Origin of the sequence: Hylemonella gracilis str. Niagara R (assembly GCF_000600295.1) — a bacterium.
Classification (GTDB): domain Bacteria; phylum Pseudomonadota; class Gammaproteobacteria; order Burkholderiales; family Burkholderiaceae_C; genus Hylemonella; species Hylemonella gracilis_A.
Genome location: NZ_JEMG01000001.1, coordinates 363223 through 420893, shown reverse-complemented (window position 1 = coordinate 420893; position 57671 = coordinate 363223). Strand labels below are relative to the sequence as shown.

Below are 57671 nucleotides of genomic sequence, written 5' to 3'. Positions count from 1 at the left end.
CAGCCTGGGCACCCAGCAGGGCCACCATCAAGGGCACGCCCATGAACCCCGTGTTCGGAAAGGCCGCCACCAGGGCGCCGAAGGACGCATCGTTCCAGCGGATGCGGCGGTTGAGCGTCACGGTGACCGTGAAGCCGACCATGAGCAAGGCGCACAGCAGCCAGATCAGGAAGACCGAATAGTCCAGCAACTGCGCGATGGGCGTGCTGGCGCCAAAGCGGTAGAGCATGCAGGGCAGGGCGAAGAACAGCACGAAGCCATTGAGCCCGGGGATGGCCTCCAGCGGCAGCAGGCGGCGGCGAGCGGCGAGGTAGCCGCAGAGCACGAGGGCGAAAAAGGGGAAGGTGACCGAGAAAATCTGAAGCAGGTTCTGCATGGCCGTCATTGTGCAAGGTCGCATGCAACAGAATGTGCACGGGTATCATCACTCGCCCTGCCACTTCGTGTCCCGTTCGCCATCCGCATGTCCGCCGGTCTCAACCTCGCCCAACAAGACGCCGTCAACCACCTGCATGGGCCCTGCCTGGTGCTCGCGGGCGCGGGGTCGGGCAAGACCCGGGTCATCACGCACAAGATCGCGCGGCTGATTCAAGCAGGGCTGGAGCCGCAACGCATCACCGCCATCACCTTCACCAACAAGGCTGCGGCCGAAATGCGCGAACGGGCCAAGGGGCTGATCGGACGCGACGCAAAGAAGGTGCGCATCTGTACCTTCCACGCCCTGGGTGTGCACCTGCTGCGCGGGGACGGCGAGGCGCTGGGCCTGAAGGCCAACTTCTCCATCATGGACAGCGACGATGTGACCAGCATCCTCAAGGACGCGGGTGGCAGCACGGACGCGGCCACCGCCCGGCAATGGCAGTGGACCATCAGCAAGTGGAAGAACGCCGGCCTGACGGCCGTGCAGGCCGAAGCCCAGGCGGCGGACGACAACGAGCGCATCACCGCCAAGATCATGGCGCGCTACGAGGAACGCCTGACGGCCTACCAGAGCGTGGACTTCGACGACCTGATCGGCCTGCCGCTCAAGCTGCTGCGCGAACACCCCGAGGTGCGCGCCAAGTGGCAGCAGATGATGGGCCACATTCTCGTCGATGAATACCAGGACACCAACGCCACGCAGTACGAGCTGCTCAAGCTGCTCACCTCCGACGACCCGCAGCGCGCGCACTTCACGGCCGTGGGCGACGATGACCAGTCCATCTACGGCTGGCGCGGCGCGACACTGGACAACCTGAAGAAGCTGCCCATCGATTTCCCCAACCTGCGCATCATCAAACTGGAGCAGAACTACCGCTCCACCAGCGCCATCCTGCAGGCGGCGAACAATGTGATCGGCCCCAACCCCAAGCTCTTTCCCAAGACCTTGTGGAGCGAGCTGGGCGAAGGCGAGCCAGTGCGCGTGGTGGACGCGGACAACGAGGAGCACGAGGCCGAGCGCATGGTGGCGCGCATCCAGAGCCTGCGCGAGAACTCGCCGCACAAGGAGTTCAAGGACTTCGCCGTGCTCTACCGCGCCAACCACCAGTCGCGCATCCTGGAGCAGGCGCTGCGCAAGGCCAACATCCCCTACAAGGTCTCGGGCGGCATCAGCTTCTTCGACCGCGCCGAGATCCGCGACCTCTGCGCCTGGCTGCGCCTGTGGGTCAACAACGACGACGATCCAGCTTTCTTGCGCGCCATCACCACGCCCAAGCGCGGCATCGGCCACCAGACCCTGCAGGCCCTGGGCACCTTCTCGGGCAAGTACAAGGTCAGCCTGTTCGAGGCGCTGTTCTCCAGCTCGCTGCCCTCGGTGTTGAACAGCCGCGCGGTCGACAGCCTGCACGAGTTCGGGCGTTACGTGAACGACCTCGAGTACCGAGCGCGCCACACCGAAGGCAAGGAAGCCGCGCTGGCCTTCCTGCTGGAATGGCTCAAGGACATCGGCTACGAGAAATACCTCTACGACAGCGAGGAACACGAGAAAGCCGCGCAGTCGCGCTGGACCAATGTGCTCGATTTCTGCGACTGGATGGCGGGACGCTGCGGCGGCGAAATCGAGGACGAGAACGGCGCCAGCTTTGGCAGCAACTTCGCCAGCGAGAAGAAGAACCTGCTGGACGTGGCGCAGACCGTGTCGCTGATCTCCACCCTGTCCGAACGCCAGCAGGACCAGAACCTGGTGACCCTGTCCACCCTGCACGCCGCCAAGGGTCTGGAGTGGCCGCATGTCATGCTGATTGGCGTGTGCGAAGGGCTGCTGCCCTTCAAACTGGACGATGGCGCGGACTCGGCGGGCGGCTCGCAGCGCGAGCATGAGGCAGCCAATGACAGCATCGCCGAACGCCTGCAGGAAGAACGCCGCCTGATGTACGTGGGCATCACGCGCGCGCAGCGCACCCTGGCCGTGAGCTGGCCCAAGCGCCGCAAGAAGGGCCGCGAGATGATCGCCGCGCAACCAAGCCGTTTCATCGCCGAGATGGCCCTGAGCCAAGCCACGGTCAAGGAAGACCCGCGCGAGAAACTCCGTGCCCTGCGCGCCGAATTCGCCAAGAAAGCCGAGGCGACGGCCACCGCGGCCGCTGTGGCGGCCCAACAGCAGGCCAGCGGGAGCCCGGTGTGACACACCCGCTCGCGCGGACGGGCGCGGCGCTGCTGCTGGGCGCGGTCGGATTCCTGGTTGACGCGAGGGCACAGACCACGACGCCCGCGCCGGTAGGTGACGTGGGACCCCTACAGCAGGAAACACAAGGCGACGACGCGGCCACGGCGGCCACCACCGAGCCCCCCGCGCCGCCGCCCAGCGCGACGCGGAACTGCCGGGGCAACTGGTCCTCGTACGCGCGCTACTGGGAGCTGGACGCCGACACGGACTGTGGCAACTTCAACATCCGCGGATACAAACCCATCAGCCTGTCCTGGGTCCACGGCAATCGCGTGAACACAGCCCCGCAGTCGGACAACGATACGCGGGATGTGGCGGCGGCCGACGCCCAAGCCTATGAGCGCAACGAGATGCGCATCCAACTCTCGGTGCGCAGCAAGCTCGCCACGGGTCTGCTCTTCTGGGAACCCGGCGGTCCGCGCGATTCACTTTGGTTCGGCTACACCCAGCAGAGCTACTGGCAACTCTTCAACGCGGAGCTGTCCCGTCCCTTCCGCGCCACCGACCACGAGCCCGAGCTGATCTACATCGCGCCCACGCCGATGCACCTGTTCTGGGGTTGGCACTGGAGCTACACCGGCCTGGCGATCAACCACCAGTCCAATGGCCAGACCCTGCCCCAGTCGCGCAGCTGGAACCGCGCCATCCTGATGACCGGCGTGGAAAAGGACAATCGCTATTCACTGGGCCTGCGCCTGTGGCAACGCCTCGGCGACGGGGATAGCGACAGCAGCAGCGACATCAACGCGCAGGACGACAACCCCGGTATCGAAGACAGCTACGGACGCGCTGAACTCATGACCGCCTGGCATCCCAACCCGGGCCACAATCTCGTCCTGACCCTGCGCCACAACCTGCGCCCGGACACGGAGCGCAATGGCCTGACCTCCTGGCGCATGGAATGGCTGCGCTCCCTGGACCGCCAGGCCCCGGGGCTGCGCCTGCATGTGCAAATTTTCAGCGGTTACGGCGACTCGCTGATCGATTACAACTACCGCCGCACCACGTTCAGCATCGGCCTGAGCCTGGTGGACTTCTGAGCCGACGCCATTGCGAGCACCCCTTTCATCATGACCGACCTCATCGGCTACCTTGCCGCGGGCCTGACCACCCTGAGCTTCCTGCCCCAAGCCCTGCACACCTTCCGCACCCGCGACGTCAGCGGCATCTCGCTGGGCATGTACACCCTGTTCACCACAGGCGTCGCGCTTTGGGTGGCCTACGGCGCCCTCATGGCCTCCGGCCCGCTGCTGGCCGCCAACGTCGTCACCCTGTCGCTGGCGGTGGCGATTTTGGTGATGAAGCTGCGCTACAGCCGCACGTCCCGCCCGCGCTGACTGCGGTCCGCCCTTGCCGCCAGATCAGGCGGCGGCGCGACGCAGGCGATCGGACACGCCTTCCCAATCGGCTGTGTCCGGTGGCGTCTCGACCCAGATTTCCCGCACACCGGCCTCGTCCAGTGCGCGCAGGGCGGCGAACAGCTCGTGCGCGACGGCGCTGGCCTGCGGGGGCATGGGTCGGTGCACGACCCCGGCGGGCAGGCGCAACGGTGTGCGCGCATAGACGGCCATCCGGGCCGTTGCGGCATCGCCCGTGCTCGTGGCCGAGTTCGTGTTGATCAACGCAGCCGCGAGCGCGGATTCCAAGGCGACCGCGTCCATGAGCCGGACCTTGGCGCGGGGCGCGTAATGCGATTCCAGCATGCCCGAGGCCCGTGGCGCGGCCTGGGCCGTACGGGCTTGGATCTCGTCGGTGTCACGCAAGCGCGCGTCCGTTCCCGCTGCCTGCAGCACCTCGTCGATCCGCAGGCGCGTGATCTGCCCGGGCCGCAGCAGCACGGGTGCGCCGCGCGTGCAATCGACGATGGTGGATTCGATGCCCACCTCGCAGGGACCGCCGTCGAGGATGAGCAGACCCTCGCCAAACTCGGCCTGCACATGCGCGGCGGTCGTGGGGCTGACTCGACCGAACAGGTTGGCGCTGGGTGCGGCCAGCCCCGCCACGCCCAGAGCCTTTGCCGCTTGCAGCACGGCCTGGGCCACCGGATGCGCGGGACAGCGCAGTCCGATCGAGTCCTGCCCGCCGGCCGCAGCGGCGGCCACGCCGGCACGGCGCGGCAGGATGAGGGTGAGCGGGCCGGGCCAGAAGGCGTCCACCAGCAACCGCGCGTAGGCCGGGACCTCGGCGGCAAAGTGCGCGAGGCCGGGGCGCATGCCGGATTCGTCAGCCAGATGCACGATCAGCGGATGGCCTGGAGGCCGACCCTTGGCCGCGTAGATCTTCGCGACGGCGGCATCGCTGCCTGCGTCAGCCGCCAGGCCATAGACGGTTTCGGTTGGCAGGCCCAGCAGTTCACCCGCGCTCAGAGCCCGGGCCGCGCGCTGGACGGCAGACGGGTCGCGTCCGTCAAGAATCATGCTCAGAAAGGGGCGATGCCCAGGAGGGCGGCGGCGGCCAGAGCGGTCTGGCGCACCTCGGCCGCGTTGGGGCCAGTCAGCGTAAGGTGGCCCATCTTGCGGCCCGACTTGGCCTCGTGCTTGCCATACAGGTGCAGGTGCGCACCCGGCAGGGCCAGCACCCGATCCCAGGCGGGCGATGCACCGCGCTCGCCCCACAAATCACCCAGCAGGTTGAGCATGATGCTGGGGCTGTGCAGGCGCGGCTGCGTGAGCGGCAAGCCCGCGAGGGTGCGCACCTGGAGGTCGAACTGGGACTGGTCACAGGCGTCGATGCTGTAATGGCCACTGTTGTGTGGACGGGGCGCCATTTCATTCACCACCAGCGCGCCATCGGCCAGCACGAAGAACTCGACGCAAAGCACGCCCACAAAGGCCAGCCCTTCGGCGATGGACTGGGCCGCAGCCACCGCCTGCCGCGCCAGCTTCGGATCGACATTGCCTTCGTGCACCTCGGTCACGGCCAGGATGCCTGCGCGGTGCAGGTTGCGCTGGACGGGGAAGTGGACCATCTGCCCATCGGCGCCCCGCGCCACGATGACGGAGACCTCGGCTGCCAGCGGCAGCATCTTTTCCAGCACGCAAGGCACACGCTTCAGATCGTCCCAGGCAACCGCAAGTTCGGCCTTCGTGGTCACACGCACCTGGCCCTTGCCGTCGTAGCCCAGGCGCGCGGTTTTGAGAATGCCAGGCAACAGATCATCCGTGACCGCCGCGAGCTGCCCCGGGGTTTCAATCACGGCATTGGGTGCCACCGGCACACCACAGCGCGTGAAATGCGCTTTTTCCTGCGCGCGGTCTTGCGCGATGGCGACCGCGCTCGCGGCGGGCGCCACCGGGCGCGTGGCAGCCAGCGTACGCAGCGCACCCGCAGGCACGTTCTCGAACTCGGTGGTGATGGCCGCGCTCAGTTGCGCCAATTCGGCCAGGCCCTGCGGGTCCTCGTAGCCGGTCTGGATGTGATGGTGGCTCACGCGCCCAGCGGGGCTGGTCGGGTCCGCGTCCAGCACGGCGGTGAAATAGCCCATGCTTTGCGCGGCATGGACGAACATGCGGCCGAGCTGGCCGCCGCCCATGACCCCGAGGGTTGCGCCAGGAAGAATTGTTTTCATCACGCCGCGACCATCCATCAAAGCGCTGGCGGCAACGTCATTGCCCGCGCCTGCGCGGTCTGCTCGGCGCGGTAGGCGCTCAGCTTCTCGCGCAGGATGGCATCTTCGTTGGCCAGCATGGCGACGGCGAACAGCGCCGCATTGGCCGCGCCGGCCGCACCGATGGCGAAGGTGGCGACGGGAATGCCCTTGGGCATCTGCACGATGCTGTGCAGGGAATCCACGCCGGACAGGGCCTTGCTCTGCACCGGCACGCCCAGCACGGGCACCACGGTCTTGGCGGCCAGCATGCCGGGCAGGTGCGCCGCGCCACCCGCGCCCGCGATGATGGCCTTCAGGCCGCGCCCGGCGGCGGCTTCGGCGTAGGCGAACATGTCGTCCGGCATGCGGTGCGCGGAGACGACCTTGGCTTCGTGCGGGATGCCAAAGTGGTGGAGAATCTGGACCGCCTGCTGCATGGTGTCCCAGTCGGAACTGGAGCCCATGACCACGCCGATGAGTGTTTTCATAAGCCCCGATTATCCCCTGCCGTCCTCCCATGCTCGACATCACCGCCGACAACTTCGAGACCGAGGTCATCCTCGCTTCCCAGACCACGCCCGTGCTGCTGGACTTCTGGGCGCCCTGGTGCGGCCCCTGCAAGTCGCTCAGCCCCATCCTGGAGAAACTGGAAGTCGCCTATGGCGGGCGCTTCACCCTGGCCAAGGTCAATTCCGACGAACAGCAGGAACTGGCCGGAGCCTTCGGCATCCGCAGCATCCCGACCTGCATCTTGATGATCGGTGGCCGTCCCGTCGATGGGTTCATGGGCGCGCTGCCCGAGGGCAAGCTGCGCGAGTTCCTGGACAAGCACCTGCCCGGCGAGAATGAGCTGGCCGCCCAGGCCGAGGCCGAGGAAGCCCAGGAGGCGCTGGAAGCCGGTGACATCGACGGCGCCCTGGCCCGCTTGAGTGAGGCCTTCCAGGCCGACCCTGGCAACGACACCCTGCGTTACGACTACGCCAAGCTGTTGATCAGCGCGGGTGAGCTGGAGCAGGCCTCCACCGTGCTGGCTCCCACGCTGACGCGCATTCCCGTGCCACTGCAATTCGAGGCCCTGCGTCAATGGTTGAACGCACTGGAATTCGTGACCCGCGACCCGCAGGCCCAGCAGCCCTTGGAGAGCTTCGACGCGCGCATCGCGGCCAACAAGCGCGACTTTGACGCCCGCTTCGCCAAGGCCAGGGTGCTGATCGCCATGCAGGAATGGGCCGCCGCGCTGGACGAGCTGCTCGAAATCATCATGCGCGACAAGAAATGGGCGGACGAGGCGCCGCGCAAGACTTACATCGCCATCCTTGAATTGCTCACACCGCCCGCACCGAAAGACAAAGGCGCTGAGGCAGCCAGCGGCAAGAGCGCAGGCGGCATCGAACTAGCAGGCCACGCCACAGTGCAACAGGACGAACAAGCGGCCATGGTGTCCAGCTACCGGCGCAAGCTCAGCATGGCGCTGAACTGAGCCCGGCAAGTCAGTCTCAGGCCTCGCGCAAGGGCGTCCTTGGACGCCCTTGTCAATGCAGCGTCAGCACGATGGGCTCGCCGCGCGTGACGACCAGGGTGTGCTCGAACTGAGCCGACAGATTGCCCGGCACGCCCACCAGGGTCCAGCCATCCTCCGCCTCCGTCACCATGCGGCTCTTGGTCGACAGGAAAGGCTCGATGGCGATCACCATGCCCTCCTGGAACAGCCGCGTGTCCGTGCGGTCGAAGTAACCCGGGATGTACTCCGGTTCCTCGTGCAGGGAGCGGCCGACGCCGTGGCCGCAGAGGTTTTCGATCACGCGAAATCCATATCGCCGGGCCGTCTGCTCGATGGCCGCGCCCACGTCGCGGATCGGACGCCCGGCCCTCACGACGCGCAAGGCGTTCGACAGCGCCTCGCGCGTGGCGTGGCACAGGCGGGTCTTCTGCGCGGAAGCGGTCGGGATCACGGTGGTACCACCGGTGTCGGCGAAATAACCGCCCAACTCGGCCGACACGTCCACGTTCAACACATCACCGGCCTGGAGCACCCGGTCCCCGGGCACGCCATGCGCCGCTTCTTCGTTGACGCTGATGCAGGTGGCGCCCGGAAAGTCGTACACCAGGCGCGGAGCGGAACGCACGCCTTGGCGCGCCAGCACCTGCTCGCCGATCGCGTCCAGCTCACGCGTGGTCATGCCGGGTTGGGCACGGGTCAGCATTTCGTCGCGCACAATGGCCACCGCGCGGCCCACGCGGCGCAGCCCTTCCAGGTCTTCCTGCGTTTCAATGGTCATGTGTGCTCCTGCGGATGTATCGATGGCGTCAATGGTCGGTGTTCAGGCACCCGTGAGGCGGGTCAGCGCCTCCTGGTATTTGGCAGCGGTCTGCGCGATCACCTCGGCGGGCAAGGTCGGCGCGGGGGGCGTCTTGCCCCAGGGCTGGCCATCCACCTGGGCCTGCTCCAGCCAATCGCGCAGGAACTGCTTGTCGTAGCTGGGCGGGTTGGCGCCTTGCTTGAACGCCTGTTCATACCCTTCGACCGGCCAGTAGCGCGAGGAGTCGGGTGTCAGCACCTCGTCCATCAGCACCAGCCGACCTTGCGGGTCGAGACCGAATTCGAACTTGGTGTCGGCAATGATGATGCCCTTCTTCAAGGCGATCTCGCTCGCAGTCTTGTAGAGGGCGATGGAAACGTCACGGATCTTGGCCGCGAGTTCGGCGCCGATGAGTTCCACGGTTTTCTCGAAGCTGATGTTCTCGTCGTGCTCGCCCATCTCGGCCTTGTGCGCGGGCGTGTAGATGGGCTCGGGCAGCTTGCTGGCGTTCTTCAACCCGGTCGGCAGCTTCACGCCACAGACGGCCTGCGATTCCTGGTATTCCTTCCAGCCGCTGCCCGCGAGGTAACCGCGTACCACGGCCTCGACCGGAATCGGCTTGAGGCGCTGGACCAGCATGGCGCGGCCCTGGACTTGCGCCACTTCGTCGGGCTGAACCACGCTTTCGGGTGCCTCGCCCGTGAGGTGGTTGGGCACGATGTGGCCGAGCTTGCCGAACCAGAACAGCGCCATCTTCGTCAGCAGTTCGCCCTTGCCCGGGATGGGCTCGCCCATGATCACGTCGAAGGCGCTGATGCGGTCGGACGCGACCATGAGGATGCGGTCTTCGCCCACGGCGTAGTTGTCACGCACCTTGCCGCGCGCAAGTAGAGGCAGGGATCGGAGGCTGGAAGTGTGCAGGGCGCTGGTCATGAACAGGTTCCCGGAAAAGAAAAAGCCCGGCGCGCTGCCGGGCTGTGGATTATCGCAAGCGGCGCGGGCTGGGGCCTGTGCTCAATGCACGACCTGTGCCAACTGGCCCTTGGCGTACTTCTGTGCCATGACGGCCAGGCCCTGGCTCTTGACCTTGGCGCCCTGACCTTCGCAGCCGAATTCCAGGTAACGCGCCTTGCAGACCAGCTTGGCGGCTTCGCGCGCGGGCTTGAGCCATTCGCGGGCGTCGAACTTGTCGGGGTTCTCGGCCAGGAACTTGCGCACCGCGCCGGTCATGGCCAGGCGGATGTCGGTGTCGATGTTGATCTTGCGCACGCCGTGCTTGATGGCTTCCTGGATCTCGGCCACCGGCACGCCGTAGGTTTCCTTCATCTTGCCGCCGTACTGGTTGATGATGGCCAGCAGTTCCTGCGGCACGGAGGACGAGCCGTGCATCACCAGATGGGTGTTGGGAATGCGGGCGTGGATCTCCTTCACGCGGCTGATGGCCAAAATGTCACCGGTGGGCGGGCGGCTGAATTTGTAAGCGCCGTGGCTGGTGCCGATGGCGATGGCCAGGGCGTCGAGCTGGGTCGCTTTCACGAACTGGGCGGCTTCCTCGGGGTCGGTCAGCAACTGGCTGTGGTCCAGCTTGCCTTCGGCACCGATGCCGTCTTCTTCGCCGGCTTCGCCGGTTTCCAGATTGCCCAGGCAGCCAAGTTCACCTTCGACGGTAACGCCCACCTTGTGCGCCATGTCCACGACCTTGCGCGTCACGTCCACGTTGTAGGCAAAGTCGGCCGGGGTCTTGCCGTCTTCCTTGAGCGAGCCGTCCATCATCACCGAGCCGAAGCCCAGGGCGATCGCGCCTTCGCAGACCTTGGGCGTGGTGCCATGGTCCTGGTGCATGACCAGGGGGATGTGCGGGTAGGCTTCCACCGCCGCCTGGATCAGGTGCTTGATGAAAGGTTCGCCCGCATACTTGCGCGCGCCAGCGCTGGCCTGCAGGATGACGGGAGCGCTCACTTCATCCGCGGCAGCCATCACGGCTTGCACCTGCTCCAGGTTGTTGACGTTGAAGGCCGGAATGCCATAGCCGTTTTCGGCGGCATGGTCCAGCAGTTCGCGCATGGAAACGAGCGGCATGGGGTTCCCCTGGGGAAATTGGTTGACAGTTCGGACAGCCTTCGATTTTATCCGCCCTGCCACCGCCCACTGGCCGGCAAGCCCCCATGGGATTCAGCCCTCTTCGCGCCGGGTACTGCAGGCAGGGGCCCGGCAGGCTCGGCGCCTGGGTGCCGCCTCAGTGCAGCACGCGCAGCACGCCGTCGTCGGACAGTTCGTTGAGCACCAGATGCTCCTGCGGCTCGGTACCGAAGCTCCAGTAAGCCATGCGCAGGATCAGGCGCAGCATCTCGCGCGACAGGTACTCGGAGGGCAGCACCATGGCGCGGTCCACCACCACTTCACGCATGAACGGGGGCAGCAGGCCAGAAGCCTCGAGAAAGCCTAGGTAACCCAGGCATTCCTCGCCCAGGTGCTCCTGCTCGCGCGGCAGATAGACACGCATGCTGGCCGGGTGCTGGAGCTCAGGGTGCTCCAGTTGGCCCTGCACCGCGTCGTACAGGCCATCAAGCCAGTACAGGGCTCCCTCGATCTCCTCGGGCTCGAAGCCCAGAGTGCTCAGCGTGCGTTCGAGCTGAGACCACTCCGGGCAGGCATCGCCCTGCCAGTAGTTTTCGTAGACGTAGACAAGCACATCGAACATGTGAGGGACTGTATTCAAGAACCCCGAAGTGTGACAACGGGTAATGAACCCCTTTTCCCGTTCTTTTTCCCCATCCTTTTTCGGATTTCTTTACAGAGTTTCGGAGACAGCGGCTTGCAAGGTTTTGAGAGACAGGCTTGTCAGGTTTTTTCCTACATGCGCGCAACCGCCATCTTTTGCGCCTCGATGGCAACCGAGCCACGGCTCAGCCCCGCACCAGGCGCTGCAGCAGACCACCCGGCAGGCGCGCCACCTCGCCCTCCAGCTCCAGGGCCATCAGCCGCGCCTGCAACTGCGCGGTGGGCCAGCCCGTGCGGGCCTGCAGCGCGTCCAGACTCACGGGGTCCGTGCCCAGCGCTGCGCGCAAGGCATCTTCCGGCTCTGACGGATGGGATTCGGCATCGACCGCATGGATTGCCTCGGTATCTGCGACCGCCTCCCCAGGCCGGGCTGCCACGCCCGCCCAGGCAGGCAGTTCTTCCAGCACGTCCTGCGCGGACTCCACCAACTTGGCGCCTTGCCGGATCAGGGCATGGCAGCCCCGGGACTGCGGGTTGTGGATGGAGCCGGGAATCGCCAGCACCTCCTTGCCCAGCTCGACGGCCAGCCGTGCCGTGATCAGCGAACCGGACTGCGGTGCCGCCTCCACCACCAGGGTGGCACAGGACAGGCCGGCGATCAGCCGGTTGCGCCGTGGGAAGTTCTCCGCCAGAGGCGGCGTGCCCAGCGGGTATTCGCTGACGATGACCCCTTGCGCGACAATGCGCCGCGCCAATGCCGCGTGGCGCTTGGGGTAGACCTGGTCCAGCCCGGTGCCCACCACAGCCACGGTCGCGAGACGCGCCCGGCCTCCGCCCACGGGTCCGGGTCCGGGTCGACTGTCAGGCGATGAAGGGGGCAGCGGTCCTGGGTCTGCCTGCGCGCTGAGCGCACCTTCGTGCGCCGCACCGTCCACGCCCAGAGCCAGGCCGGAGACGATGGTGAGGCCGGCCTCGGCCAGGCTGCGCGCGAACTGCCGTGCATTGAGCCCGCCCTGCGGCGTGGGGTTGCGGCTACCCACCACGGCCAGGCAGCGGCGCTCGGTCAGGTGATGGGTCCAGAGGCTGCCATCGTGCAAGCCGTCCAGGCACCCCATCAGATGCAGCAGAAAAGGCGGGTCTTCCATCTGCAGCAGTGCGGCGGGGTAGCCCGGTTCCCCCAAGGCCACGATGGCACGCTGTTCCAGCGCGTCGGCCGCGTGCAACCAGGCCCAGCTGCGCGTGAGCAACTCGGCCCAGCCTTGGGGCGCAAGGTCCGCGTCGGCGAGCAGCGCCTCGGCCTGCCGGGCGCTGACGACGGTGCGCAAGGCCGCCGGGCTTTGCGCCAGCACGGTCTCGGGTGAACCAAAGGCCACCAGCAGGCGGCGGATGCTGACGGGTCCAAGGCCGGGGGCCAGCAACAGGCGCAGCCAGGCACCCAGTTCCTCGCGCTCCATGCTCAGGCGCCCTTCGGCTGACAACCGCCCGCGCCGGGCAGACCGGGGCCGGGCGCACCGCCGCGCGAGACCCGGCCACCCATCAACAAGTGCATGTTCATGCGCCCCAGTGTGCGTGCAAGCCCCCATGCCGGCAATGCCGTGCAAAAAGCGCGGAAAATACGGCCCCCGGAGGAAACACACCATGGCCTTGCTGCCCATCCTGACTTACCCAGACCCCCGACTGCACACCGTGGCCCGGCCCGTGCAGACCGTGGATGCGCGCATCAAGCAGCTCATCGCCGACATGTTTGAAACCATGTACGACATGAACGGCATCGGCCTGGCCGCCACCCAGATCAATGTGCACGAGCGGCTGGTCGTCATCGACGTGTCCGAGGGACGCGACCAGCCCCTGGTCTTCATCAACCCGGAAATCGTCTGGGCCAGCCCCGAAACCAAGATCAACGAAGAAGGCTGCCTGTCCGTGCCCGGCATCTACGACGGCGTGGAGCGGCACGAGCGCGTGCATGTGCGGGCGCTGGACGGCGAGGGCCAGTCCCGCGTGGTCGAGTGCGAAGGTTTGCTGGCCATCTGCATCCAGCATGAGATGGACCACCTGATGGGCAAGGTCTTCGTCGAATACCTCTCGCCGCTCAAGCGCAACCGCATCAAGACCAAGATGCAGAAGCTGCAACGTGAGAACGAGCGTGAAGGCGCCCGGGCTTGAATGGGAATTCGATGAGAGTGGTTTACGCGGGGACGCCCGAGTTCGCCCGGGTGGCCCTGCAGGCCCTGCACACGGCAGGGCATGAAATCGTCCTGGTGCTGACCCAACCCGACCGGCCCGCCGGTCGCGGCCTGAAGCTGCAGGCTTCACCGGTCAAGCAGTTCGCCCTGGAACACGGCATACCGGTCGCCCAGCCGCGCAGCCTGCGCCTGGACGGCAAATACCCCGAAGACGCGGCGGCCGCCAGGGCCGCGCTGGAAGCCGCGCAGGCCGACGTGATGGTGGTCGCGGCCTATGGTCTCATCTTGCCACAGTGGGTGCTCGATTGCATGAGCGCCGCCGGGGCGCCCCAAGGCGCGAATGCGCAAAGCGCCCCCTCGGGGGGCAGCGAACCACGCACAGCCGGAAGCGTGGCGGCCCACAAATTCGGTTGCCTCAACATCCACGCGTCGCTCTTGCCGCGCTGGCGCGGCGCGGCGCCCATCCACCGCGCCATCGAGGCCGGTGACAGCGAAACCGGCGTCACCATCATGCAGATGGACGCCGGCCTGGACACCGGCGACATGCTGCTGATGGAGAGTCTGCCCATCGCCCCGGACGACAGCACCGGCAGCCTGCACGACAAGCTGGCCGTCTTGGGTGGCGCACTGATCGTGCGTACCCTGGCTCTGGCGGCGCGCGGGGAACTGCGCGCCACGCCGCAGCCCGAACCAGGCGTTTGCTACGCGCACAAAATCGACAAGGCCGAGGCCCAGATCGACTGGTCCCTCCCGGCCGAGCTGATCGCGCGGCGCATCCGCGCCTTCAACCCCGCGCCCGGTGCGCAGACCGTGCTGGACGTCAGCCAGAGCGCGGAGGTGCTCAAGCTCTGGCAAGCCCATACCACGACCGCAGTGCCGGGTACGGGTGACACCTCCAGCGCGCAAACCCCTCCGATTCCCGGCCAGGTCATCGCGCTCGGCGCCGAAGGCATCACCGTGCACTGCGGGCAAGGCCGGCTGCAGATCACCGAGCTGCAACGCGCCGGGGGCAAACGGCTGGCCGCGGCCGATTTCCTGCGCGGCACGCCCTTGCGCATCGGCGCCCTGCTGGGCGCCACATTGCCATGAGTTACCACGCCGCATCCCCTTCCGCCCTCCGGCGTTGGCGCCACACTCTGGCGACCACCACGCGCCACCCCGCCTTCCGCGATGGCATCCGCGAAATGTTCGGCACCGCCTTGGGCGTGGGCGCCTGGGGTCTGGTCACGGGCGTGGCCATGGTCAAGAGCGGCATGGGCGTTGGGATGGCGATCTTCATGTCCCTGCTCGTGTACGCGGGCAGCGCCCAACTCGCCACGCTGCCCCTCATCATGGCGGGCGCGCCGCTGTGGGTGGTTTGGCTCACGGCCAGCTGCGTGAACCTGCGCTTCGTGATCTTCAGCAGCCTCTGGCGCACTTATTTTGGTTGGCTACCGCGACGCCAGCGCCTGTGGCTGGCTTACTTCAGCGGCGACGTGATCTTCGCCGCCTTCATGAAACGCTACCCGGACCAGCGCCGTGCCCCCGATCAACTGCCCTTCTTTTGCGGCGCGGCCTCCACGAACTGGTTGGCCTGGCAGGTCTTCTCCATCGCCGGCATCCTGTTGGCGAACGAGGTACCGCTGTCCTGGGGCCTGGGTTTCGCGGGCACGCTGGCCTTGCTGGGCGTACTGCTGTCCATGCTGTTCGATCGCGCGAGCTGGATATCGGCGGGCGTGGCTGCCACCGCTGCGGTGGCAGCCTTCGCGCTGCCGCTCAAGCTCAACATTCTGGTGGCCATCGCCGCCGCCGTGGCCGTGGGCCTCTTGATCGAGGCACTGGAGAAGCACCGCCAGGTGCCCGAGGTCGTGCTCGTGCCCGCCGACAGCCGCCTGCCGCCCGAGGAGCGCGAGCGCGTCAGGTCCGGTGACGAAGTCCCGCTGCGCGAGGAACGGCACCCATGAAAGTCGTCGCATGAGCACGCTGGAAATCATCATCGCCGTCGTCGGCCTGACCGTGATCACCGTGGTCAGCCGCGCCTTCTTCATGATCCCGGAGCGCGAACTGCCCCTGCCCGGCTGGCTCAGACGCGGCCTGAAGTACGCGCCCCTGGCCGCGCTGATGGCCGTGATCGCGCCCGAGATCCTGATGACCCAGGGCGAATTCCTGCGGACCTGGCAGGACGCGCGCCTGCCCGCGATCGTCGGCGCCTCGGCCTACTATTTCTGGAAGCGCGGCGTGCTGGGCACCATCGTCACCGGCATGGCCATCTACCTGCCGCTGCACATCGGGCTGGGCTGGTGAGGTCGGGCCGCGAAGACCAGCCCCTTAAAATCGTGGGCTGACCTCACACCACCCCACGCGCCGCGCCTTGCGCCCAGCGCCCACGCCGGACTCACGCCATGAATTTCATCCGCTTCTCCGACCTCTGCGCCCAAGGCCGCGCCAAGAACCAGCGCGTCTTCATTCGCGCCGACCTCAATGTGCCGCAGGATGATGCGGGCCATATCACCGAAGACACGCGCATCCGCGCGTCCATCCCCTGCATCCGTCTGGCGCTGGACGCGGGTGCGGCCGTGATGGTCACCTCCCACCTGGGCCGGCCGACCGAAGGTGAATTCAAGCCCGTGGACTCGCTGGCACCCGTCGCAAAACGCCTGGGCGAATTGCTCGGCCGCGAAGTCCCGCTCATCGCCAACTGGGTGGATGGCGTGCTGGTCGCTCCCGGTCAACTCGTGATGCTGGAAAACGTGCGCCTGAACAAGGGCGAGAAGAAGAACGACCCTGCACTCGCGCAAAAGCTGGCCGCGCTCTGCGACATCTTCGTGCACGACGCCTTCGGCACCGCCCACCGCGCCGAGGCCTCGACCTACGGCATTGCCCAATACGCCAAGATCGCCAGTGCGGGCCCGCTGCTCGCTGCTGAAATGGACGCCATCGGAAAGGCGCTCGCCGCACCCAAGCGTCCGCTGGCTGCCATCGTCGCGGGCAGCAAAGTCAGCACCAAGCTGACCATCCTGCAGTCACTGGCAAAGAACGTGGACCAGCTGATCGTGGGTGGTGGCATCGCCAACACCTTCATGCTGGCCGCTGGTTTGCAGATCGGCAAGTCCCTGGCCGAGCCCGACCTCTTGAACGAAGCCAAGGCCGTGATCGAGGCCATGAAGGCGCGCGGTGCTGCAGTGCCCATCCCCGTGGACGTGGTGACGGCCAAGGAATTCAAGGCCGACGCCAAAGCCACCATCAAGAAGGCGACGGACGTGGCCGACGACGATTTGATCCTCGACATCGGCCCCGAAACGGCGAAGCAGCTGGCAACACAACTCAAGGCCGCGGGCACCATCGTCTGGAACGGCCCGGTGGGCGTGTTCGAGTTCGACGCCTTTGCCCACGGCACGGAAACCATTGCCCGCGCCATTGCCGAATCCAGCGCCTTCAGCATCGCGGGCGGCGGCGACACACTGGCCGCGATCGCGAAGTACGGCATCGAAAAGGACGTGGGCTACATCTCCACCGGGGGTGGCGCCTTCCTGGAAGTGCTGGAAGGCAAGACGCTGCCGGCGTTCGAGATCCTGGGCAAACGGGCACTCGGCTGAGTCTCAACGTGTCGAAGGCCGACGGCCCCGTGGTTTTCACGGGGCCGTTTTCATTGTGTCGGGCGCATCGTCCCGTTCCGATACGCCCCGCTTCGTGAAAGAATCGGAAGGCAATCAACAGGAGATCCACCCCATGACACGCCGCGCAACCAAGATCGTCGCTACCCTCGGCCCCGCCTCCAGCGACCCGGCCCTGCTTGAACAGATGATCCGTGCCGGGGTCAGCGTCGTCCGCCTCAATTTCAGCCACGGCACGGCACAGGACCACATCGACCGCGCGCGCCTGGTGCGCGAGGCTGCCGCCCGTGCCGGGTGCGAGGTGGGCATCATGGCCGACCTGCAGGGTCCCAAGATCCGCGTCGGCAAGTTCGCCGCTAACAAAGTTCTGCTTCAGAACGGACAGCAATTCGTGCTTGACGCTGCACGCACCGAGCTGGGCGACATCAACGGCGTGGGTCTGGACTACAAGGAACTGCCGCAGGACGTGAAGGTGGGCAACCTGCTGCTGCTGGCCGACGGTCTGATCATCATGGAGGTCGAATCCGTCCGGGGCCAAGCCGTGCATTGCAAGGTGGTGCAGGGCGGCGAGTTGTCCAATAACAAGGGCATCAACAAGAAGGGCGGTGGCCTGACCGCACCGGCTCTGACGGCCAAGGACATGGAGGACATCAAGACCGCCATGAGTTTCCAGGCCGATTATGTGGCCGTGAGTTTTCCACAGAACGCCGCCGACATGGAGCTGGCGCGCCAGCTCTGCAACGTGGCCGCGGCCGAATACAAGCACAAGCCGCAGCTGATCGCCAAGATCGAGCGCGCCGAGGCGATTCCGAAGCTGGAAGAGATTCTGCGCGCCAGCGACAGCATCATGGTGGCGCGCGGCGACCTGGCCATCGAGGTGGGCAATGCGGCCGTGCCCGCCTTGCAGAAACGCATGATCAAGCTGGCACGCGAGATGGACAAGACCGTGATCACGGCCACCCACATGATGGAGTCCATGATCAACAGCCCCATGCCCACGCGCGCCGAGGTCAGTGACGTGGCCAATGCCGTACTCGACGGCAGCGACGCGGTGATGACCTCGGCAGAGACCGCCACCGGCAAGTTCCCGCTCGAGACCGTGACCGAGATGGCCGCCATCTGCCTGGCGGCCGAAGCTGCCGAGGAGGTCAAGCTCGATGCCGACTTCTCGGGCAAGACCTTCGTGCGCATCGACCAGTCCATCGCCATGGGCGCGCTGTTCACGGCCTACCACCTGGGCGCCAAGGCGCTGGTGGCGCTGACCGATTCCGGTTCCACCGCGCTCTGGATGAGCCGCCACCGCATACACATCCCGATCTACGCGCTCACGCCCCGGGTGACGACGCAACGCAAGATGACGCTGTACCGCAACGTCACGCCCCTGCTCATGGACACCAGCGCCGACCGCGACACGGCGCTGGAGCAGGCCGAAAAGCACCTCAAGGCGCGTGGCATCGTGCAAAGCGGCGACATCTACGTCATCACCTGCGGGGAACCCATGGGCGCGCCGGGCGGCACCAACATGCTCAAGATCTGCCGGGTGCCCTGAGCGATACACGCCGGGCCACTAAGCTACGGGCATCCAATGCGCGGTTCATTCGCGCACAGCTCTCTGGCTGCGCGAGTTGGGGGTAAACCGTCCGCCTCATACGATTTGCTGCGCAAATCGTATGAGGAGCGGTCACCTGCCCCAGCCAGCCGCGTGCTCCCCGTTCTTCAGTGCAATACCTGACCAGAAGACTTTGAAGGCCAAGTCGCCAACACCACCCCCGCCAAGGCCAGACCAAACGCCGCCGCCTGCACACTGCTGACCTGCTCGCCCAGGAACACCACGCCCACCATCGCTGCACTGATGGGCAGCATCACGGTGAACACGCCGGCCTGCGCGGCGGGCACACGCTTGAGGCCCGTCATCCAGAGCCAGACCGTCCACATGCTGGCGGCCAGGGCGTAGAACAGCAGCAGCCCCCAGATTTCCGGCTGCACCGTGCCGAAGTCGAAACGCAGGGCTTGCCAGACACCGAAGGGCGTGACCAGCAGCAGGCCCCAGAGGTTGATCAGTGCACTGATGCGCTTGGGTGAGAGCTTGCCGCTGAGCTTCTTGCCGATCACCACATAACTCGCCTCGCAGAACACCGCGCCGATGAGCAGCGCGATGCCGAGCACCGAATAGCTTCCGGCATTCTCCACACCTCCTTCCACCACGGCACTCTGTTTGCTCAAGGTCACCAAGGCAATGCCGCCCACGGCGCAGGCGATGCCGGCCCAGACCCTCTTCTTGATCTGCTCCTTGAGCACGATGCGCGACAGCAATGCGGTCACCCCTGGCAACGCGGCCATGATCACGCCCGCGGCGAGCGCCGAACTCAGCGCCACGCCGAACAGCATGCAGATCGAAAACAGGAAATTGCCGAGGAAGGACTCCAGAAAGAGCATGCCCTTGTCATGGCGGGTCAACGGCGCTTCATCGGCACCACGCCGTGTCCACGAGGCCATGGCCACCGCCGCGATGCCGAAGCGCAACCAAGCCAGCAGGAACACCGGGAAGATCGTGACCAGCAACTTGGACAGGCCCACATAACTGCCGACCAGCGTCATGCTGGCGCTCAGACAAAGATAGGCCAGCCAGGGCAACCCGGTTTGCAAGGAAGACATGATGGGGAAATCGGAAAAGAAAAGAAGGAGCAGAAACTCAGAACAGGGTGGCGTAGCGTTGGACTTCCCAATCGCTGACGTGGCGTGCGTAAGCGGTCCACTCGGCACGTTTGAGCTGGATGAACTGCGCGCTCAAGCTTGCACCCAGGGCCGCACGCAGCACCGCGTCCGCTTCGAACGCATCGAGGGCTTCGCCCAGGCTCTGGGGCAAGAGACCGATGTGGCGCTCGCGCAGTTGCGGCAGCGACAGTTCGAACAGATCGTCCGTGCAGGCCGCGCCGGGATCGAGTTGGCGGTCGATGCCGTCCAGCCCCGCCGCGATCAGGCCCGCCGTGGCGAGGTAAGGATTCGCTGCCGCATCGGGCAGGCGCCATTCAAAACGACCCGGCAAGGTGCGCACCAGCGCCGTCCGGTTGTTCGGGCCGTGCGCGATGTAGGCGGGCGCCCAGCTGGTACCGGAGAGTGACTCCCCCACCACCAGACGCTTGTAGGAATTGACCGTGGGTGCGGCCAGGGCGGCCAGACCCGCCGAATGCGCCAACACGCCCGCGATGAAATGCCCCATCCGCTTTTCGTCGTCGAACAGGCAGCAGGCTTCTTGTCCTTCACCTTGCCACAGGGACACGTGGAAGTGCATCCCGCTGCCTGGCTGGTTGGCGAAAGGCTTGGGCATCATCGAGAACAACAGCCCGTATTGTTCGGCGATGGCTTGCGCGGCCAGCTTGAAGAGCATGAGATTGTCCGCGCTGCGCTGCGCGTCCGCATGCCGGAAGTTCAGCTCGTACTGACCGTGCGCGTCTTCGTGGTCGATCTGGAACACCTCCAGCCCGCAAGCCTGCAGGCCATAGCTCAGCTCGTTCAGAAAGTCGCGCTGGCGCGGCAAGCTCTTGAGGTCGTAAGAGGGTTTGTCCAGCCCGTCCTGCGCATCGGCGGCGGTGATGCCGCCGTCTTCCGTCTTGCGCAGTAGAAAGAACTCTGGCTCGATACCAGTCAACAACTGCCAACCGCGTTCGCCCAGGCGCGCCAACTGGCGGCGCAGCACTTGGCGCGGACAGGCGTCGAACGGCTCATGCGCCACATAACCATCGCAGACCACGCGCGCGTAACCCGGCATCCAGGGCATGGGGGAGACGGTGGACAGATCCGCGCGGCCGTAATACTCGGACTGTGGTCCGGTGCGCGGCAGGCCCGTGCCCGCGATGGACGGGCCCGCGAAACCCGCGCCAGTGTCGACCAGTGTCGGCAGTTGCGCCAAGGGAACGAACTTGCCCTTGGCCACACCATGGATGTCGGTGAACTGCGCGACCAGGGTGTGGACGCCCTCCGCAGCCAGGCGCTCCTGCAAGGCAAGGTGGTCGGGGTGCATTCAGCGAGCGGCTTTCAAGGCCTCACGCAGGATGCCCAGGGCCTCGTCGAACTGCGCCTCGGGGATGGTGAGCGGAAAGAGGAAGCGGATGACGTTGCCGTCCACGCCGCAGGTGAGCAGGATCAGACCACGCTGCAAGGCCTCTGCCTGCACCTTCTTCGTGAAATCGGCGTCGGGTGAACCATCGATTCGACGGAACTCGACCGCCACCATGGCGCCCAGGCCGCGCACGTCCGCGATCCGCGGCTCGTCTTTGCGCAAGCGTTCCAGCTCGGCTTTGAGCTGATCGCCCAGCTTCTTGCCGCGCTGGGGCAGCTGTTCCTCGCGCATCAGGTCGATGACGGCGTGCGCGGCAGCAATGGCCAGCGGGTTGCCCGCGTAGGTACCGCCCAGGCCGCCCGGTGCGGGCGCGTCCATGATCTCGGCCTTGCCCGTCACCGCCGACAGCGGCACGCCATTGGCCAGGGACTTGGCGATGGTCATCAGGTCGGGCACCACGCCGGTCTGCGCAAGGAACTGCTCCATGGCGAACAAGGTACCCGTGCGGCCGAAGCCGCTCTGGATTTCATCGGCGATCAGCACGATGCCGTGTTCGTCGCAAAGCTGGCGCAGCCAGCGCACCGCTTCGGTCTGGATCACGTTGAAGCCGCCTTCGCCCTGCACCGGCTCGAAGACGATGGCCGCGACGCGGCTCGGCTCGATGTCGGCCTTGAAGAGGTGATGGACGGCCTTCTTCACCTCGTCCAGCGGCGTGTGGGCGTCGGGAAAGGGTGCGTGGTAGATCTCGGGCGGGAAGGGACCGAAACCGAGCTTGTAGGGGGCCACCTTGCCGGTGAGCGCCACCGCGAACAGGCTGCGGCCATGGAAGGCGCCGCTGAAGGCGATGACACCGGAGCGCTTGGTGTGGGCGCGCGCGATCTTGATGGCATTCTCGATCGCCTCCGCGCCGGTGGAAAACAAGGCCGTTTTCTTGGCGTGCGTGCCAGGCGTGAGCTGGTTCAGCTTCTCGGCCAGGGCGATGTAGCTTTCGTAAGGCACGACCTGGTAGCAGGTGTGGGTGAAGCGGTCCAGTTGCTCTTGGATGGCTTTCACGACCTTCGGGTGCCCGTGCCCACTGTTCATCACGGCGATGCCGCCCGCGAAGTCGAGGAAACGACGGCCTTCCACGTCCCACAGCTCGGCGTTGTCGGCGCGCTCGGCAAAGAAGCTGGCCATCACACCCACGCCGCGCGGCGTGGCCGCGGCCTTGCGGGCCATCAGCTGTTCGTTCTTCGAGTGGTTCATGTCGACTCCTCCGGCTCAACGAGCCTGACTTTCATGCGGGGCCACCGCGGAGCCGGCTTTGCCGGTCCGCTGGTGGCGTCCCCTTGAGGGGAAGCGCGGAAGGCGCTCAGGGGTGAGCATCTATCCTTATCCACGTGGTCTTCAGTTCGGTGTACTTGTCAAAGGCGTGCAGCGACTTGTCGCGTCCGTTGCCGCTCTGCTTGTAGCCGCCGAAAGGCACGGTGATGTCGTCCTCGTCGTACTGATTGACGTGCACGGTGCCCGCGCGCAAGGCGCGAGCGACGCGGTGGGCTCTGCTGAGGTTGTCGCTCCAGACGCTGGCCTGCAAACCATAAGACGAATCATTGGCCAGGCGGATGGCCTCTTCCTCCGTCTTGAAACGGATGACGGAAAGCACGGGGCCGAAGATTTCCTCGCGCGCGATGCGCATCTGGTTCGTCACGTCGATGAACACCGTGGGTTCGACGTAATAACCGCCCGTTTCCGTCAACGCGCGCTTGCCGCCGGCCAGCAGCTTCGCGCCCTCGCTGGCGCCCGCGTCGATGTAGCCCAGCACGGTCTTGAGCTGGCCTTCGTCCACCAGCGCGCCCATTTCAGCGTGGCCCGACAAGGGATCTTGCGGTTGGTACTTGGTTGTTTCGTTCTTCACGCATGCCAGGAACTCGTCGGCCACCTTCTCGTGCACGAAGACACGAGACGGCGCGTTGCAGCTTTCGCCCTGGTTGTAGAAGATGCTGCCGGCCACGGTCTGGGCGGCACGCTGGATGTCGGCGTAGTCGTCGAACACGACAAAGGCCGACTTGCCCCCGAGTTCGTTGTAGACGCGCTTGAGGTTGCTGCGGCCCGCGTAGTCCAGCATGCGGCGGCCCACGCGGGTGCTGCCCGTGAAACCGATGGCATCCACGTCCATGTGCAAGGCCAGCGCCTCGCCCGCTTCATGGCCGTAGCCAGGCACGACGTTGAACACGCCGGGCGGCAGACCAGCCTCGAGCGCCAGCTCGGCCATGCGCAGCGCGGTCAGCGGCGACTTCTCGCTGGGTTTGAGCACCACCGAATTGCCGGAGACCAGCGCGGGACCGAGTTTCCATGAGGCCATGAGCATGGGGTAATTCCAGGGCACGATGGCGCCGATCACGCCCATGGGCTCGCGCGTGATGAGGGCCAAGGCAGTGGACGGCGTGGGTGCCACCTCGTCGTAGATCTTGTCCACCGCCTCGGCGTACCAGGCGATGGTGCGCGCACTGCTGCCCACGTCCACGGCCAGGGCTTGCTGCACGGGCTTGCCCATGTCGAGGGACTCCAGCACCGCCAGTTCCTCGCGGGCGGCAAGCAGTTTGTCGGCGAAAGCGCGCAGCACTTTCTTGCGCGCGGCCGGTGGCTGGCCGGCCCAGCGGCCATCCTCAAAGGCAGCGCGGGCGCTTTTCACGGCGGCATCCACGTCAGCCTCACGCCCACGCGCGATCTCGGCCAAGGGACGGCCGTCGATGGGCGAATGCTTGGCGAAGGTTTCGCCGGATGTGGTCGGGACGCGCTGACCGTTGATCAGCGCGCGGCCATCCATCTTGATCGCCTTGGCGGCGGCATGCCAGTCGGGTGCAGGCTTGTTCATGCATTCAGCTCCTCAGGGCATGAAGGGGAAGCCGCGTGGGCGGCTCCCCCTTCGATCTTGTTGATATATGACGAGGCAACGATCAGAACGACACCACGATCGCCGCACCAAAGACATTGTTGCTGTCCTTGGCCTTGCCATCCACATCCTCAAACACATCTTCCGACGCACCGTCCAGGCGGTACTCCAGCTTGAGCGAGGTTTTTTCGTTCAGCAGATATTTCAGACCCAGGGAAGTGGCGTAGCGGTTGGCGCCCTTGTCGTCTCCGTCCGCGTCCCCGATGCCGTTGCTGGTGTCCGCCTGGTAGCCGAACAGACCCCCTCCGTTTTCCTCGTTCTGGATGTAGTCGGCACGCAGGGCAAACAGCAGGCGGGGAGTGATGTTGTAGGCCACGGTGGCCGATGCACCCACCCACTGGGCATCCTTGCCATTGACGGCCGCTTCCTCCTGAGTGCCATAGGAAATCTGACCTCCGAGGGACCAATCGCCACGTGCGTAGTAGCCATCCACCTCAAAAAGAATGGTGTTGCTCAAGGCCTCGTCGGGATCGTTGTAGTTCACGGTCTTGCCCACGAGACCCGCGAAACCCACGCCCCAGAACTCTTCCGGCCAGTAGTCAAAGCGGTAGACCCAGGATGGCGACTTTTCGTCGGCCGGCGCGGTGGCGCTGTTGACGTTCGCCAGCATGGTCCGGAACTGCCAGCTGCCCGTGGAGATGTCGAAACCCGCGCCAGTGTAGGAAACCGGCAGCGTGAAATCGAACAACAGGTTGTGGGTGATCAAGGAGGTTTGGACCGGATCGGCGTATTCATAACCGGACCAGTCCAGCACCTGTCCCGCGATCAAGCGAGTCTGACGATTGGACAGCGGGATCGAAACCTTGGCCTCGGCCAGGTTCAGGCTGTTGCTGCTCTGCGGCTGCAGCTTGAGCACGTACTGCGTTCCGTCGTCGGCTTCTTTCTCGAAGCTGATGGACGCTGTTCCGAAATAATAGGTGTCGCTGTAATCCCAGGCATCGCCGTCACCTTGGGTGCTCAGGAACTGGAAGCCCGCGCGATCGGCGTTCTGGTTGTAGATGTAGGTCGGGTCCATGTAGCCCGAAATGGTCAAGCCCTTGAAGCCCGCCGTCTCCCACGCATCCTCGATCGCCTCGGTCTTGACGATGGTGCGGTTGAGGTCCTGCATCTGGTCGGGCGTCAGACCCATGCGGTTCTGTTGGGCGATGGCCTGTCCCCCAGCCGCGAGGCCGAGCGCGAGCGCGGCGACTGGAGCGAAGATGGTGCGGTGCTTGACTCTCATCGGCTTCTCCTTGTGTGAAGTGGTATCGGGTGTAGGGGCCCTGACATGCAGATGGTCGATCAAGGAAGGACCGTCGAGCAGGCGTGTGTTCTTGCGGGTTGGCCTTCCTAGTCGCTGCGCGCCGCGGCGCTGATGTCTGCGGCGCGACGCCGTTCCGCGCGAGCGACCAGTACGCTGGCGATGGTGACGCAGATGGCGACCACGACGATGATCACCGTGGCCACCGCGTTGACCGTGGGGTCGAGCCCCAGACGCGCACGCGAGAAGATGACCAGCGGCATGGTGGTCGCACCCGGACCCGAAAGAAAGGCCGAGATCACCACGTCGTCCAGCGACAGACTGAAGGTCAGAAGCCAAGCAGACAGCAGGGCCTGCGAAATCGAAGGCAAGGTGACCAAGGTGAAGACCTGCCAGGGCTTGGCGCCCAGATCCATGGCGGCTTCTTCCAGCTGCGGATTGATGGCTTGCAGACGCGCGGCGATCACCACGGTGGCATAGGCCAGGCCCATCATCATGTGGCCGAGCAGGATCGTGATCAGGCCACGCTCGGGAATGCCGATGGCGCGCTGCACGGCGACCAGCAACAGCAGCAGAGAGAGGCCCTGGATGACCTCGGGCATCACCAGGGGCGCGTTGACCATGCCGGAGAAGAAGGTTCGCCCGCGGAAGCGCTTGTACTTCACGAGCGCGAAAGCCGCCAAAGTGCCAAAGGTGACGGACAGACAGGCCGACAGGAAGGCGATCTTGAGCGAAAGCCAGAGCGCGTTGAGGATCTCCCGGTCACCCGCGAGCTTGACGTACCAGTCCAGGGTGAAACCTCCCCAGCTGGTGGGCAGGGGCGACTTGTTGAAGGAGAAGATGACCAAGGCCACCATCGGCAGGTAGAGGAACAGCAGGCCGGCGACCAACCAACCCTTGCCAAAGCCGGCCGCGAAACGGGCGCTGAAGAGGGCTTTGCTCATGGTGCAACACCTCCGCGCTTCGCGCTGCGGTGCAAGCTTGCTTGACGAATCAGCACGGTATTGCTTTGCAATGCGCTCATTTGGCCTTCTCCTGGGCCTCTGCCTGGTATTTGTTGAAGATGGCCAGGGGCACGACGATCAGCAGCACCAGCACCACGGCCACGGTGGACGCCATGGGCCAGTCGTTGTTGCTGAAGAACTCGTCCCACAACACGCGCCCGATCATCAGCGTGCGCGCGCCACCCAGCATTTCAGGGATGACGAATTCGCCGATGCAGGGGATGAAGACCAACATGGAGCCCGCGATGATGCCGGCCTTGGACAGGGGCACCGTCACCTTCCAGAACGCCGTCCAGGGCGTGGCGCCCAGATCGGCCGCGGCCTCGAGCAGGCGCAGATCCATCTTGGCCAGGTTGGCGTAGAGCGGCAGGATCATGAAGGGCAGGTAGGTGTAGGTCATGCCGATGACCAGGGAGAACGGTGTGTACAGGTACATGCCAGGCGCGTTGATGACGCCCATGGCCATCAGCAGATGGTCCAACCCCAGGAAATTCAGCACCGAGGCGCCCCAGCCACCTTCGCTGAGCAGGCCCTTCCAGGCGTAGACACGCAGCAGGAAGGAAGTCCAGAAGGGCAGCATGACCAGCATCAGCAGCAGAGGCTGCACCGTGGCCTTGGCCCGCGCCATGAAGTAGGCAAAGGGGTAGCCGATGAAGAGGCAGCAGGCCGTGGTGACGGCTGCGTACTTCAGACTGGAGAGATAGGCTCTGACGTAGAGGTCGTCGCTGAACAAAAAGACGTAGTTGGCGTACTTGAAACTCAGATGGACCACGCCGTCCTTGATGGTCATCAGCTCCTGGGCCATCACGGGCCCCATCTCGGACACCGAGTAATTGAGGACGATCAGGAAAGGCGCGAGGAAGAACAGCAGCAACCAGACATAGGGGATGCCGATGACCGCGCTGCGGCCACGCCACCAGGCGGGGCGAAAGCGCACGTAACCCGTGCCCGGGTCGGGCGCGGCGGAAGAGGGGGAGATGACACTGCTCATGGCGGGGACCTGCTTGCCTGTGGCACCTCGTGTTTATTGCGTGAGCACGACCTGGGCCTGCGGGCTCCAATGCGCCCAGACCTCGTCGTCCCAGGTGAAGATGTCGTCCGGATGGCGCTCGGTGTTGGCCATGCTGACCTTGAGCATCGCGCCACTGGCCAGCTTGACGCGGTAAATGGTCAGGCCGCCGAAATAAGACAGCTCCTTGACGGTGCCCTTGACCGCGTTGAAACGCGTGTCCTCGGGCGCCTGACGCGAGAGCCTGATCTTTTCCGGCCGCAGCGCGACCGTGACCGCCATGTCCTCGGTGCCCGTGATCCCGTGGCCCACGTAGTGACGCACGTCGCTGCAGGCGATCTCGCAATGCGCCACGTCGTCCACGTCCAGCGTGCCGTCCATCAGGTTGACGTTGCCGATGAAGTCGGCCACGAAGCGCGACTGCGGCGTCTCGTAGATCTCCGCCGGCGCGCCAACCTGCAAGAAGCGCCCCTCGCTCATCACGGCCATGCGCGAGGCCATGGTCATGGCCTCTTCCTGGTCGTGGGTGACCATCACGCAGGTCACGCCGACCTGCTCGATGATGTTGACCAGCTCGATCTGGGTCTGCTCGCGCAGCTTCTTGTCGAGCGCGCCCAGCGGCTCGTCCAGCAGCAGCAATTGGGGCTGCTTGGCCAGGCTGCGCGCCAGCGCCACGCGCTGCTGCTGGCCGCCAGAGAGCTGGTGCGGCTTGCGTTGGGCGAACTTGCCCAGTTGCACCAGCTTGAGCATGGCCTCGACCCGTTCGGCCACCTCGGCCTTGGCCATGCCTTCGCGACGCAGGCCGAAGGCGATGTTGTCCCAGACCGTGAGGTGTGGAAACAGCGCATAGGACTGAAACATCATGTTCAGCGGCCGCTCATAGGGCGGCAGCCCCACGAGATCCACCCCATCCAGCACGATGCTGCCCGAGGTGGGCGTCTCGAACCCAGCCAGCATGCGCAGCAAGGTCGTCTTGCCGCAGCCCGAGGGGCCCAGCAAGGCGAAGATCTCGCCCTTGGCGATGTCGATGTTGACGTTGTTGACGGCCTTGTAACCGCCAAATTCCTTGACCACGCTCTTGATCTGCAGGAACTTCGCGTTATGGCTGCTCTGGGGGCTGCTCATTGTTCGCCTTGCGACTAGGGTTGAAAAGGGGCGATTATCGTGACAACGGGCCAGCCGCCTTACATGCCGGTCTTGAACGCGGTGTAGACCCGGTTCTGGTTGCGACGGATCTCGTTGGTCAGCTGCTGGTCAGCAAAACCAACCATCTTGCCCATGTCGGCCGCCGACAGGAACACCGAGCTGTTGTTGGCCACCGCCGGGTTGATATAGGGCTTGGACACGGCATACGTGCCATTCGGATAGAACACCTTGTTGGTCAGCCCGGCGTTGACCTGGGGACGCAGGATGTAGTCGATGAATTTGTAGGCATTTTCAACGTTCGGCGCGTCCGCGGGAATCGCCATCACGTCGAAGAAGAGCAGGCCCCCGGTGGACGGCACCAAGGCCTGGATGTTCTGACCCGTCTTGTTGTCGATGGCACGCTGACGGGCGATGTTGATGTCACCGGACCAGCCCAGGGCCAGGCAGATCGAGCCGCTGGCCATGTCGTTGATGTAGCCCGAGGAGCTGAACAGCGTCACATGGGGACGGATGCTCTTGAGCAGGGCCAAGGCCGCGTTGTAGTCGGCGGCGTTGCGGGAGACGCGGGGCTTGCCCAGGTAATGCAGGGCGGCGGGCACCACTTCGTCGGCCGAGTCCAGCACGGACACGCCGCAGGACCTGAGCTTGCTCACGTACTCGGGCTTGAAGATCAGGTCCCAGACATTGGCAGGCAGCTCGCCGCCTATGGCCTTCTTGACCTTGTCCACGTTGATGCCCACGGTGGTGTAACCCCACAACCAGGGCACGAGATGCTGGTTGCCCGGATCGACCGAGGCCAGCTGGGCCATCAAGGGCGCGTCCAGGTTCTTGAGGTTCGGGATCTTGCTGCGATCCAGGGGCGTGAACAGGCCTGCCGAGAGCTGCAAGGCCGCCCAGTTGGACGTGGGCACGACGATGTCATACCCCGTCTTGCCCGCCACCAGCTTGGCGTGCACGATTTCGTTGTTGTCGAAGTTGTCGTACCGGACCTTGATGCCGGTTTCCTTCTCGAAATTGGCGATCGTGTCGTCGGCGATGTAGTCCGACCAGTTGTAGATGTTCAGCACCTTCGTTCCCTGCGCTGCGGCACTTGTCCCCCAGAGCAGGGCGGCCGAGGAAATCAAGGTCGCCGCCACCGTGGCGAGCGCGGAACAAGAGCGGAATTTCAGCTTCATGACGATGGCCTCCTATTGCCGAAGAGTGTTGCCGGGAAGATCAGGTCGGGTGAACGGTATGAAAGCTTGCACTGGGCATTTTGGGCCGATTTTCAGGGCAATCAGCGCGCAAAATCCGCCTCGGACGGATGAAATTGAAAAAGGCAAAGTCCGTGCCACAGTCGACACCGGCCCCGCCAGGCCGCGCGCATCAGAACGCGCCTTTCTGCCTCAGCTCGGCCAGGGTCAGGTCCAGGCAGCGGCGGATCAGCGCCGCCATCTCGTCGATCTGGGCGCGGGTCATGGACAGCGGCGGCGCGATGATCATGCGGTCGCCCACGGCGCGCATGATCAGCCCCTCGCGGAAGCAGTGGGCCCGGCACATCATGCCCACCGCCAGTTCGGACGGGAACGCCGCGCCGCTGGACTTGTCCCGCACCAGTTGCAAGGCCGCCATCAGGCCGCAGGTCTGCGCTTCGCCCACCAGGGGATGGTCGGCCAACTCCGCGTAGCGTTCGGCCAAGTACGGCCCGGTGTCTTCCCGCACGCGTTCGACCAGCCCCTCGCGCTGGATCAGGCGGATGTTGGCCACCGCCACCGCGCAAGCCACCGGGTGCCCACTGTAGGTGTAACCATGGGCGAATTCGCCACCGTCGGCGAGCGCCTTGGCCACGCGCTCGCCCACCATCACGCCGCCCAGGGGGATGTAGCCGCTGGTCACGCCCTTGGCGAAGGTCATCAGGTCGGGTTTCGTTCCCATGGTCTCGCAGCCAAACCATTGCCCGGTGCGACCGAAACCGGTGATCACCTCGTCGGACACCAGCAGGATGCCGTGCTGGTCGCAAATGCGCTGGATCTCGGGCCAGTAGGTCGACGGCGGAACGATCACGCCGCCCGCGCCCTGCACCGGTTCGCCGATGAAGGCGGCCACGCGCCCCGGGCCGATTTCCTTGATCTTGTCGTCCAGCCAGCTGGCGGCCTTGCGGCCGAAGTCCTCGCGGCTCAACCGCGCGCCCTTGTCATCACGCCCCAGCGCAAACCAGAAAGGCTGTTCGATGTGCACGATATCGGGAATGGGCAGCCCCCCTTGTTGGTGCATCTCGGACATGCCCCCCAAGGAAGCACCAGCCATGGTGGAACCGTGGTAGGCGTTCTTGCGGCTGATGATGACCTTGCGCTCGGGTTGGCCCTGCAGATCCCAATAACGCCGCACCAGGCGCACGACGGTGTCGTTGCTCTCCGAGCCCGAGCCGCCGAAAAAGACATGCTGAAACTGCGGCGGCGTGACCTGGGCCAGCAACTCGGCCAGTTCGATGGCGGGCGGGGTCGCGGTGTTGAAGAAGCTGTTGTAGAAGGGCAGCGTCTGCAACTGCCGCGTCGCCGCCTCGATCAGCTCCTGTCGGCCATAACCCACGTTGACGCACCACAGGCCGCTCATGGCGTCGAGGATCTTCTGCCCCTCGCTGTCCCAGAGGTAGATGTCATCGGCGCGGGTGATGATGCGCGCGCCCTTGCGCGACAACGCGCCGTGGTCGGTGAATGGGTGCAGGTAGTGCGCCGAATCGGCCTGTTGCCATTCGGCAGTGGTGCGTTGCGCTACAGGTTTCATGCGTGCATTCATTGACCAAGCGTTCCTTCGGGGGCACTCGTGGAACCGGCTTTGCCGGGCCACTGAGTGCGCCCCCTTGAGGGAGAGGCGCCGAAGGCGCTTCGGGGGGGAGCCATGTTCATCAGACGTGCAGCAGCAGATGCTCACGCTCCCAAGGCGAGATGACTTTCATGTACTCATCGAACTCGATTTCCTTGATCTCGCTGTAGACGGTCACGAATTCCTTGCCCAGCACCTCGTGCAAATCGGTTTCCTTGCGCAGCAGGTCCAGGGCATCACTCTGGCCACGCGGCAAGGCAAACGGCGTCAGGTAGGCATCCCCCTTCATCTCGTCCTTGGGCTTGATCTTGTTCTTCATGCCCAGGTAGCCGCAGGCCAGCGTCACGGCCATGGCGATGTAGGGGTTGGCGTCGGCGCCGATCACGCGGTTTTCCAGGCGACGCGCCTCGGGCGTGGAAATCGGCGAGCGGATGCCCACCGTGCGGTTGTCCTGGCCCCACTCGATGTTGATGGGCGCGGCCGTGAAGCGCGACAGGCGCCGGTAGCTGTTCACATAAGGCGCCAGCAAGGCCATCGCGGCCGGTGTGTAGCGCTGGAGGCCGCCGATGTAGTGGTAGAACGCGTCCGAAGGCGTGCCGTCCGGCTTGCTGAAGATGTTGCGGCCCGTCTTGTCCACCACGCTTTGGTGGATGTGCATGGCGCTGCCAGGTTCGCCGGCGATGGGCTTGGCCATGAAGGTGGCGTACATGTCGTGACGCATCGCGGCCTCACGCACGGTGCGCTTGAAGAAGAACACCTCGTCGGCCAGGCCCATGGGATGGGCATGGAAGAAGTTGATCTCCATCTGACCCGCGCCGACTTCGTGGATCAGCGTGTCCACGTTCAGGCCCATCTGCTCGCAGTAGGCGTAGATGTCCTCGAACAGCGGATCGAACTCGTTGACCGCGTCGATGCTGTAGGCCTGACGCGAAGTCTCGGCGCGGCCGCTGCGGCCAATGGGCGGACGCAGCGGCGTGTTGGCGTCGGTGTTGCGCGCGGTCAGGTAAAACTCCAGCTCTGGCGCGACCACGGGGTTCCAACCCTCGGCGGCGTACAGCTCGCAAACCTTGCGCAGCACGCTGCGCGGCGCGTAGGGGATGAGCTTGCCCTCGTGGTCAAAGCAGTCGTGGATCACTTGGGCCGTCGGGTCGATGGCCCAGGGCACGATGCGCACCGTGCTCGGGTCGGGCCGCAGCTGCATGTCGCGGTCGGTCGGGTCGATGACGTCGTAGTAAGGACCGTCCTCGGGAAACTCCCCCGTCACGCTCATCGCCACCGTCACCTGGGGCAGGCGCATGCCGCGATCCTCGGTGAATTTCTCGCGCGGCAGGATCTTGCCGCGCGCCACGCCTGTGAGGTCGGGCACCAGGCATTCAATTTCGGTGACGCGGCGTTCATTGAGCCACCGTTCGAGTTCGGCGAAGCCGAAGTTGTTTTTCTCAACCATGGAAATCTCCCACTGTTCTGTTCACGGATGACGGCCGGTGCAGGCGAAGCGCGAAGGCGGACTGTTCCTGCTCGCGGCCAGAGGCGTTGCGACGGCCCGCAGACCTGCGGACCGGGCCAGGGCTTCAGGCGCGCAACGCTGCTGGCTGAGGGGCGCGGTGCCGATCACGGTAGAGCACGCAGGCTTCACCGAAGGCGCGGAACAGCTTGAGCGAAATGGGGTTGTGCGCGGCCAGCCACTCGGGGTGCCACTGCACGCAAAGATTAAAACCCGGTACCGGTCGACCCGCCACGGTCTCGGCGGAAAACGCTTCGACCAGGCCGTCGGGCGCACGCGCTTCCACGCGCAGGCCGGGGGCCAGGCGGTTCACGCCCTGGCCATGCACCGAGTTGACCTGGAATTCTTCCTGCCCGACGATGCCCGCGAGCCGCCCGCCGGCTTGCACCCGCACCGGATGCGCCTGCGCATAGACCACCTCGGGGGGCGCTTTCGGGTCATCGGGCGCACCCCGGTGGTCGTTCTTGCCCTCGATCTCTTGCACGGCCTGGTGCAGGCTGCCACCGAGCGCCACATTGGTTTCCTGGAAACCGCGGCAGATCGCGAACATCGGGATGCCCCGCTCCAACGCGGCGCGGATGAAGGGCAAGGTCCAGGCGTCGCGCTCGGGGTCGAGCGGCAGGCTGGGGTCTTGCACCCCTTCCTCGAAATGGCTGGGATGCACATTGGACGGCGAGCCTGTCAGGAGCACGCCGTCGGCCAGATCCAGCAGGGCCTGCATTTCCCGCGCGTCCGTCGCGCCGGGCACGACCAGAGGCTGGCAGCCAGCCAAACGCACCGCGTCGATGTACTTCTTGCCCGCGATGTGGAAGGGGTGGTCCCCAACCTGTCGGTTGCAGGACGGCACCAGAACCAGAGGTTTACGTTCCGAAGGTGCTGCTCCCGCGCTGGTGGCGAGGGGCAGGGCGGACAGGGGCGTGGGCGCGTTCACAGCAGATCCTTGATGCGGTAGTAGGCCATGCCCAGCACCAGCGCCGGGGTACGCAGCCAGCGCCCGCCCGGAAAGGCGCGATGCTGAATGCGCGAGAAGATGTCGAAACGCTCGGCCTGGCCTGCGATGGCCTCGGCCACCAGCTTACCCGCCAAACCGGTCAACGCCAAGCCGTGACCGGAAAAGCCTTGCAGATAATAAATATTGGCATGCCCTTGGTCGCCGGTGCGCTCCGACAGGCGGCCGAAATCCGGCGCTCGGTTCATGGAGATGTCCACGAAACCGCCCCAGGCGTATTCGGCCTTCACATCCTTCAGCTGCGGGAAGGACAGCAGCATGCGCCTGCGCATGCTTTCGGCTAGGTTCATGGGCGTGGCCGTGCTGTAGCTGACACGTCCGCCGTAGAGCATGCGGTGGTCCTGCATGGGGCGGAAGTAGTCCAGCACGAAGTTGGTGTCGCAGACCGCCGCGCCACTGGGAATCAACGATCCGGCCAAGGCAGGGTCCATGGGCTCGGAGGCGATGATGTAGGTGCCCACCGGCATGATGCGCGCCTCCAACGCCCGCGCGATGCCTTGCTGGTAAACGTTGCCGGCCAGCAGCACATACCGGGCGCGCACGCTGCCCTGGACCACACCGTCCCGCCCGACGACCCGCGCCTCGGTGCGCAGCGTGGTGAGCGCGCCTGCGGCCTGGGCCTGCAGGGCCGTCACGGCGCTGTCTTCGTGGATGCGCACGCCGGCCTGCGCGGCCGCGGCCGCCAGTCCCAGCGTGTACTTGAGCGGATGCAGATGCCCGTTGAAATCGTCGTAGACACCGCTGTGAAAGCGCGGGCTGACGATCCAGCGCGGCATGTCCTGCGACTCGATCCAGCGACTCTGGAAATCGTAACGCAGGTACATCTCCTCCTGCCAGGCACGCAGCGCCTTGGCCTTGCGCGCGTTGACGGCCAGGGTCAGGTAACCGGATTGCCATTCGCAGTCGATGGCATGGCGCGCGCGGCGCTCGTGAACCAGGTTCACGGCCTCGACCGTCATGTCCCAGACCCGGCGGGCTGCGGCAGTGCCCAACTGCTCCTCGATCACGGAAATATCGCTGGCCAGCCCGGCGATGACCTGGCCCCCGTTGCGGCCCGAGGCGCCCCAGCCCAGCTCGCGCGCTTCCAGCAGCACCACGCTGTAGCCTCTGGCCCTCAGTTCTAGCGCAGCCGACAGGCCGGCCAGGCCCCCACCGACCACGGCGACGTCGGCGCTCACGTCGTCCTGCAGCGCGGCATAGCGCTGCGTGCGCGGCGCGGTGGCGACGTAATACGAGTTCCGGGTCAGTTCCTGGTCGGTCTTGAGCAAGGACATAAACACATCCGGTCGGACCCGTCGCGTTCGATCAACCCCGTTTCAACACCTCGGCCAAAGTGCCGACCAATTGGTCGATCTGGGCCTTCGAGATGATGAGCGGCGGCGACATGGCGATGGTGTCGCCCGTGGTGCGGATCAACACACCCTGCTCGAAACACTGGAGGAACACGTCGAAGGCACGCTTGCCCGGCAAGCCAGCCAACGGCGACAGTTCGACGGCGCCCACCAGACCGATGTTGCGGATGTCGATCACATGCGGCAGGCCCTTGAGCGCGTGCAAGGCGTCGGCGAAGTAGCTTTCCATTTCGGCGGCGCGCGTGAGCAGCCCCTCTTCGGCATAGGTGTCCAGCGTGGCCAGGGCCGCCGCGCAGGCCAGTGGGTGCGCCGAGTAGGTGTAGCCATGCGCGAATTCGATGACATGGGGCGCGCTGTCCACGTTGGTCAACGTTTCATGGATCACCTGCTTCGCGAACACCGCGCCCATGGGCACCGTGCCGTTGCTGATGCCCTTGGCCGTGGTCATCAGGTCGGGCGTGACGCCGAAGCGCGTGGCGCCAAAGGGCGCGCCCAGGCGGCCAAAGCCGGTGATGACCTCGTCGAAGATCAGCAGAATGCCATGCTTGTCGCAGATCTCGCGCAAGCGCTGCAGGTACCCCTCGGGCGGCAAGACCACGCCGGTGGAGCCGGCCACGGGCTCGACGATCACGGCGGCAATGGTGCTGGCATCGTGCAGGGCCACGATGCGCTCCAGGTCCTCGGCCAGTTCAGGGCCGCCGTGCGCGGGCACGCCGCGGCTGTAGGCGTTGCGCGCCAGGTCATGGGTGTGACGCAGGTGGTCCACGCCGGTCAGCATGGGGCCAAAGGTCTTGCGGTTGCCCACGATGCCGCCGACCGAGATGCCACCGAAGTTGACGCCGTGGTAACCGCGTTCGCGGCCGATGAAGCGGGTGCGGGTGCCTTGACCGCGCGCCCGGTGGTAGGCCACCGCCATCTTCAGCGCGGTGTCCACCGATTCCGAACCCGAATTGGTGAAGAACACCCGGTTCAAGCCTGCGGGTGTGATCTGGGTCAGGCGCTCGGCCAGCTCAAATGCCTTCGGGTGCGCCATGTTGAAGGGCGGCGCGTAGTCCAGCTCGGCCACCTGCTTCTGCACCGCCTCGACAATCTTCGGGCGCGCATGGCCCGCGTTCACGCACCAGAGGCCGGCGACGCCGTCCAGGATCTGGCGACCCTCGGGGGTCCAGAAATGCATGTCCTTGGCCTTGGCCAGCAGGCGTGGCGCGCTCTTGAACTGGCGGCTGGCGGAGAAGGGCATCCAGAAAGCGTCCATGGCCGGGGCATGGGCAGTGGTCTGGGCCAGCAGGGAAGCGTCGATGGCTTTGTTCATGGTCGGTGCAAAAGAGTGAAAAACCGGGCCGGATGCGTCACTTTCAAGCAAGAAATCTGCCTCTGAAAAAGATGCTTCGGCGGATGCCCCAGTCTAGAGAAAGCCGGACGCAATGTGCTTGCGCATTGGCTGAGCAGCTGCCCGAGGCCATGCAATAAGATTGCGTCAATTTTCTTTCTGGAAAATTTTCATGCGAATTAAGCTTGCCGCGAACGCACATGATGCCACGCTGGACGCGATCGACCGCGCCATCCTGCGGGAGCTGCAGGCCGACGGGCGCTGCTCCAACCTGGAACTGGCGCAACGCGTGCACCTCTCACCCTCGGCCTGCCTGCGGCGCGTCAAGACCCTGGAGGACGCGGGTGTCATCGCCCGCTACGTGGCCTTGCTGAACCCGCGCGCCATCGGCAAGAGCGGCGCGAGCTTCACCATCGTCAACCTCGAGAGCACGGCGCAGGCGCGGATCGAGGCCTTCGAGCAGGCCGTGCTGGACCAGCCGGAAATCCTCGACTGCCACTACGTGGCCGGCAGCAACGATTACCTGATCCGCTTCAGCTACCGCGACGCCGAGGACCTGGAACGCTTGCACCGCGAGGTGCTGATGCGCCTGCCCGGGGTGGCCCGCGTGAATTCCATGCTGGTGCTGCGCACCGTCAAGAAGACCACGGCCCTACCGCTGGAGTAAGCGGCAGCGCCTGACCTCCCTCCATCCCAAGCCTCATGCAAAAGAAAACCACCCACCTCGCGCTGGCCGCCGCCTGCGGCGCCGGCTTCCTCTGGGGCACGGGCGCGCTGGTCGTGCAGGTGCTGATCCAGCGCCACGGCTTCACGCCCGAAAACATCTCCTTCTGGCGCTTTGTCGTGGGCGCCCTCGTGCTGCTGTCCGTCTTCGGCCGCCCCGCGCAATGGCCCGCGTTCTGGCGGACCTTGCGCCCGATGCTGGGCACCCTGCTGGCGGCGGGCGCGGCCATGGCAGGTTATGTGTTGCTGTGGTTTTATGGCATTGAGCGCATCGGCGCGGCCATCCCGACCCTGATCGCGCTGTGCCTGCCGCCGGTGCTGGTCACCCTGGTCGCGCTGGCGCGTGGAGAGGAGCAAACCAGCTGGCCGCTGCTCGTGCTGCTGACCCTGTCCCTGCTAGGCACGCTGCTGCTGGTGCTGCCCCACGAGGCCGGTTCGGACGGCGCGGGTGCCAGTCATGTCCCGGACGTGATGCAGCTTGCCCTGGGTGTCGGTTTCGCGATCGGCTCGGCCCTGCTCTACACCGGTTTCACCCTGGTCAGCGGCAAACTGTCGAATGCGCTGGGCGCCGGACCGGCCACCCTGGGCCTGACCGTGGTGGCCGCCGCCGTGATGGGCCTGTCCGCCCTGCACCAGCCCTTGCAATGGCCGACGGATGTGCCGCCGCAAGCCTGGTTTCTGTACCTGGGCATCGTGACCGCGGCGCTGGCGCTGCTGGCCTTCAGCTGGGGCGCGGCACGCCTGTCGCCCACCCTGCTGACCATCGCCGTCCTGGTGGAGCCGCTGACCACGGTGTTGCTGGCGGCCTGGCTGCTGGGCGAGCAACTGAGCCTGCCGCAATGGCTGGGCGGCGCCTTGCTGCTCACCAGCATCTGGGGCCTGGGCCAGCGCGAGAGTCGCCGCAAGGCTTGAACGCGGTGCCTGCGGCACGCGCGTCGCGGCATTTCCGGCGGTGAAAAAAGAAAGGGGGCCTGTCGCCCCCTACACCTTGCGGACACCGGCCTCCCGCCCCGCGTTCAGACCACCGCGCCGGAGTTCGGGTCCTTGGGATCATGCTTGCCCTTGTCGGGCGTGGCCTTGATCAGATCCTCGCGCTTGACGCCCAGCCACATGGCGATCGAGGCGGCGACGAAGACGGACGAGTAGATGCCAAAACAAATGCCGATCGTCAGCGCCAGGGCGAAGTAATGCAGGGTGGGGCCACCGAAGATCAGCATGGACAGCACCACCAACTGCGTGCTGCCGTGGGTGATGATGGTGCGGCTGATGGTGCTGGTGATGGCGTGGTCGATGGTGGCTTTCACATCCATCTTGCGCTGGCGGCGGAAGCTCTCGCGGATGCGGTCGAAGATCACCACCGACTCGTTCACCGAATAACCCAGCACGGCCAGCACCGCCGCCAGCACCGGCAGCGAGAACTCCCATTGGAAGAAGGCGAAAAAGCCCAGGATGATGACCACATCATGCAGGTTGGCGATGATGCCCGCGACGCCGAACTTCCACTCGAAACGGAAAGCCAGGTAGATCACGATGCCGATCACCACGAAGGCCAGGGCCTTGAGCCCGTCCAGCGCCAGTTCGTCACCGACCTGCGGCCCGACGAATTCGCTGCGCCGCAAGGTGGCGCCGGCATCAGCGGCCTGCAGCACGCCCAGCACCTGAGCGCTCTGCTCGCCGGAGCTCACGCCCTTGACGGCCGGCAGGCGGATCAACACATCGCGCGCCGTGCCGAAGTTCTGCACCTGCACATCGGTATACCCGAGCTTCGCGATGCCGCCCCGGATGGCCTCCAGGTCTGCGGTCTGCGTGTAGCTCACCTCCATCAGCGTGCCGCCCGTGAACTCCACCGAGAGGTGCAGGCCGCGCGTGACGAGGAAGAACACCGCCAGCAGGAAGGTGACGATGGAAACGGCATTCAGCAACAGCGCATGGCGCATGAAGGGAATGTCGCGTTTGATCTTGAAAAACTCCATGGCGCTCGCTCCCCTTTATTCCGTCTTGCCGGTGGCTTGGCCATCCGGCCGCCACACCGTCCCGATCGACACGCTCTTGAGCTTCTTGCGGCTGCCGTACCAGAGGTTGACCAGGCCACGCGAGAAGAACACGGCAGAGAACATGCTGGTCACAATGCCCAGGCAGTGCACGACCGCGAAGCCCCGCACCGGCCCCGTGCCGAAGGCCAGCAAGGCCAGGCCCGCGATCAGCGTGGTGACGTTGGAGTCGAGAATCGTGGCCCAGGCCCGGTCATAACCCGTCGCGATCGCGGCCTGAGGAGACGCGCCATTGCGCAGTTCCTCGCGCACCCGCTCGTTGATCAGCACGTTGGCGTCGATGGCCATGCCCAGCACCAGGGCCATGGCCGCCATGCCCGGCAGGGTCAGCGTGGCCTGCAACATGGACAGGACGGCAACCAGCAGCAGCAGGTTGACCGCCAGGGCCACGGCGGAGAACACGCCGAACAGCATGTAATAGACGCCCATGAACAGCGCCACGGCGACGAAGCCCCAGGTCACGCTGGCGAAGCCTTTCTCGATGTTGTCCGCGCCCAGGCTGGGGCCGATGGTACGTTCCTCGATGATCTCCATCGGCGCGGCCAGCGAACCGGCGCGCAGCAGCAGGGCCGTGTCGGCGGCCTCGGTGGTACTCATGCGCCCGGAAATTTGCACACGCCCGCCGCCAATCTCGCTGCGGATGACGGGGGCCGTCACCACCTCGCCCACACCCTTCTCGAACAGGATGATGGCCATGCGCTTGCCCACGCTCTCGCGCGTCACGTCGCGGAACACGCGCGCGCCCTTGGCGTCCAAGGTGAGGTTGACGGTTGGTTCCTGCGTCTGGCTGTCGAAGCCGGGTTGGGCGTCGGTCAGGTTCTCACCGGTCAGCACGACCTGCTTCTTGACGATGACCGCGCGGCCATCGCGGTCAAGATAACGTTCCGAGGTGAAAGGCACGGCACCGGTGCCCAGCTCGGCGGCGCGGCCCTCGGTGCTTTCGTCCACCATACGCAGTTCCAGCGTGGCGGTGCGGCCCAGGATGTCCTTGGCCTTGGCGGTGTCCTGCACGCCAGGCAACTGCACGACGATGCGGTCCAAGCCCTGCTGCTGGATCACCGGCTCGGCCACGCCCAGCTCGTTGATGCGGTTGTGCAGGGTGGTGATGTTCTGCTTGAGCGCCTGCTCCTGCACCAGTCGGGCGGCCGCTTGCTTGAGGCTGAGGCTCAGCTTGATGTCACCACCCTCATTGCCTTCCACCAGCTGCAGGTCCGCGAACTGCTCCAGCAGCACGCGCCGGATGGCTTCGGCCGTGGCAGCCGCGTCGCCGCCGCGCAAGCGAATTTCGATCGTCTCGCCATTGCGCGCGATGCCGCCGTGCCGGATGCTCTTCTCACGCAGGGTGGTGCGCAGGTCACCGGCCAGCGACTCGGCCTTCTTGGTCAGCGCGGCCTGCATGTCCACCTGCAGCATGAAGTGCACGCCGCCGCGCAAATCCAGCCCCAGGTACATGGGCGCGGCACGCAAGGCACTGAGCCAGCCGGGCGTGTTGGAGATCAGGTTGAGGGCCACGATGTAGCCCGAGGCCGCCGGATCGGGGTTGAGCGCGCGGCTGATGGCGTCCTTGGCCCGCAGCTGCGCGTCGGTGGAATCGAAGCGCACGCGCAGCGTGCCGCCGGGGGCGCTGCCATCCAGTTGCACGGCCAGCGGGGACAAGCCGGCCTGCTTGAGCGCATCCTCGACGCGCGCCTGCACGGCCGAGTCCACTTTCTGGGTGGCGCGGGCGGGCGAAACCTGCACGGCCGGGGCTTCACCAAAGAAATTGGGCGCCGTGTAAATGGCGCCCACCAGCAAGGCGATCACGATGATCGCGTATTTCCACAGGGGGTAACGGTTCATGACGGGATCGCGCCTGACGAAGACACGAGAAGAGAGGCGGGGCCGAGGCACCGGGTGTCGCCGCTTGACGGCGCGCCACCCGGCCATGCACGGTGGACTTACTTCAGCGTGCCCTTGGGCAGCACCTGGGCCACGGCGTGGCGCTGGATCTGCACTTCGACACCGGAGGCGATTTCCAGACCCAGCTGGTTGTCGCCGACGCTGCTCACGCGGCCCAGCATGCCGCCGACCGTCACCACTTCGTCGCCCTTGGCCAGGGCTTCGACCATGGCGCGGTGCTCCTTCTGCTTCTTCATCTGCGGACGGATCATGATGAAGTACAGCACCACGAACATCAGCACGATGGGCAGCATGCTCATCAGGGACGAACCCAGCCCACCTTCGGGCGTTGCAGCGGGCGCGGTTTGGGCGTAAGCGGTGGAAATGAACACAATAGGCTCCTGGCGGTTATGAAGCGCGCGAGCGGCCCGCTAGGCCGCTCACACGGAAAGCCGCCGATTGTACGGGCGGCCGTGCGGCGCGGTCATGGTGTCCCGTGGCGCCCTGGGGGTTCCAAGCCCGACGTCGGCCGCCGCGCGGGAAGGGGCCAGAACGTGTGATGCAGCCCGAGCCGCGAGGTTGCACGCCGCTTATAGCGGCCGTTGACCCGCCGCCTGGACCCGCCAGGCCGCCATCTTGGCATCCCAGGCCAGCCGCGCCGCCGCCAGATGCCGGGCCTTCACATGGCCGTAGCCCCGGATCTGCTCGGGCAGGCGGGCGATTTCGGTCGCGGCGGCCAGGTTCTGCGCGGACAGGCCGGCCAACAGTTCCTCGATGCAGGCGCGGTACTCCGCGATCAGGGCGCGCTCGGTCTTGCGCTCCTCGGTATGACCAAAGGGGTCGAAGGCCGTGCCGCGCAAGCCCTTCAGGCGCGCCAGCCCCCGAAAGAGCGTGAGCGTGAAGGGGCCGAAGCGGCGCTTCTGCAACTCACCCCGCGCGTTGCGCCGCGCTAGCAAGGGCGGCGCCAGGTGGTAGTGGAGCTTGAAGTCGCCCTCGAACTGCGCCCCGATGCGCGCGAGAAACGCCGGGTCACTGTGCAGGCGGGCGACTTCGTACTCGTCCTTGTAGGCCATGAGCTTGAACAGGCCCCGGGCCACGGCGTCGCTGAGCTGTGTCTTGCCGAACGCCGCCTCGGCTTGGCGCACGCGCCCGACGAAGGCCCGGTAACGCTCGGCATACGCTGCGTCCTGGTAGGCCGTCAGGAACTCCACGCGACGCGCCACGACTTGGTCCAGCGTGAGCGGTTTGTGGAACACCAGGGCTTGCGACGGAGTGCTGGCCGACGCCAAGCGCCGCGCGAAATCCTCGGGCGCGTGGGCCGCGCGGCGGCCCCAGCCGAACGCCGCCTTGTTCTGCGCCACCGCCACGGCGTTGAGTTCGATCGCGCGCAGCAGGGATTCGAGGCGCAGCGGCACCCAGCCCCGCTGCCAGGCGTAGCCCAGCATCATGGGGTTGGCGTAGAGACTGTCGCCCATCAGGCGCGAGGCAGCGGTGTCGGCGTCGAAGATGCCCAACTGGGCCTTCGTGTCTTCGCCAGGGTCAGCGACACTGGCCTCGCTCAACGCCCCGGCCACCTCGCTCGCGCAGGTCGCGGCGGGGTTGCGCCAGTCGGCGTCGCGCACGAAGGCGGCCGTGGGCGCGCCATGGCTGTTGAGCGCCACGCGCGTGCGCCCCGGGCGCATGCGCAGCAGGGTTTCCTTGCCGGCCGCCACGATGGGGTCGCAGGCGATCACCAGGTCGGCTGCGGCCATGCCCACGCGCGTGACGTGCACCACCTCCTGCGACGCGGCGATCAGCACATGGCTCCAGGTCGCACCGCCTTTCTGCGCCAGCCCGGCCGCGTCCTGGGTCACGATGCCCTTGCCTTCCAGATGGGCCGCCATGCCCAGCAACTGGCCGATGGTGATGACACCGGTACCGCCCACGCCCGCGACGACGATGCCCCAGACAGCGCTCGCGCCCGATGCGAGCGGCGGGATGTCCGGTTCCGGCAGATCGTCCAGGCTGTCCACGGCCGGCACGGAGGGCTGGGCCTTCTTTTTCAGCGTGCCGCCTTCGACCGTGACAAAGCTGGGACAGAAGCCCTTGAGGCAGCTCAGGTCCTTGTTGCAGCTGCTCTGGTTGATCTGGCGTTTGCGGCCGAACTCGGTCTCCAGCGGCTCCACCGCCAGGCAATTGCTTTGCACGCCGCAGTCTCCGCAGCCCTCACAGACCGCTTCGTTGATCAGCACGCGCACGGCCGGCTCGCTCAGCATGCCGCGCTTGCGGCGACGGCGCTTCTCGGTGGCGCAGGTCTGTTCGTAGACGATGACGCTGGTGCCCTTGATCTCACGGAACTCGCGCTGCAGGTGATCCAGTTCGTCTCGGTGATGCACCCCCACGCCCGGCGCGATCGGGAGGCCTCGGTACTTCCCGGGTTGGTCACTCACGATGACCAGCCGGGACACGCCCTCGGACAGCAGACTGTTCATGATCTGCAGCACGGAATGACCTTCGGGTCGCTCTCCAATCTGCTGCCCGCCCGTCATCGCCACCGCGTCGTTGTAGAGGATCTTGTAGGTGATGTTCACACCCGCGGCGATGGCCTGGCGGATGGCCAGGATGCCGCTGTGGAAGTAGGTGCCATCGCCCAGGTTGGCGAAGACATGCTGCTCCTTCGTGAAGGGCTGCTGGCCGACCCAGGGCACGCCCTCGCCCCCCATCTGCGTGAAGCCCAGCGTGGACCGGTCCATCCACAGCGCCATGTAGTGGCAACCAATGCCCGCCATCGCGCGTGAACCCTCCGGCACCCGGGTGCTGGTGTTATGGGGGCAACCGGCACAGAACCAGGGCTGGCGCTCGGCGGCTTTCGACCCGCTCATGCGCACCTCCAGCGCCTGCATCGCGCGCTCCTTGGCATCGAGCACGGCCAGGTGCGCGTCCATGCGCGCCGCGGCGTCGCTGCCCTCGGGCGCGAGGCCCAGCTTCTTGAGGCGCCGCGCGATGGCGCGCGCGATCAAGGCCGGCGACAGGTCTGCGTTCGCGCGCAGCAGGGTATGGGCGGTGGGATTGGGCAGGGACCATTCCCCGCCAAAATGGCCGCCCGCCGCATCGTCGCCCTCGTCGAACTTGCCCAGCACGTTCGGGCGCACGTCGGGCCGCCAGTTGTAGAGCTCTTCCTTGAGCTGGTACTCGATGACCTGGCGTTTTTCCTCGACCACCAGGATTTCGCGCAGGCCCTGGGCGAACTCGCGCGTGAGCTGTGCCTCCAGCGGCCAGACCACGCCCACCTTGTGCAGGCGGATGCCGATTCGCCGGCAGGCCGCTTCGTCCAGCCCCAGGTCGAGCAGGGCCTGGCGGGTGTCGTTGTAGGCCTTGCCGCTGGCGATGAGGCCGAAGACATCGGCCGGCCCTTCGATCACATTGTGGTTGAGCCGGTTGGCGCGCACATAGGCCAGGGCCGCGTACCACTTGTGGTCGTAGAGCCGCGCCTCCTGGTCCAGCGGGGCGTCGGGCCAGCGGATGTGCACGCCGCCCGGCGGCATCTGGAAATCCTCGGGTAGCAGGATGCGCACCCGACCAGGGTCGATCTGCACCGTGGCGCTGGATTCCACGATCTCCTGGATGGTCTTCACGCCCGACCACACGCCCGCGTAGCGGCTCAGAGCCCAGGCGTGGATGCCCAGGTCCAGGATTTCCTGCACATTGGCCGGGAAGAACACCGGCAGGCCACAGGCCTTGAACAGGTGGTCGCTCTGGTGCGCGGCCGTGCTGCTCTTGGCCACATGGTCGTCACCCACCACCGCGATCACGCCACCCCAGGGCGTCGTGCCCGCCATGTTGGCGTGCTTGAACACATCGGCGCAGCGGTCCGCGCCCGGGCCCTTGCCGTACCAGAGGCCGAACACGCCGTCGAAGCGCTTGCTGTCCGGCGGGGCGAACCCCAATTGTTGCGTGCCCCAGATGGCCGTGGCGGCCAGCTCTTCGTTGACGCCGGGCTGGAAAACGATGTGCTGCGCCTGCAAGTGCGTCTTGGCCTTCCACAGCGCCTGGTCGTAGGTGCCCAGCGGGGAGCCGCGGTAGCCGCTGATGAAACCCGCCGTGTTGCGTCCCGCCGCCGCGTCGCGCTGGCGCTGCAGCATAGGCAGACGCACGAGGGCCTGCACGCCGCTCATGAAGGCCTGGCCCGATGCGAGGGCGTATTTATCGTCGAGGGTGACTGTTTCGAGGGCGCGGCGCACATGCGCGGGCAAGGGAGCGTTCATGACGCGGGTACTCCGGTGGGGTGTGCGCGCCTTGGGGTGGCCAAAACACGACGAACATGAACCGCCTTGTGGGCGGGCCGGAAACCACTATGTCTGAAGGCTGAGGCTTCATGCAGCCGGGTTTTCCCCGTCACACGCGCCCGAGCAGAACCCTGCGCTTATCGGGGCCAGAGCACCCACAGCCGCAGCGGCTGCTTGATGCGCCCTGCCACGGCCGAGGCTTCGGGGCCGGTGCCGACGAAGTAGTCGGCGCGCACCGCGCCCGTGATGGCGCTGCCCGTGTCCTGCGCCAGCACCAGGCGTTGCAGCGGCAGGTGGCCGGTGGAGGCCAGCCAGACCGGCGCACCATACGGAATGCTTTGGGGGTCGACCGCGATGGAGCGCCCCGCCGTCAGCGGCACACCCTGCGCGCCCTTGGGGCCAATGCCGGTGTCGGCCTCGTTCAGCACCTGTTCCTGAAAGAAGACCACCCGCGGGTTGACCCAGAGCATCTCTTGCACCCGGCCGGGGTTGGCCGCCACCCACTGCCGGATGCCGGCCCAGGACGCGTCCCGCACTTCCCCTTTTTGCAGCAGCCAGCTGCCCACGCTGCGGTAGGGCTGGTCATTGGTGGCCGCGTAGGCGACGCGCACCATGCGCTCGCGCCCGTCGGCCTCGGTGATGCGCAGGCGGCCCGAGCCCTGGATCTGCAGGTTGAGCACGGACACCGGGTCTTCGAGCCATGCGATCTCGCGCCCGCGCAGGGCGGCTTGCGGCTCGGGCAAGGTGTCGATCTCTTCGCGGCTGTACCAGGGCTTGCGTGAACCCAGGGGCGCGGGCGGCCCGGGCACGCGGTAGAGCGGGGTCTTGAAGCGGGCATCGGGCAAACGCCGCGCGTCAGCCACGGGCTCGTAGTAGCCGGTGAGCATGCCCTGCGATTCGCCTTCCAGGTTTTCGATGCGGTAGGGCTGCAGCCGCGTCTGCATCCAGGCGCGGCGTTCATCGTCGCTGGCGCTGGCCAGGCGTTTGACATCCGCGCAGATGGCCACCAGGGTGCCGGGACGTTCGCAGCTGCGCAGCCAGGCGGACCAGGCGTCGCCCACGGTATCGGCGCCGAAGCCGGGCAGCTCGGCCCAGTCCACCGGGATCCAGCGACTGCGGGGCTGCTGCAGCATGCGGCCATTGAGGGGGTAGTCCACCGCAGGTGCGCCGGTTTCGCTGCCCGGCGTGACCATGCCCCCCGTGACGGCGCGTGTCGGGTCCGGCCGGGAGGCTTCCTGCACGGGCGGCGGCGCGTGGTAGACCGAAAGATCCCCACAGGCCGCCAGCAGCGTTGCCAAGATCGGGACCAGTGCCCAAAGGGTCATGCGCCCCCCGCGGGGGGGCGTTTCTACAATGCGTGGGCCGTTGTGTTCTTGTTTTCTTGTTCTGGTCGGAAATCGTTTCATGTGGTTGATTTTGCTTGAAGCCCTGGGCGCCCTTTTGATCCTGCTGTTCATCATTTGGTGGACGATGTTCTCGGGCCGCAAGCGCGGCGAACTGGATCCGGATCCGGGCACGGAAGAAAGCACGGACAGCAAGGCGCCATCGTCAGCACGCAAGGACTGAGCCGAGCCAGATCGGCGCCTGACACCCCCGACGCCACGCTTCACGGCGGCTCTGCGTTGGAAGACGAGGGTTCTTCCTGGCTGGCATCTGGCGCGGTACCCTGCCCCGCGCTGGGCTTGCCTTCGTCCCTGCCCCGCTCGACTTTCTCCACCTGCGGGTTGACCCAGCTTCCAGTGACGTGGTACTCCTGGGTGGCCGCCGCGATGGCAGGCCGGCGCAGAATAGCCTGTGCGAGAAAGGTGGTCAGGCCCACGGCAGGATTGATCCAGGCCGCGATCAGGGAAGCGGTGCCGGCATTGATCTCCGGCACGATGACCACCCGCAGATCCTGCGTTTCCTGATTCAGGTCAGCCTGACCGCTCATCAGCACGGCGGCCGTCACGCCCTTCATTTGCAGGTTGTTGGTGCGCGCCACGCCGTCGACCAGTTGCACATTGCCGCGCACGAAATCGAAGGCGAACCCCTCGGAGAAAAAATCCCGGAAATCAAACAAGAGGCGACGAGGCAAGGACTGCAGGCTCAGAATCCCCAGCAGGCGCGCCGCGCCCGGCTCGACCTTGAGGAACTGCCCTTGCTCGATGCGGATCCGGAGCGTGCCGTCCAGCACGGCGATCGCGGGCCGCCAAGGCAGGCCATCCCAGCCGAGCTGGCCTCGCAAGGTCCCGGCGCCCCCCTCGATCAGACCCGGTTTGCCCAGACGCGCGAGCAGGCGTCCGCCGTCCTTGACCTCGAGCTGGAAATCCACCGTGCTGCGCCGGACCACGGGGGACACGGCACCTGGTGTCGAAGGCTCCGTGGACGCGGACGGCATCGCCGGCCACTGCCCTTGCGCGGTGAAGTCCGCCTCGGGCATCACGACACGCATGCGCTTGAGCTGCCAGACCCAGGCGCCGCCGGCCAAGGCAGACCCAGAGGTGGCGGCGGGTGCGGGGGCATGGCCGGCCTCCAGTTCCACGCGGCCCAGGCTTTGCTTGCCCAGGCGCAATTGCTCGATCACCACGTCCAGCGCCGGCAGATCAAGGGCGTCGAGCGTCGCGATGTCGCGACTCTCATGGGTTGGACGGGTCGGGTCCAAGGCACGCAAGGGGTCGATCTCGTCCGCCGAGATGTCCAGCACCAGGCGCGAGAGACGGGCATGCAGATGTCCTGCCCCGCCCTCCACGGCGGGCGCATTCGCAGTCGACGCGATACGCAAAGGCATCCGGTAGCTCAGGTCCCCGCTGATTTCCTGGGCACTCAGTTGCGCGCGCCAGGAGCCACCTTCGCGGGTGGCATCCGCTTCCAGCGCATGCAGGCTCTGCTTGCCCATTTGCACGCGATCACCAAGCACGCGCAGCTGCGTGGGCAGGTAGTCCAGCCAGGTCTCGGTCTCGGGTCCAGACCGCCCCCCATCCACTGCGCCCGCACGACCGACCAATGACTGGGCCGGGCGGCTGCGTTTGTCCGTGCCCGGGTCGACCGCGTCCAGCCAGGCATTCACATCGAACGTGCCCAGTCTCAGCAAGGCGTGCACGCCTGCGTCTGGCAGCGCCGGAGCCACGCGCGGCGCTTGGGCCCAATCCTGCGCCGCCAGATCCAGCAGCCACTGGCCGCGTAGCACCCGGGGCCGTTCGCCGCCGGCTTCGTGCACGCGTTCGTAGCGCAGCTGCAAAAGGCGCCCAACCTCCAGGCTGATCAGGTCGTGCCAGCCCTGTTGGGCTGCGGGCGCAGTCACCGACGGCAGGGTGAGGCTGGCCTCCCGCTCGTCACGCGGGGCTGCCCGCTCCAGGCGCAGGCGCAGGGGCAGACTTTGGTCGGCCGGCTTGCGCAGGGGTGCCGGCAAGCTGAGGGTCAAGCCCCGCAGATCGGTGCGCAAGGAAAATTCGGGAGCGCCTTCGTTCAGACCGAACTCGGCTTCATAGCGTGCGCCGCCTTCCATCTGGCGCGCGAGCGCGGCCAATCGACGCAAGACCTCGCTGGCGTCTTCCTCCTGGCCAGCCTGTCGCAGACCCTGGGCCGTGAACTGGCCCTGCACGCGCAAGCGTGACTGGGATGTCGACGACGGCGTGGGCACAGGCATCGGCAGCAAAGCGGGCTTGAACGTGGACTGCAGGGTCAGCGCGCCCGGCACAGGCATGGTGCCGCCCTCGGCCTGCACTTCACCGCCGAACAGCCGGGCTTGCACCGCGCTCAAGGCGAAACCGCGCTCACTGAAGTGCACGATGCCACGCACCTGCGTCAAGGCGGGCATGCCTGCCACAGGTCGCAGCGTGTTGCCCGCCAGCAGCAACTGGCCCTGGACTGTGCTGGCCTTGAGGTCGGCCAGCGGCAGATCCAGCTTCAGCCGCGCGGCGGCGTCTCCGGTCGCCCGTGCATGGGCCAGCACGTTCGTTCGCAAGGCATCCAGGGGGGACGCGGCCACCATGCGCTGCAGCATGTCGTCCAGCGCGCCCGTGAAATTCAGATCGGTCTGCACGCGCAGGCCCGGACCCAGTTCAGGAATCTGAATTTGGCTTTGCGCGAGCTGCACCCGTGTGGTGCCCGCGAGCGCGGCGCTGAAGTTGCGCAACTGCAGGCTGGCGCGATCCATCACAAACTCACCGCGCACGTCCTTCAGGACCGGCCAGGGCAGTTGGTCCGTGGACTGCAGCGAGGGCGGCACATAGACGAAGGTCGTGTCCTGAACCTGGGCCGTGACACGGAACTCCCCGGCGCCTTGGCGGAAAGGGAATTGGTCCAGCTCACCCCGCAGCCGCACGCGCACCTGGCTGGCTCGGCCTTGGGGCAATGCATCGTGCACGTAGTTGCGGGCACTTACGGGCAAGGACAAGGGCAGGTAACGATGCACCTGCGCCAGGTCCACGCGGCTGAAGTTGCCCTGAAGATCAAGCAGACCCAGGCGGCGCCCGGTCGTCTGAGTGGACGATGCGTGCTGGGCCTCCTGCGGTGGCGCCTTCCATTCGCCCTGGAACTCACCTTGCAGATCGGCGTTGGCGATCCGGGCGTTGTTGATCTGCACGCTGTCGAGCTGGCCCGCCTTCAGGCGCCAGCGCAGATCGGCGCTGAAGGGGTCCAGTGCGAAGCGTGGAACCTCGAACAAGCCCGGCAGTTCCAGATGGCCTTGACGGAACTGCAGCTTGGCGCTACCGCCTTCCTGGTTCAGGTCGAAATCAACGCTGAGTCCCGCCACCCCAGGCGTGACCCGGCCCGAGGCGCGCGCACCCGTGGTCGCGTGAGCATTGGCATCCCCCGCTCTCATGTCTGGCCCGGACCTGGGTTCCGAGGACATTCCCATCTGCGCCGCCAACTCCAGGCCCACAACCCGGCCCACGGCCTCGTAGCGCTCGGGCATCGCACCCGACATACCCTGCCAGTTAGCCTGCAGACGTTCGATGCGTCCGTGGGGTGCATAGGCATGCAAGGCCTGGTGCGCTTGCGCTGACAACGGCAGGTAACGGGCGAGATCGGCCAACACGGCGAGATCGATGTCCTGCAGGCGCAACGCACCGAGGGTCTGGCCAGGGCGGTATTCGGCCAGACTGACGCGGGCGTCACCACCGGGCCAGACCAGGCCGTCGCCGGTATCGAAGCGCAAGCCTTCGGTATAGACCTCGTAAGCACCGTCTTGCAGACTACCCCCCAGGCTGCTGCCCCAACGGGCGCCGATGCGGCCAGCAAGACGATTGAGCTCGAGCGCGGGCAGATCGGTCCCGAGCCGAAGCTGCAACTGCCGCAGAGCCAGGTCCACCGTCAAGGTATTGACGCGCCCCTCTTCCACGTCGACCCAGGCGCGCAAGGCGCCACTGCCGCCCGCGGCCTGAATGTGGGCCAATTGGGCTGGCCAATCCACGCGTTGCTTCAAAGCATCCAGGTCTACGCGTTCCAGCTCGGCGTACAGCTGGCCATCCCAGCGCTGCCAGTCCCCGGCGCGGGCGAAGAACAAGGGTTCGCGAAAACGCCCACGAAGGCTGAGACGCCCGCCCAGCTCGGCCGGCGCCTCGGCGTCCAAGCGCCATTCGTGGGTACGCGCGCCGTTGCGCAGGCGGAATTCCAAGCCGCGCAGATCCACCGGGCTGACGTCGCGGGTCTCGTCGATCCAGTAGACACGCCCCCCGGTGATTCGCCATTCGGACTGGGACAGCACCCAGTCCGCCAGGCGGCCCTCGCCACTGGAGGTTTGCGGCACTTCGATGCCCGCGATGAAAAGTCGCCCGTCCGCCGTGCGACGCACCGTCAAATCGGGCTGTTCGATCACCAACTGGTCAAAACCCAGGCGCAGCAGGGCCGACAGCGACAGCTTCACGCGCACGCGGGGCAGGTACAAGGCCGGGTCGGCCGTGGTGTAGCTGATGGCCCCGCCCTCGCTCACGCCTGCGGGCTCGGGGGCTTGCACCCGCTCGTACAGCATCACCTCCTGCAGCTCGAAGGAGGGCAGCAAACGACCATCGGTTTCGGCGCGTATGGCGCCGATGCGCAGGGGTCGCCCCAGCATCTGGGTGGCCTGCAATTCCAGCACCGGACGCAGGCTGTCGATTCGGGGCACAATGAAGAAATTCAGCCCCGCCCAGACGGCGCAACCCAGCAATACAGCCAGCAAGACCAGCCACCAGACCACGCGCGTCAACCAGACCAGCGCCCGCAGCGAGAGGGTTGGACGCAGATTCAGATGATGCGGCGGGGCATTCACATTCATTGGCAGATCGAAATTTCCCGAGAATTATGACCCGCAACGTGGCCACGCCCTGCCAACCGGACGATGCATGTGGCGTTTCAACGCACGATGACGCTGGCTCCCGGGCCGACCATTCCCGCTACGTTCAGCGCGTGCGCCGCCGCTACGCCGACCTGCTGAGCCTGCTGCCTATCTCGCCGGCCACGCCCGGCGCCAGTGCAGTCGCCCCCGACTTCGCGACCTTGCTGCAGGCCTACGAAAAACTGCGCGAACCCGCGTTGGGCGGACACGACGCGGGCGCGGCCCTGCGTATCCTGCGTCAACTGGTGCTGGAGCGTCTGGCCGTGCTGGACGTGGAGCACCAGGCCCCGTTGCAGACCATCTGCCAGGGCATGACCACGCTGGCCGAGTTCGCGCTCGAGACGGCCTGCGCCGAGGCCCAGGCCATGCTCGACGCAACGCATGGTCCGGCCCGCAAGGCCGACGGCTCGCCCTGCAAGTTCTGGGTCCTGGGCATGGGCAAGCTGGGCGCGCGCGAGCTCAACGTTTCCAGCGACATCGACCTGATCTACGTCTATGAGGAAGACGGTGAAACCGCAGGGGATGCCCAGGGCAAGCACCGGATCTCCAACCACGAATACTTCGCCAAGGCCGTGCGTGCCATCGGCGGCTTGCTGGCGGACGTGACGGAACATGGTTTTGTGTTCCGGGTCGACCTGGCGCTGCGCCCCAATGGCAACTCCGGCCCCATGGCCTGCTCCCTGGATGCGCTGGAGACCTACTTCCACGCCCAGGGCCGCGAGTGGGAACGCCTGGCCTGGCTCAAGAGCCGTGTGGTCGCGCCACGCGCGCGCATCGAGGACGGTTCAGGCAAGCGGGATGATTCCGTCATGGCGCTGCGCGCCCTGGTGACGCCCTTCGTGTTCCGGCGTTACCTGGACTACAACGTCTTCGAGGCTTTGCGCGTGCTGCACCGGCAGATCCGCGAGCACGCCAACAAGCGCAGCGCGGGCCGGCCCGAGCGCAGCAACGACGTGAAGCTCTCACGCGGCGGCATCCGCGAGATCGAATTCATCGTGCAGCTGCTGCAGGTCGTGCGTGGCGGACAGTTCCCCGAATTGCGCACGCGCCCCACGCTGACTGCACTGCAGCGCCTGGTGACGGCCGGCCTGATGCCGGCGGCCACAGCCGGCGCGCTGGCAGAAGCCTACGTCTTCCTGCGCAAGGTCGAGCACCGCATCCAGTATCTGGACGACCAGCAGACCCATGTGCTGCCCACCCAGGACACCGATCTGGCGTGGATGGCGCGCAGCCTTGGATTCCGCGGCAGCCGGGGCGCAGACTCTCACATCTGTGACTTCCTGAGCCAGCTGGACGCGCACCGCGAGGCCGTGGCCCAGGAATTTGACACCTTGCTGGGCAACACCGCGCCCTCGCCGGACAAGGATTGCCGACGCTGCAGCCGCCAGGCTGATGGTGCATCCAGCTTCGAGGGCTTGCGCGCCCATCTGCCCACCGATTTGCACGAACGTTACGACCTCTGGCGCACGCAGCCACGGGTGCAGGCCCTGAGCGAGACCGCCCAGTCACGTCTGCTGCGTCTGCTGGAGCGCAGCGCGCGCATGCTCAAACTGGCGCCGCAAACTGCGCCCAAACCCGAACCAACGGCCACGCTGGCCTACACCCGGCTGCTGGACTGGCTGGAGCCGCTGCTGCGCCGGGAAAGCTACCTCGCCCTGCTGCTGGAGCGCCCCGCCGTGCACGAGCGGCTGCTGCGTCTGTTGGGCGCGGCGCGCTGGCCGGCGCGCTACCTGCTCCTGCACCCGGGCGTGATCGACGAACTGGCTGGGCGCGACCTGCTGGCCGCGCGCTTCGACTCCGCCGCGTTCGAGCACGAACTGGAAACCCGCCGCAAGGCGCTACGCGCCACGGGCGACGGAGACGAAGAAGCGCTGCTCAACCTGCTGCGCCGCGCCCACCATGCCGAGGTCTTCCGCACCCTGGCACGGGACGTGGAAGGACGACTGAGCGTCGAGCAGGTGGCCGACGACCTGAGCGCGCTGGCGGATGCCGTGCTACGCGTCAGCACCCGCTGGTGCTGGGACGCGCTGCGCAAGAAACACCGCACCGAACCCGGCGACGGGCCGCAGATCGGCATCATCGGCTACGGCAAGCTGGGCGGCAAGGAGCTGGGTTATGGCAGCGACCTGGACATCGTCTTCGTCTACGAAGATGCGCACGAAGACGCGCCCGAGGTCTACGCTCTGCTGGTGCGCAAGTTGGTCAACTGGCTGACCGTGAAGACCGGCGAGGGCGACCTCTATGAAATCGACACCGCACTGCGGCCCAACGGCAACTCGGGCCTGCTGATCACCACCTTCGACGCCTACGCCAACTACCAGCAGCAACGCGGCAGCAACACCGCCTGGACCTGGGAACACCAGGCCATGACCCGTGCCCGCTTCGTGCTGGGCAACGATGCGTTGCGCCAGCGTTTCGACGCGGTGCGCGAAACCGTGATTTGCGCGCCACGCGACCCCATGGCCTTGCGCCAGGAGATCCTGGGCATGCGCGAGCGGGTGCGGCAGGCGCATCCGACCCCCAAAGACCTGTTCGATGTGAAGCAGGGCACGGGCGGCATGATGGACGTGGAGTTTGCCGTGCAGTACCTGGTGCTCTCCCGGGCCGCGCAGCATCCCGAACTGCGCCGCAACAGCGGCAATATCGCCTTGCTACACGCCGCCGAGGAAGCGGGGCTGCTGCCTGCGCCCGTGGGCACGGCGGCCGCTGACGCCTACCGCGAACTGCGCCGCATCCAGCACCAGGCCCGACTGGACGAGACACCGCCGCAGTTGCCGCTGGAGCAAGCGTCCCAGCAGCGCGCGGCGGTGCTGGCGCTGTGGGCGGCGGTGTTCGAGACCCATCTGCGGCCTGCCACCTGAGCACCAGCACCCGCCCCTATCCAGGCCCATGGCAGCCCCGATTGCCGTTCAGCTGCGGATTTTTTTCAACAGGGCCGTGCTTGAATAACCGTCCACGAAGGGCAGGGCCAAGGCCCGCCCTCCCCAAGACGCAAGCAGCGCGGTTTCGGGCAGCGTGTGCATCTCATAGTCGCCCCCCTTGGCCAGGATATCGGGCCGCACCTCGGCAATCAGGGACTGAGGGGTGTCCTCGTCGAACCAGGTGACCAGATCAACCGCGCCCAGAGCGGCCATCAGAACGGCACGGTCCTGCTCATTGTTGAGCGGGCGTTGCGGCCCCTTGCCCAAGCGCCGCGCCGACGCGTCCGTGTTCAAGGCCACCAGCAGGCTGGCGCCCAGCGCCCGCGCCTGCCCCAGATAGATGACATGGCCTGGGTGCATCAGGTCAAACACCCCGTTGGTGAACACCAGCGGGCGGGGCAGCCTGGCCAAGCGTGCGGACAGTTCGGCGCGTGGACAGAGCTTGTCAAGAAAGGCGGGGTTGGCCGCAGATGGAGCGGGGGGAATTGGCATGGTGGACAGGTCCTCGCGACTCGAAGCGCGGGACCCGATCCTAGTGCCTGGGAAGCTCGCAACAGAAAAACCCGGGGTTGGCTAGGTCGCAAACTGGCATATCCCATGCATGGTTTACCCTGGCGATCTGACGCCCTTACGACCCCGACGATGCGGTGTAGACCGCCGAAACCGGCGCACAACCAGCGGGGGCCGATGGCAATTTCCAGCTTTGTCGCCACCCTATAAGCCTGCATAATCGACCCTCTATGGCAACCGGCAAACTCGTCCCCATCAGCATCGACTCCATACGCATCGGGCATCCCCTGGCATTCCCCTTGATGGATTCCGAAGGCACGGTGATCGCCAACAAGGGATACTCGATTCCTGACCGCGCCACGATCCTCCGGCTGGTGGGCCGTGGACTGTCCCTTTGCATCGACCAGGCGGACGCCGAGGCGCACAACCGCGCTTACCGCGCCATGCTCAACGACATGGTGCAGCGCGACCGTTCCATCGGTCGCATCGCCGATGCCCATGTCACCGACGCCAGCGCCGCCCTGGTCCGCGACGAGGATGATGTGCCCATCGGGCCACCCGACTGGCTGGACTATCAGTCCGAAGCCAACACCATCCTGCGCGATGGCGATGGCCCGACTTTTTTGGGTCGTCTGAACCACCTGCACAAGCGCTTGCGCCAACATGCCATCCGCAACCCGGACGCAGCCTTGCTCGCGCTATTCCATCTGTCGACCAACGAAGTACGCATGTACAGCGCCACCCACGCCATGCTGGTGAGCGTGATGTGCGGTTTGGCCGCGCGTGATGTGCTGGGGTGGCCAGAAGCCGATGAGATGACGGTGAGCTTGGCGGCGCTCTCCATGAACGTGGGCATGACGGACCTGCAGGACAAACTGACCCAGCAGCAGGGCCCGCTCACACCCGAGCAACGCCTGCTGGTCAACAACCATCCCCTGCGCTCCGTGGAATTGCTGATGAAGGCCGGCGTGCGCGACAAGACTTGGCTGGAGGCGGTGCGCAACCACCACGCGGCTGCTTCGGGCAACCTGACCGACCGCAACAGCATGGGTGACCGCATGGCCCGGTTGATCCAGCGCGCCGACTCCTTCGGCGCGCGTCGCTCGCCACGCGCCACGCGCACGCCGTCTTCGGCGGCGATGGCCATGAAGGCCACCTACTTCGACGAGAACCAGCAGGTCGACCAGGCCGGCGCAGCGCTGATCAAGGCTGTCGGCATCCACTCACCTGGTTCTTTCGTCAAGCTGGTGACCGATGAAATCGCCATCGTGGTCAAGCGCGGCGCCAACACCACCACGCCCAAGGTCGCCGTGCTGACCAACCGCGATGGTGTTGCGATCGTGGACCCGGTGCTGCGTGACACCGCGATGAGCGACTACCGCATCGCCGCTGGCATCGAGTCGCGCGAGGTGAAAGTAAAAATCAACCTGCAACGCATCCTGTCCATGACGGTCTGAACCCGGGTCTAGCCGCGCTGCAAGCCGCGAAAACCGGTAGCAAAAGAAAATGCCGCCGACCGTTGGAGGTCGGCGGCATTTTCTTTGGAGACCATCGCGCTTGAAAGCGGATTTCAGCGTGGCACGGTGTCCGCGAAGCTGGGTCGTTGCATAAGCTTGTCATGCAACTGCACCAGGTTGGCATATTGCGCACGCCAAGGTATCTGCGGAAAGCGCAAATCCATGTAACTCAGGGCGCATCCCACGGCCACGTCGGCCAGACCGAACTGGGCACCCGCACAGTAGGGCTGCTGGCCCAGACCTTTGCTCATGGCGGCCAAAGCAGCACTGATCTTGCCCAGTTGCCGGTCTATCCAAGCCTGACTGCGCTCGGCTTCGGACCGGTGCGGCCACGTGGCTTCCATGCGCGCCAGCAGGCCCGCGTCCATCACACCGTCGGCCAGCGCTTCCCAGGTGCGGACTTCGGCACGCGCGCGCCCGGCAGGGGGTATCAGCCGCCCCACGGGCGAGAGGGTGTCCACGTATTCAACGATCACGCGGGAATCGAACAGCGCCTCGCCGCCATCTAGGATCAGGCAAGGCACCTTGCCCAGCGGGTTGGATTCAGGGGCACGCGCCTCGGCCGACCACACATCGTCCAGCACAAAGTCATAGTCCAGCTTTTTCTCGGCCATCACGACGCGCACTTTGCGCACATAAGGGCTGGTGTAGGACCCAATCAGTTTCAAGCTCATGCGACCGATTCTAGCGAGGGCCTCATGCCAGGTTGGGCATAAGCCAATTTCAAAACCAGCCCCCTCGATCGACGGCTTGGGGGCCCACGGCGCCTGCGACCGGTCGCCCTCTACAATTCCACCCATGACGTTTTCCTCGATTTCGGCCCTTTCCCCGCTGGACGGACGCTATGCGTCCCGCCTGGCGCCCTTGCGTCCCTTGATGAGCGAACAGGGCTACATGCACCGCCGGGTGCAAGTGGAAGTGGCCTGGTTCATCGCCTTGAGCGATGCGGGCCTGAAAGAGTTTCCGCCCCTGTCCCCCGGTGCACGCACTTACTTGCTGAATCTGGTGAAGAACTTCTCCGAGACGGACGGCGAGGCCATCAAGGAAATCGAGAAAACCACCAACCACGACGTGAAGGCGGTCGAGT

At 66.1% G+C, this 57671-nt stretch carries 47 protein-coding genes (2 of these 47 only partly in view); 16 read left to right on the top strand and 31 right to left on the bottom strand.

Annotated features, from left to right (window positions below):
- A protein-coding gene (locus AZ34_RS01965; protein WP_419670191.1) for an AEC family transporter crosses the window boundary here: on the bottom strand, window positions 1-376 show its 5' portion. 599 nt of this gene lie to the left of the window's left edge; the window shows 376 of its 975 coding nt (coding positions 1-376); its start codon is at window positions 374-376; its stop codon lies off the left edge, out of view.
- Between the two features lie 87 nt (window positions 377-463).
- On the opposite strand from AZ34_RS01965, the gene AZ34_RS01960 reads away from it, so the two are divergent.
- From AZ34_RS01960 to AZ34_RS01950, 3 genes are read left to right on the top strand one after another with little or no spacing between them, the layout of a single operon-like run.
- Complete coding sequence (locus AZ34_RS01960; RefSeq protein WP_035604237.1) at window positions 464-2605, top strand: ATP-dependent helicase; 2142 nt, start codon at window positions 464-466, stop codon at window positions 2603-2605.
- Complete coding sequence (locus AZ34_RS01955; protein WP_051509451.1) at window positions 2602-3687, top strand: phospholipase A; 1086 nt, start codon at window positions 2602-2604, stop codon at window positions 3685-3687. The genes AZ34_RS01960 and AZ34_RS01955 overlap by 4 nt, the downstream gene beginning before the upstream one ends.
- Before the next feature lie 30 nt (window positions 3688-3717).
- Window positions 3718-3984: a SemiSWEET transporter gene (locus AZ34_RS01950; protein WP_035604234.1), complete on the top strand. Its 267-nt coding sequence runs from the start codon at window positions 3718-3720 to the stop codon at window positions 3982-3984.
- 24 nt (window positions 3985-4008) lie between these two features.
- Here AZ34_RS01950 and AZ34_RS01945 read toward each other — a convergent pair whose 3' ends face one another.
- The 3 genes from AZ34_RS01945 to purE are packed head-to-tail and all read right to left on the bottom strand — an operon-like array spanning window position 4009 to window position 6724.
- Window positions 4009-5064: an L-threonylcarbamoyladenylate synthase gene (locus AZ34_RS01945; RefSeq protein ID WP_035604231.1), complete on the bottom strand. Its 1056-nt coding sequence runs from the start codon at window positions 5062-5064 to the stop codon at window positions 4009-4011.
- Window positions 5065-5066: 2 nt separating this feature from the next.
- A complete protein-coding gene (locus AZ34_RS01940; protein ID WP_155831694.1) occupies window positions 5067-6215 on the bottom strand; it encodes a 5-(carboxyamino)imidazole ribonucleotide synthase in 1149 nt (382 codons plus the stop codon).
- A 17-nt stretch (window positions 6216-6232) separates the two neighbouring features.
- The gene (purE, locus tag AZ34_RS01935) at window positions 6233-6724 is read right to left on the bottom strand and encodes a 5-(carboxyamino)imidazole ribonucleotide mutase (protein ID WP_035604226.1); all 492 of its coding nucleotides are present in this window, start codon (window positions 6722-6724) and stop codon (window positions 6233-6235) included.
- Between the two features lie 29 nt (window positions 6725-6753).
- On the opposite strand from purE, the gene trxA reads away from it, so the two are divergent.
- Window positions 6754-7716 (top strand): thioredoxin, encoded by a 963-nt coding sequence (gene trxA, locus AZ34_RS01930; RefSeq protein WP_035604223.1) that lies wholly within the window; start codon window positions 6754-6756, stop codon window positions 7714-7716.
- A gap of 52 nt (window positions 7717-7768) precedes the next feature.
- On the opposite strand, the gene map is transcribed toward trxA, so the two are convergent.
- The 5 genes from map to AZ34_RS01905 all read right to left on the bottom strand — a co-directional run bounded on the left by map (window position 7769) and on the right by AZ34_RS01905 (window position 12711).
- Entirely contained in the window at window positions 7769-8515 is a 747-nt protein-coding gene (map, locus tag AZ34_RS01925; RefSeq protein WP_035604221.1) for a type I methionyl aminopeptidase, read from the bottom strand.
- A gap of 42 nt (window positions 8516-8557) precedes the next feature.
- Window positions 8558-9469, bottom strand: coding sequence for a phosphoribosylaminoimidazolesuccinocarboxamide synthase (locus AZ34_RS01920; protein ID WP_035604219.1), 912 nt, complete (start codon window positions 9467-9469; stop codon window positions 8558-8560).
- 81 nt (window positions 9470-9550) lie between these two features.
- A complete protein-coding gene (gene fba, locus AZ34_RS01915; protein WP_035604216.1) occupies window positions 9551-10615 on the bottom strand; it encodes a class II fructose-bisphosphate aldolase in 1065 nt (354 codons plus the stop codon).
- Window positions 10616-10772: 157 nt separating this feature from the next.
- Window positions 10773-11237 (bottom strand): DUF494 domain-containing protein, encoded by a 465-nt coding sequence (locus tag AZ34_RS01910; RefSeq protein ID WP_035604213.1) that lies wholly within the window; start codon window positions 11235-11237, stop codon window positions 10773-10775.
- Between the two features lie 205 nt (window positions 11238-11442).
- Window positions 11443-12711 (bottom strand): DNA-processing protein DprA, encoded by a 1269-nt coding sequence (locus AZ34_RS01905; protein WP_035604211.1) that lies wholly within the window; start codon window positions 12709-12711, stop codon window positions 11443-11445.
- Between the two features lie 184 nt (window positions 12712-12895).
- Between AZ34_RS01905 and def the strand changes: the two genes are divergently transcribed.
- From def to pyk, 6 genes are all read left to right on the top strand, one after another.
- Window positions 12896-13420 carry a peptide deformylase gene (gene def, locus AZ34_RS01900; RefSeq protein WP_035604208.1) on the top strand — a complete coding sequence of 175 codons (525 nt, stop codon included), beginning with the start codon at window positions 12896-12898 and terminating at the stop codon, window positions 13418-13420.
- Between the two features lie 11 nt (window positions 13421-13431).
- Entirely contained in the window at window positions 13432-14529 is a 1098-nt protein-coding gene (locus tag AZ34_RS01895; protein ID WP_035604206.1) for a methionyl-tRNA formyltransferase, read from the top strand.
- Window positions 14526-15383: an AzlC family ABC transporter permease gene (locus AZ34_RS01890; RefSeq protein ID WP_231495436.1), complete on the top strand. Its 858-nt coding sequence runs from the start codon at window positions 14526-14528 to the stop codon at window positions 15381-15383. The genes AZ34_RS01895 and AZ34_RS01890 overlap by 4 nt, the downstream gene beginning before the upstream one ends.
- Window positions 15384-15393: 10 nt before the next feature.
- Entirely contained in the window at window positions 15394-15723 is a 330-nt protein-coding gene (locus AZ34_RS01885) for an AzlD domain-containing protein (protein ID WP_035604203.1), read from the top strand.
- Window positions 15724-15821: 98 nt separating this feature from the next.
- A complete protein-coding gene (locus AZ34_RS01880; RefSeq protein ID WP_035604200.1) occupies window positions 15822-17015 on the top strand; it encodes a phosphoglycerate kinase in 1194 nt (397 codons plus the stop codon).
- Window positions 17016-17148: 133 nt separating this feature from the next.
- On the top strand, window positions 17149-18582 hold the full coding sequence (gene pyk, locus AZ34_RS01875; RefSeq protein WP_035604197.1) for a pyruvate kinase: 1434 nt from the start codon (window positions 17149-17151) through the stop codon (window positions 18580-18582).
- 167 nt (window positions 18583-18749) lie between these two features.
- Here the strand turns inward: pyk and AZ34_RS01870 are convergent, their stop codons facing one another.
- The 14 genes from AZ34_RS01870 to AZ34_RS01805 form a co-directional block, all read right to left on the bottom strand.
- Window positions 18750-19688, bottom strand: coding sequence for a DMT family transporter (locus tag AZ34_RS01870; RefSeq protein ID WP_035604194.1), 939 nt, complete (start codon window positions 19686-19688; stop codon window positions 18750-18752).
- A 37-nt stretch (window positions 19689-19725) separates the two neighbouring features.
- Complete coding sequence (glnT, locus tag AZ34_RS01865; protein ID WP_051509450.1) at window positions 19726-21054, bottom strand: type III glutamate--ammonia ligase; 1329 nt, start codon at window positions 21052-21054, stop codon at window positions 19726-19728.
- A complete protein-coding gene (gene gabT / locus AZ34_RS01860; protein ID WP_035604191.1) occupies window positions 21055-22338 on the bottom strand; it encodes a 4-aminobutyrate--2-oxoglutarate transaminase in 1284 nt (427 codons plus the stop codon).
- A 106-nt stretch (window positions 22339-22444) separates the two neighbouring features.
- The gene (locus tag AZ34_RS01855; RefSeq protein ID WP_035604188.1) at window positions 22445-23947 is read right to left on the bottom strand and encodes an aldehyde dehydrogenase; all 1503 of its coding nucleotides are present in this window, start codon (window positions 23945-23947) and stop codon (window positions 22445-22447) included.
- Window positions 23948-24029: 82 nt separating this feature from the next.
- Entirely contained in the window at window positions 24030-25247 is a 1218-nt protein-coding gene (locus AZ34_RS01850) for a DUF3138 family protein (RefSeq protein ID WP_051509449.1), read from the bottom strand.
- Window positions 25248-25354: 107 nt separating this feature from the next.
- Window positions 25355-26209 (bottom strand): ABC transporter permease, encoded by an 855-nt coding sequence (locus tag AZ34_RS01845; RefSeq protein WP_035604185.1) that lies wholly within the window; start codon window positions 26207-26209, stop codon window positions 25355-25357.
- Between the two features lie 76 nt (window positions 26210-26285).
- Window positions 26286-27260: an ABC transporter permease gene (locus AZ34_RS01840; RefSeq protein ID WP_081767034.1), complete on the bottom strand. Its 975-nt coding sequence runs from the start codon at window positions 27258-27260 to the stop codon at window positions 26286-26288.
- Window positions 27261-27293: 33 nt separating this feature from the next.
- The gene (locus AZ34_RS01835) at window positions 27294-28403 is read right to left on the bottom strand and encodes an ABC transporter ATP-binding protein (protein WP_035604180.1); all 1110 of its coding nucleotides are present in this window, start codon (window positions 28401-28403) and stop codon (window positions 27294-27296) included.
- Between the two features lie 59 nt (window positions 28404-28462).
- Window positions 28463-29599: a polyamine ABC transporter substrate-binding protein gene (locus AZ34_RS01830; RefSeq protein ID WP_035604177.1), complete on the bottom strand. Its 1137-nt coding sequence runs from the start codon at window positions 29597-29599 to the stop codon at window positions 28463-28465.
- A 190-nt stretch (window positions 29600-29789) separates the two neighbouring features.
- Window positions 29790-31187 (bottom strand): aspartate aminotransferase family protein, encoded by a 1398-nt coding sequence (locus tag AZ34_RS01825; protein ID WP_231495435.1) that lies wholly within the window; start codon window positions 31185-31187, stop codon window positions 29790-29792.
- Between the two features lie 121 nt (window positions 31188-31308).
- Complete coding sequence (locus tag AZ34_RS01820; RefSeq protein ID WP_035604171.1) at window positions 31309-32673, bottom strand: glutamine synthetase family protein; 1365 nt, start codon at window positions 32671-32673, stop codon at window positions 31309-31311.
- A 124-nt stretch (window positions 32674-32797) separates the two neighbouring features.
- A complete protein-coding gene (locus tag AZ34_RS01815; RefSeq protein ID WP_035610603.1) occupies window positions 32798-33577 on the bottom strand; it encodes a gamma-glutamyl-gamma-aminobutyrate hydrolase family protein in 780 nt (259 codons plus the stop codon).
- A gap of 80 nt (window positions 33578-33657) precedes the next feature.
- Entirely contained in the window at window positions 33658-35013 is a 1356-nt protein-coding gene (locus AZ34_RS01810; RefSeq protein WP_035604168.1) for an NAD(P)/FAD-dependent oxidoreductase, read from the bottom strand.
- 31 nt (window positions 35014-35044) lie between these two features.
- Entirely contained in the window at window positions 35045-36403 is a 1359-nt protein-coding gene (locus AZ34_RS01805; protein WP_197026482.1) for an aspartate aminotransferase family protein, read from the bottom strand.
- A 190-nt stretch (window positions 36404-36593) separates the two neighbouring features.
- Here AZ34_RS01805 and AZ34_RS01800 point away from each other — a divergent pair, with 190 nt between their 5' ends.
- Both AZ34_RS01800 and AZ34_RS01795 read left to right on the top strand, forming a co-directional pair.
- The gene (locus tag AZ34_RS01800; protein ID WP_035604165.1) at window positions 36594-37088 is read left to right on the top strand and encodes an Lrp/AsnC family transcriptional regulator; all 495 of its coding nucleotides are present in this window, start codon (window positions 36594-36596) and stop codon (window positions 37086-37088) included.
- A gap of 35 nt (window positions 37089-37123) precedes the next feature.
- Entirely contained in the window at window positions 37124-38056 is a 933-nt protein-coding gene (locus AZ34_RS01795) for a DMT family transporter (protein ID WP_035604162.1), read from the top strand.
- A 104-nt stretch (window positions 38057-38160) separates the two neighbouring features.
- Here the strand turns inward: AZ34_RS01795 and secF are convergent, their stop codons facing one another.
- The 5 genes from secF to AZ34_RS01770 all read right to left on the bottom strand — a co-directional run bounded on the left by secF (window position 38161) and on the right by AZ34_RS01770 (window position 46663).
- Window positions 38161-39117 (bottom strand): protein translocase subunit SecF, encoded by a 957-nt coding sequence (secF, locus tag AZ34_RS01790; protein WP_035604159.1) that lies wholly within the window; start codon window positions 39115-39117, stop codon window positions 38161-38163.
- A 15-nt stretch (window positions 39118-39132) separates the two neighbouring features.
- Window positions 39133-41034, bottom strand: coding sequence for a protein translocase subunit SecD (secD, locus tag AZ34_RS01785; protein ID WP_035604156.1), 1902 nt, complete (start codon window positions 41032-41034; stop codon window positions 39133-39135).
- A 98-nt stretch (window positions 41035-41132) separates the two neighbouring features.
- Complete coding sequence (gene yajC, locus AZ34_RS01780) at window positions 41133-41465, bottom strand: preprotein translocase subunit YajC (RefSeq protein ID WP_035604154.1); 333 nt, start codon at window positions 41463-41465, stop codon at window positions 41133-41135.
- Window positions 41466-41663: 198 nt separating this feature from the next.
- Window positions 41664-45317, bottom strand: coding sequence for an indolepyruvate ferredoxin oxidoreductase family protein (locus tag AZ34_RS01775; RefSeq protein ID WP_035604152.1), 3654 nt, complete (start codon window positions 45315-45317; stop codon window positions 41664-41666).
- A gap of 158 nt (window positions 45318-45475) precedes the next feature.
- The gene (locus tag AZ34_RS01770; RefSeq protein ID WP_155831693.1) at window positions 45476-46663 is read right to left on the bottom strand and encodes a murein transglycosylase A; all 1188 of its coding nucleotides are present in this window, start codon (window positions 46661-46663) and stop codon (window positions 45476-45478) included.
- Window positions 46664-46742: 79 nt separating this feature from the next.
- Here AZ34_RS01770 and AZ34_RS18500 point away from each other — a divergent pair, with 79 nt between their 5' ends.
- Window positions 46743-46904 carry a hypothetical protein gene (locus AZ34_RS18500; RefSeq protein WP_197026481.1) on the top strand — a complete coding sequence of 54 codons (162 nt, stop codon included), beginning with the start codon at window positions 46743-46745 and terminating at the stop codon, window positions 46902-46904.
- Between the two features lie 40 nt (window positions 46905-46944).
- Here AZ34_RS18500 and AZ34_RS01765 read toward each other — a convergent pair whose 3' ends face one another.
- Window positions 46945-51576, bottom strand: coding sequence for a YhdP family protein (locus AZ34_RS01765; RefSeq protein ID WP_051509448.1), 4632 nt, complete (start codon window positions 51574-51576; stop codon window positions 46945-46947).
- Window positions 51577-51602: 26 nt separating this feature from the next.
- On the opposite strand from AZ34_RS01765, the gene glnE reads away from it, so the two are divergent.
- Window positions 51603-54497 (top strand): bifunctional [glutamate--ammonia ligase]-adenylyl-L-tyrosine phosphorylase/[glutamate--ammonia-ligase] adenylyltransferase, encoded by a 2895-nt coding sequence (gene glnE / locus AZ34_RS01760; RefSeq protein WP_035604149.1) that lies wholly within the window; start codon window positions 51603-51605, stop codon window positions 54495-54497.
- A gap of 48 nt (window positions 54498-54545) precedes the next feature.
- Here glnE and AZ34_RS01755 read toward each other — a convergent pair whose 3' ends face one another.
- A complete protein-coding gene (locus AZ34_RS01755; RefSeq protein ID WP_051509447.1) occupies window positions 54546-55049 on the bottom strand; it encodes an adenylyltransferase/cytidyltransferase family protein in 504 nt (167 codons plus the stop codon).
- Between the two features lie 248 nt (window positions 55050-55297).
- Between AZ34_RS01755 and AZ34_RS01750 the strand changes: the two genes are divergently transcribed.
- Complete coding sequence (locus AZ34_RS01750; protein WP_035604147.1) at window positions 55298-56524, top strand: HD-GYP domain-containing protein; 1227 nt, start codon at window positions 55298-55300, stop codon at window positions 56522-56524.
- Between the two features lie 113 nt (window positions 56525-56637).
- On the opposite strand, the gene AZ34_RS01745 is transcribed toward AZ34_RS01750, so the two are convergent.
- Window positions 56638-57252: a glutathione S-transferase N-terminal domain-containing protein gene (locus tag AZ34_RS01745; protein WP_035610595.1), complete on the bottom strand. Its 615-nt coding sequence runs from the start codon at window positions 57250-57252 to the stop codon at window positions 56638-56640.
- Between the two features lie 130 nt (window positions 57253-57382).
- Between AZ34_RS01745 and purB the strand changes: the two genes are divergently transcribed.
- Window positions 57383-57671 carry the start of an adenylosuccinate lyase gene (gene purB, locus AZ34_RS01740; RefSeq protein WP_035604145.1) on the top strand. Its footprint extends 1091 nt past the window's final position, so the window shows 289 of its 1380 coding nt (coding positions 1-289); the start codon lies at window positions 57383-57385; its stop codon lies beyond the right edge, outside the window.

Bases quoted from the DNA above. Each gene is read 5' to 3' on its own strand.
- secD (WP_035604156.1), bottom strand. From the start codon at position 41,034: ATGAACCGTTACCCCCTGTGGAAATACGCGATCATCGTGATCGCCTTG.
- AZ34_RS01885 (WP_035604203.1), top strand. From the start codon at position 15,394: ATGAGCACGCTGGAAATCATCATCGCCGTCGTCGGCCTGACCGTGATC.
- AZ34_RS01755 (WP_051509447.1), bottom strand. From the start codon at position 55,049: ATGCCAATTCCCCCCGCTCCATCTGCGGCCAACCCCGCCTTTCTTGAC.
- AZ34_RS01840 (WP_081767034.1), bottom strand. From the start codon at position 27,260: ATGAGCAGTGTCATCTCCCCCTCTTCCGCCGCGCCCGACCCGGGCACG.
- AZ34_RS01805 (WP_197026482.1), bottom strand. From the start codon at position 36,403: ATGAACAAAGCCATCGACGCTTCCCTGCTGGCCCAGACCACTGCCCAT.
- AZ34_RS01850 (WP_051509449.1), bottom strand. From the start codon at position 25,247: ATGAGAGTCAAGCACCGCACCATCTTCGCTCCAGTCGCCGCGCTCGCG.
- AZ34_RS01905 (WP_035604211.1), bottom strand. From the start codon at position 12,711: ATGGAGCGCGAGGAACTGGGTGCCTGGCTGCGCCTGTTGCTGGCCCCC.
- AZ34_RS01775 (WP_035604152.1), bottom strand. From the start codon at position 45,317: ATGAACGCTCCCTTGCCCGCGCATGTGCGCCGCGCCCTCGAAACAGTC.
- AZ34_RS01765 (WP_051509448.1), bottom strand. From the start codon at position 51,576: ATGAATGTGAATGCCCCGCCGCATCATCTGAATCTGCGTCCAACCCTC.
- AZ34_RS01940 (WP_155831694.1), bottom strand. From the start codon at position 6,215: ATGAAAACAATTCTTCCTGGCGCAACCCTCGGGGTCATGGGCGGCGGC.
- AZ34_RS01830 (WP_035604177.1), bottom strand. From the start codon at position 29,599: ATGAAGCTGAAATTCCGCTCTTGTTCCGCGCTCGCCACGGTGGCGGCG.
- AZ34_RS01835 (WP_035604180.1), bottom strand. From the start codon at position 28,403: ATGAGCAGCCCCCAGAGCAGCCATAACGCGAAGTTCCTGCAGATCAAG.
- map (WP_035604221.1), bottom strand. From the start codon at position 8,515: ATGACCATTGAAACGCAGGAAGACCTGGAAGGGCTGCGCCGCGTGGGC.
- AZ34_RS01825 (WP_231495435.1), bottom strand. From the start codon at position 31,187: ATGAAACCTGTAGCGCAACGCACCACTGCCGAATGGCAACAGGCCGAT.
- glnT (WP_051509450.1), bottom strand. From the start codon at position 21,054: ATGCACCCCGACCACCTTGCCTTGCAGGAGCGCCTGGCTGCGGAGGGC.
- def (WP_035604208.1), top strand. From the start codon at position 12,896: ATGGCCTTGCTGCCCATCCTGACTTACCCAGACCCCCGACTGCACACC.
- trxA (WP_035604223.1), top strand. From the start codon at position 6,754: ATGCTCGACATCACCGCCGACAACTTCGAGACCGAGGTCATCCTCGCT.
- AZ34_RS01880 (WP_035604200.1), top strand. From the start codon at position 15,822: ATGAATTTCATCCGCTTCTCCGACCTCTGCGCCCAAGGCCGCGCCAAG.
- AZ34_RS01845 (WP_035604185.1), bottom strand. From the start codon at position 26,209: ATGAGCAAAGCCCTCTTCAGCGCCCGTTTCGCGGCCGGCTTTGGCAAG.
- AZ34_RS01920 (WP_035604219.1), bottom strand. From the start codon at position 9,469: ATGACCAGCGCCCTGCACACTTCCAGCCTCCGATCCCTGCCTCTACTT.
- gabT (WP_035604191.1), bottom strand. From the start codon at position 22,338: ATGAACCACTCGAAGAACGAACAGCTGATGGCCCGCAAGGCCGCGGCC.
- glnE (WP_035604149.1), top strand. From the start codon at position 51,603: ATGACCCGCAACGTGGCCACGCCCTGCCAACCGGACGATGCATGTGGC.
- AZ34_RS01910 (WP_035604213.1), bottom strand. From the start codon at position 11,237: ATGTTCGATGTGCTTGTCTACGTCTACGAAAACTACTGGCAGGGCGAT.
- AZ34_RS01795 (WP_035604162.1), top strand. From the start codon at position 37,124: ATGCAAAAGAAAACCACCCACCTCGCGCTGGCCGCCGCCTGCGGCGCC.
- fba (WP_035604216.1), bottom strand. From the start codon at position 10,615: ATGCCGCTCGTTTCCATGCGCGAACTGCTGGACCATGCCGCCGAAAAC.
- pyk (WP_035604197.1), top strand. From the start codon at position 17,149: ATGACACGCCGCGCAACCAAGATCGTCGCTACCCTCGGCCCCGCCTCC.
- AZ34_RS01870 (WP_035604194.1), bottom strand. From the start codon at position 19,688: ATGTCTTCCTTGCAAACCGGGTTGCCCTGGCTGGCCTATCTTTGTCTG.
- AZ34_RS01960 (WP_035604237.1), top strand. From the start codon at position 464: ATGTCCGCCGGTCTCAACCTCGCCCAACAAGACGCCGTCAACCACCTG.
- AZ34_RS01810 (WP_035604168.1), bottom strand. From the start codon at position 35,013: ATGTCCTTGCTCAAGACCGACCAGGAACTGACCCGGAACTCGTATTAC.
- AZ34_RS01895 (WP_035604206.1), top strand. From the start codon at position 13,432: ATGAGAGTGGTTTACGCGGGGACGCCCGAGTTCGCCCGGGTGGCCCTG.
- AZ34_RS18500 (WP_197026481.1), top strand. From the start codon at position 46,743: ATGTGGTTGATTTTGCTTGAAGCCCTGGGCGCCCTTTTGATCCTGCTG.
- purE (WP_035604226.1), bottom strand. From the start codon at position 6,724: ATGAAAACACTCATCGGCGTGGTCATGGGCTCCAGTTCCGACTGGGAC.
- secF (WP_035604159.1), bottom strand. From the start codon at position 39,117: ATGGAGTTTTTCAAGATCAAACGCGACATTCCCTTCATGCGCCATGCG.
- AZ34_RS01945 (WP_035604231.1), bottom strand. From the start codon at position 5,064: ATGATTCTTGACGGACGCGACCCGTCTGCCGTCCAGCGCGCGGCCCGG.
- AZ34_RS01800 (WP_035604165.1), top strand. From the start codon at position 36,594: ATGCGAATTAAGCTTGCCGCGAACGCACATGATGCCACGCTGGACGCG.
- AZ34_RS01890 (WP_231495436.1), top strand. From the start codon at position 14,526: ATGAGTTACCACGCCGCATCCCCTTCCGCCCTCCGGCGTTGGCGCCAC.
- AZ34_RS01750 (WP_035604147.1), top strand. From the start codon at position 55,298: ATGGCAACCGGCAAACTCGTCCCCATCAGCATCGACTCCATACGCATC.
- AZ34_RS01820 (WP_035604171.1), bottom strand. From the start codon at position 32,673: ATGGTTGAGAAAAACAACTTCGGCTTCGCCGAACTCGAACGGTGGCTC.
- AZ34_RS01950 (WP_035604234.1), top strand. From the start codon at position 3,718: ATGACCGACCTCATCGGCTACCTTGCCGCGGGCCTGACCACCCTGAGC.
- AZ34_RS01770 (WP_155831693.1), bottom strand. From the start codon at position 46,663: ATGACCCTTTGGGCACTGGTCCCGATCTTGGCAACGCTGCTGGCGGCC.
- AZ34_RS01855 (WP_035604188.1), bottom strand. From the start codon at position 23,947: ATGAACAAGCCTGCACCCGACTGGCATGCCGCCGCCAAGGCGATCAAG.